This is a genomic window from Teichococcus deserti (genome assembly GCF_001982615.1).
Taxonomy (GTDB): domain Bacteria; phylum Pseudomonadota; class Alphaproteobacteria; order Acetobacterales; family Acetobacteraceae; genus Pseudoroseomonas; species Pseudoroseomonas deserti.
This window is the reverse complement of record NZ_MLCO01000077.1, coordinates 1-56264: the sequence shown is the minus strand read 5'-3', so window position 1 is coordinate 56264 and position 56264 is coordinate 1. Positions and strand designations below refer to the sequence as shown.

General features: G+C 71.1%; 47 protein-coding genes, 1 tRNA gene and 1 pseudogene (1 of these 49 running past the window's edge). 27 read left to right on the top strand and 22 right to left on the bottom strand.

Features of this window, described 5'->3' with window-relative positions:
- On the bottom strand, positions 1 to 740 hold the beginning of the coding sequence (locus tag BKE38_RS09830) for a GGDEF domain-containing protein (RefSeq protein ID WP_083747428.1). The gene continues 868 nt to the left of window position 1, outside the view; the window shows 740 of its 1608 coding nt (coding positions 1-740); it begins with the start codon at positions 738 to 740; the stop codon falls past the left edge of the window.
- Positions 741 to 951: 211 nt separating this feature from the next.
- Between BKE38_RS09830 and BKE38_RS09825 the strand changes: the two genes are divergently transcribed.
- From BKE38_RS09825 to BKE38_RS09815, 3 genes are all read left to right on the top strand, one after another.
- Positions 952 to 2541, top strand: coding sequence for an alkaline phosphatase D family protein (locus tag BKE38_RS09825; RefSeq protein ID WP_076957137.1), 1590 nt, complete (start codon positions 952 to 954; stop codon positions 2539 to 2541).
- Positions 2542 to 2645: 104 nt separating this feature from the next.
- The gene (locus tag BKE38_RS09820; protein WP_076957136.1) at positions 2646 to 4025 is read left to right on the top strand and encodes a class II 3-deoxy-7-phosphoheptulonate synthase; all 1380 of its coding nucleotides are present in this window, start codon (positions 2646 to 2648) and stop codon (positions 4023 to 4025) included.
- A 13-nt stretch (positions 4026 to 4038) separates the two neighbouring features.
- The gene (locus tag BKE38_RS09815) at positions 4039 to 5223 is read left to right on the top strand and encodes a beta/alpha barrel domain-containing protein (protein ID WP_076957162.1); all 1185 of its coding nucleotides are present in this window, start codon (positions 4039 to 4041) and stop codon (positions 5221 to 5223) included.
- 259 nt (positions 5224 to 5482) lie between these two features.
- Here the strand turns inward: BKE38_RS09815 and BKE38_RS09810 are convergent, their stop codons facing one another.
- A complete protein-coding gene (locus tag BKE38_RS09810) occupies positions 5483 to 6916 on the bottom strand; it encodes a chlorohydrolase family protein (RefSeq protein ID WP_076957135.1) in 1434 nt (477 codons plus the stop codon).
- 180 nt (positions 6917 to 7096) lie between these two features.
- Here BKE38_RS09810 and BKE38_RS09805 point away from each other — a divergent pair, with 180 nt between their 5' ends.
- Positions 7097 to 7660: a dihydrofolate reductase family protein gene (locus tag BKE38_RS09805; RefSeq protein WP_076957134.1), complete on the top strand. Its 564-nt coding sequence runs from the start codon at positions 7097 to 7099 to the stop codon at positions 7658 to 7660.
- Positions 7661 to 7669: 9 nt separating this feature from the next.
- Here BKE38_RS09805 and BKE38_RS09800 read toward each other — a convergent pair whose 3' ends face one another.
- Positions 7670 to 8743 (bottom strand): alpha/beta fold hydrolase, encoded by a 1074-nt coding sequence (locus BKE38_RS09800; protein ID WP_165694154.1) that lies wholly within the window; start codon positions 8741 to 8743, stop codon positions 7670 to 7672.
- A 181-nt stretch (positions 8744 to 8924) separates the two neighbouring features.
- Between BKE38_RS09800 and BKE38_RS09795 the strand changes: the two genes are divergently transcribed.
- Positions 8925 to 9149 (top strand): zinc-finger domain-containing protein, encoded by a 225-nt coding sequence (locus BKE38_RS09795; protein ID WP_106409178.1) that lies wholly within the window; start codon positions 8925 to 8927, stop codon positions 9147 to 9149.
- Positions 9150 to 9171: 22 nt separating this feature from the next.
- Entirely contained in the window at positions 9172 to 12036 is a 2865-nt protein-coding gene (gene polA, locus BKE38_RS09790) for a DNA polymerase I (RefSeq protein ID WP_076957161.1), read from the top strand.
- Positions 12037 to 12109: 73 nt separating this feature from the next.
- Here the strand turns inward: polA and BKE38_RS32800 are convergent, their stop codons facing one another.
- On the bottom strand, positions 12110 to 12955 hold the full coding sequence (locus BKE38_RS32800) for a DUF6683 family protein (protein WP_076957132.1): 846 nt from the start codon (positions 12953 to 12955) through the stop codon (positions 12110 to 12112).
- 273 nt (positions 12956 to 13228) lie between these two features.
- On the opposite strand from BKE38_RS32800, the gene BKE38_RS09780 reads away from it, so the two are divergent.
- From BKE38_RS09780 to BKE38_RS09770, 3 genes are all read left to right on the top strand, one after another.
- Positions 13229 to 14383 (top strand): ABC transporter substrate-binding protein, encoded by a 1155-nt coding sequence (locus tag BKE38_RS09780; RefSeq protein ID WP_076957131.1) that lies wholly within the window; start codon positions 13229 to 13231, stop codon positions 14381 to 14383.
- A 115-nt stretch (positions 14384 to 14498) separates the two neighbouring features.
- Positions 14499 to 16076, top strand: coding sequence for a bifunctional phosphoribosylaminoimidazolecarboxamide formyltransferase/IMP cyclohydrolase (gene purH / locus BKE38_RS09775; protein WP_076957130.1), 1578 nt, complete (start codon positions 14499 to 14501; stop codon positions 16074 to 16076).
- A 78-nt stretch (positions 16077 to 16154) separates the two neighbouring features.
- Positions 16155 to 16391 (top strand): hypothetical protein, encoded by a 237-nt coding sequence (locus BKE38_RS09770; RefSeq protein ID WP_076957129.1) that lies wholly within the window; start codon positions 16155 to 16157, stop codon positions 16389 to 16391.
- On the opposite strand, the gene BKE38_RS09765 is transcribed toward BKE38_RS09770, so the two are convergent.
- Positions 16370 to 16888, bottom strand: a complete 519-nt coding sequence (locus BKE38_RS09765; protein WP_076957128.1) for a GNAT family N-acetyltransferase — start codon at positions 16886 to 16888, stop codon at positions 16370 to 16372. The genes BKE38_RS09770 and BKE38_RS09765 overlap by 22 nt on opposite strands.
- A gap of 13 nt (positions 16889 to 16901) precedes the next feature.
- On the bottom strand, positions 16902 to 17480 hold the full coding sequence (locus BKE38_RS09760) for a helix-turn-helix domain-containing protein (protein WP_076957127.1): 579 nt from the start codon (positions 17478 to 17480) through the stop codon (positions 16902 to 16904).
- Between the two features lie 90 nt (positions 17481 to 17570).
- Between BKE38_RS09760 and BKE38_RS09755 the strand changes: the two genes are divergently transcribed.
- Positions 17571 to 18683 (top strand): DNA recombination protein RmuC, encoded by a 1113-nt coding sequence (locus tag BKE38_RS09755; protein WP_076957126.1) that lies wholly within the window; start codon positions 17571 to 17573, stop codon positions 18681 to 18683.
- A gap of 85 nt (positions 18684 to 18768) precedes the next feature.
- Complete coding sequence (locus tag BKE38_RS09750) at positions 18769 to 20028, top strand: NupC/NupG family nucleoside CNT transporter (RefSeq protein WP_076957125.1); 1260 nt, start codon at positions 18769 to 18771, stop codon at positions 20026 to 20028.
- 36 nt (positions 20029 to 20064) lie between these two features.
- Here BKE38_RS09750 and BKE38_RS09745 read toward each other — a convergent pair whose 3' ends face one another.
- From BKE38_RS09745 to BKE38_RS09725, 5 genes are all read right to left on the bottom strand, one after another.
- The gene (locus tag BKE38_RS09745; protein ID WP_076957124.1) at positions 20065 to 20514 is read right to left on the bottom strand and encodes a DoxX family protein; all 450 of its coding nucleotides are present in this window, start codon (positions 20512 to 20514) and stop codon (positions 20065 to 20067) included.
- A 124-nt stretch (positions 20515 to 20638) separates the two neighbouring features.
- On the bottom strand, positions 20639 to 22039 hold the full coding sequence (locus BKE38_RS09740; RefSeq protein WP_076957123.1) for an NAD(P)H-dependent flavin oxidoreductase: 1401 nt from the start codon (positions 22037 to 22039) through the stop codon (positions 20639 to 20641).
- Positions 22040 to 22249: 210 nt separating this feature from the next.
- Entirely contained in the window at positions 22250 to 24457 is a 2208-nt protein-coding gene (pnp, locus tag BKE38_RS09735) for a polyribonucleotide nucleotidyltransferase (RefSeq protein ID WP_076957122.1), read from the bottom strand.
- A gap of 461 nt (positions 24458 to 24918) precedes the next feature.
- Entirely contained in the window at positions 24919 to 26523 is a 1605-nt protein-coding gene (locus BKE38_RS09730; protein WP_076957121.1) for a phosphoenolpyruvate carboxykinase, read from the bottom strand.
- A gap of 220 nt (positions 26524 to 26743) precedes the next feature.
- A complete protein-coding gene (locus BKE38_RS09725; RefSeq protein ID WP_076957120.1) occupies positions 26744 to 27484 on the bottom strand; it encodes a HugZ family pyridoxamine 5'-phosphate oxidase in 741 nt (246 codons plus the stop codon).
- Positions 27485 to 27578: 94 nt separating this feature from the next.
- Here BKE38_RS09725 and BKE38_RS09720 point away from each other — a divergent pair, with 94 nt between their 5' ends.
- Entirely contained in the window at positions 27579 to 28280 is a 702-nt protein-coding gene (locus BKE38_RS09720; protein ID WP_076957119.1) for a response regulator transcription factor, read from the top strand.
- Positions 28280 to 29968 (top strand): sensor histidine kinase, encoded by a 1689-nt coding sequence (locus tag BKE38_RS09715; protein ID WP_076957118.1) that lies wholly within the window; start codon positions 28280 to 28282, stop codon positions 29966 to 29968. The genes BKE38_RS09720 and BKE38_RS09715 overlap by 1 nt, the downstream gene beginning before the upstream one ends.
- 46 nt (positions 29969 to 30014) lie before the next feature.
- On the opposite strand, the gene BKE38_RS09710 is transcribed toward BKE38_RS09715, so the two are convergent.
- A complete protein-coding gene (locus BKE38_RS09710; protein ID WP_076957117.1) occupies positions 30015 to 30995 on the bottom strand; it encodes a threonine/serine dehydratase in 981 nt (326 codons plus the stop codon).
- 209 nt (positions 30996 to 31204) lie between these two features.
- Here BKE38_RS09710 and BKE38_RS09705 point away from each other — a divergent pair, with 209 nt between their 5' ends.
- From BKE38_RS09705 to BKE38_RS09680, 6 genes and pseudogenes are all read left to right on the top strand, one after another.
- Positions 31205 to 31636 carry an HPr kinase/phosphorylase gene (locus tag BKE38_RS09705; RefSeq protein ID WP_076957160.1) on the top strand — a complete coding sequence of 144 codons (432 nt, stop codon included), beginning with the start codon at positions 31205 to 31207 and terminating at the stop codon, positions 31634 to 31636.
- Positions 31637 to 31784: 148 nt separating this feature from the next.
- Positions 31785 to 32693, top strand: a pseudogene (rapZ, locus tag BKE38_RS09700) (RNase adapter RapZ); the annotation flags it as partial.
- 187 nt (positions 32694 to 32880) lie between these two features.
- Complete coding sequence (locus tag BKE38_RS09695; protein WP_076957116.1) at positions 32881 to 33336, top strand: PTS sugar transporter subunit IIA; 456 nt, start codon at positions 32881 to 32883, stop codon at positions 33334 to 33336.
- A 217-nt stretch (positions 33337 to 33553) separates the two neighbouring features.
- Complete coding sequence (locus tag BKE38_RS09690) at positions 33554 to 33931, top strand: HPr family phosphocarrier protein (protein WP_083747425.1); 378 nt, start codon at positions 33554 to 33556, stop codon at positions 33929 to 33931.
- Positions 33921 to 35840: a phosphoenolpyruvate--protein phosphotransferase gene (gene ptsP, locus BKE38_RS09685; RefSeq protein WP_083747424.1), complete on the top strand. Its 1920-nt coding sequence runs from the start codon at positions 33921 to 33923 to the stop codon at positions 35838 to 35840. Before BKE38_RS09690 ends, ptsP begins: the two co-directional genes overlap by 11 nt.
- A 66-nt stretch (positions 35841 to 35906) precedes the next feature.
- Positions 35907 to 36608 carry a class I SAM-dependent methyltransferase gene (locus BKE38_RS09680; RefSeq protein ID WP_076957115.1) on the top strand — a complete coding sequence of 234 codons (702 nt, stop codon included), beginning with the start codon at positions 35907 to 35909 and terminating at the stop codon, positions 36606 to 36608.
- A gap of 22 nt (positions 36609 to 36630) precedes the next feature.
- Here the strand turns inward: BKE38_RS09680 and BKE38_RS09675 are convergent, their stop codons facing one another.
- The 6 genes from BKE38_RS09675 to BKE38_RS09650 all read right to left on the bottom strand — a co-directional run bounded on the left by BKE38_RS09675 (position 36631) and on the right by BKE38_RS09650 (position 42376).
- Positions 36631 to 37149 carry a hypothetical protein gene (locus tag BKE38_RS09675; RefSeq protein ID WP_076957114.1) on the bottom strand — a complete coding sequence of 173 codons (519 nt, stop codon included), beginning with the start codon at positions 37147 to 37149 and terminating at the stop codon, positions 36631 to 36633.
- Between the two features lie 124 nt (positions 37150 to 37273).
- Complete coding sequence (locus tag BKE38_RS09670; protein WP_076957157.1) at positions 37274 to 38080, bottom strand: undecaprenyl-diphosphate phosphatase; 807 nt, start codon at positions 38078 to 38080, stop codon at positions 37274 to 37276.
- A gap of 147 nt (positions 38081 to 38227) precedes the next feature.
- The gene (locus BKE38_RS09665; protein ID WP_076957113.1) at positions 38228 to 39313 is read right to left on the bottom strand and encodes a TRAP transporter substrate-binding protein; all 1086 of its coding nucleotides are present in this window, start codon (positions 39311 to 39313) and stop codon (positions 38228 to 38230) included.
- 261 nt (positions 39314 to 39574) lie between these two features.
- Positions 39575 to 40882: an adenosylhomocysteinase gene (gene ahcY, locus BKE38_RS09660; RefSeq protein ID WP_076957112.1), complete on the bottom strand. Its 1308-nt coding sequence runs from the start codon at positions 40880 to 40882 to the stop codon at positions 39575 to 39577.
- A 138-nt stretch (positions 40883 to 41020) separates the two neighbouring features.
- Complete coding sequence (locus BKE38_RS09655) at positions 41021 to 41653, bottom strand: CoA transferase subunit B (RefSeq protein WP_076957111.1); 633 nt, start codon at positions 41651 to 41653, stop codon at positions 41021 to 41023.
- A 15-nt stretch (positions 41654 to 41668) separates the two neighbouring features.
- A complete protein-coding gene (locus BKE38_RS09650) occupies positions 41669 to 42376 on the bottom strand; it encodes a CoA transferase subunit A (protein ID WP_076957110.1) in 708 nt (235 codons plus the stop codon).
- 237 nt (positions 42377 to 42613) lie between these two features.
- On the opposite strand from BKE38_RS09650, the gene BKE38_RS09645 reads away from it, so the two are divergent.
- From BKE38_RS09645 to BKE38_RS09630, 4 genes are all read left to right on the top strand, one after another.
- A tRNA-Ala gene (locus tag BKE38_RS09645) sits at positions 42614 to 42689 on the top strand.
- Positions 42690 to 42768: 79 nt separating this feature from the next.
- Entirely contained in the window at positions 42769 to 44538 is a 1770-nt protein-coding gene (locus BKE38_RS09640) for an adenine deaminase (RefSeq protein ID WP_076957109.1), read from the top strand.
- 89 nt (positions 44539 to 44627) lie between these two features.
- Complete coding sequence (locus BKE38_RS09635; RefSeq protein ID WP_076957108.1) at positions 44628 to 45575, top strand: Bug family tripartite tricarboxylate transporter substrate binding protein; 948 nt, start codon at positions 44628 to 44630, stop codon at positions 45573 to 45575.
- The gene (locus BKE38_RS09630; protein WP_076957107.1) at positions 45575 to 46126 is read left to right on the top strand and encodes a DUF4269 domain-containing protein; all 552 of its coding nucleotides are present in this window, start codon (positions 45575 to 45577) and stop codon (positions 46124 to 46126) included. The genes BKE38_RS09635 and BKE38_RS09630 overlap by 1 nt, the downstream gene beginning before the upstream one ends.
- On the opposite strand, the gene BKE38_RS09625 is transcribed toward BKE38_RS09630, so the two are convergent.
- The 3 genes from BKE38_RS09625 to BKE38_RS09615 are packed head-to-tail and all read right to left on the bottom strand — an operon-like array spanning position 46123 to position 47765.
- Positions 46123 to 46464: a hypothetical protein gene (locus BKE38_RS09625; RefSeq protein WP_076957106.1), complete on the bottom strand. Its 342-nt coding sequence runs from the start codon at positions 46462 to 46464 to the stop codon at positions 46123 to 46125. The two genes, BKE38_RS09630 and BKE38_RS09625, sit on opposite strands and share 4 nt — an antisense overlap.
- Before the next feature lie 49 nt (positions 46465 to 46513).
- Positions 46514 to 47008: a DUF1579 domain-containing protein gene (locus tag BKE38_RS09620; RefSeq protein WP_106409177.1), complete on the bottom strand. Its 495-nt coding sequence runs from the start codon at positions 47006 to 47008 to the stop codon at positions 46514 to 46516.
- A 16-nt stretch (positions 47009 to 47024) separates the two neighbouring features.
- Complete coding sequence (locus BKE38_RS09615; RefSeq protein WP_076957105.1) at positions 47025 to 47765, bottom strand: DUF899 domain-containing protein; 741 nt, start codon at positions 47763 to 47765, stop codon at positions 47025 to 47027.
- Positions 47766 to 47825: 60 nt separating this feature from the next.
- Here BKE38_RS09615 and BKE38_RS09610 point away from each other — a divergent pair, with 60 nt between their 5' ends.
- Positions 47826 to 48275 (top strand): MarR family winged helix-turn-helix transcriptional regulator, encoded by a 450-nt coding sequence (locus BKE38_RS09610; protein WP_076957104.1) that lies wholly within the window; start codon positions 47826 to 47828, stop codon positions 48273 to 48275.
- A gap of 301 nt (positions 48276 to 48576) precedes the next feature.
- Here the strand turns inward: BKE38_RS09610 and BKE38_RS09605 are convergent, their stop codons facing one another.
- Positions 48577 to 49326, bottom strand: coding sequence for an SDR family NAD(P)-dependent oxidoreductase (locus BKE38_RS09605; protein WP_076957103.1), 750 nt, complete (start codon positions 49324 to 49326; stop codon positions 48577 to 48579).
- A 110-nt stretch (positions 49327 to 49436) separates the two neighbouring features.
- On the opposite strand from BKE38_RS09605, the gene BKE38_RS09600 reads away from it, so the two are divergent.
- The 3 genes from BKE38_RS09600 to BKE38_RS09590 form a co-directional block, all read left to right on the top strand.
- Complete coding sequence (locus BKE38_RS09600) at positions 49437 to 50447, top strand: C-terminal binding protein (protein ID WP_076957102.1); 1011 nt, start codon at positions 49437 to 49439, stop codon at positions 50445 to 50447.
- A 278-nt stretch (positions 50448 to 50725) separates the two neighbouring features.
- On the top strand, positions 50726 to 52126 hold the full coding sequence (locus BKE38_RS09595; RefSeq protein ID WP_076957101.1) for a glycosyltransferase family 4 protein: 1401 nt from the start codon (positions 50726 to 50728) through the stop codon (positions 52124 to 52126).
- Positions 52127 to 52223: 97 nt separating this feature from the next.
- Positions 52224 to 56264: type I polyketide synthase (locus tag BKE38_RS09590; RefSeq protein WP_131829549.1), on the top strand; the 4041-nt coding region annotated here is incomplete at its 3' end.

Here is a 56264-nt window from a genome sequence, read left to right as displayed (position 1 = left end):
TCGGCCGCGAAGAGGTTGATGGTGCTGGCCCGCCCGATCTCCATGCCGTCCAGCAGCTCGCGCAGATAGGCCAGGCGCAGCGTGCCGACCACGACGCCGGCGAAGCGGCCATCGGCGGTCGGGATGCGGCGGCTCAGCGCGATCAGGTGGTCCTGCTGGTAGCGGTCGGGGAAGGGGTGGCTGATCTGCAGCCCGGCCGAGGGATCGCCGGCATGGCGCAGGAAGAAGCGGTGGCCGGAGAAGTCGCGCCGGCTGCCCACGGCAGGGTCGGAGCTGGCGACGATCTCGCCCGAGGCGTCCATCACCACCATGCTGCCCAGATGGGTGGTGGCCGCCGCCGGCGCGAAGAGCAGCTGCCGCGGCAGCGGGCGCGGGAGCGCGCCGTCGCCGCGATCGGCCCCCTGGTCGGCCTTTTGGTCGGCCCTCTGGTCGGACAGATTGGCGGCGACGGCCTGCAGCGCGCGGTCGTAGAGCTCGACCTGGCGCAGGATGTCGCGGCCGGCAATGGCCAGCAGGTTCTGCGCGTTGCGCTCGGCCTTCTGCCAGGCGTCGCGCCGCAGCTCCCAGACTTGGATGGCGCAGAGGGCGGCGAAGCAGAGCGGCAGCAGCAGGCCGAGCCAGAGGGTCAGCGCCTCGCCGCGCTCGCTTCCCGGGCGCGCGCGGGCCGGCTGGCCGGGGCGCGGCGTCCCGGCAGCGGGGGCAGGCTCGGCAGACGGGCGACGTGGCTCGGCCTGCGGCATGGTCCCCTGGGGCATGGTCCGGCGGGAGGAAGGTGGCGCCCCGGCGGGGGCTCACGAAAGCGTATAATCGCTTCCGGGCGCTTTGCCAGCCGGAACGGGACCGCTTTCATCCGGAGCAGGGCCTTCGTATGGGGGAAATGTCACGCCGCCGCCGGGGACGCGCCGTGGGGCAGCGGCTAGCTTCCGCAAGGCGGAAGCGGGGAGGCGGGGCATGGAGAGCCGGCGGCGGGATATTCTGGCACTGTCGCGGCGCGGTGCGTTGCGCGGCGGGTTGGGGATGGCGGCGCTGGCGGCGCTGCAGCCGGCCGTCCCGCGCCGCGCCTGGGCCCAGCCGCGCTGGGCGGAAAACCCCTTCACCCTGGGCGTGGCCTCGGGTGATCCCTGGCCGGACGGGATGGTGCTCTGGACCCGGCTGGCACCGGCGCCGCTGGAAGGCGGCGGCATGCCGATGCTGGCCATCCCCGTGACCTGGGAGCTGGCCGAGGACCCGTCCTTCCAGACGATCCTCCGCCGGGGTGAGGCGCTGGCCCGGCCGGAGCTCGGCCACTCGCTGCATGTCGAGCTGGCCGGGCTGCCGGCCGGCGCTTCCTTCCACTACCGCTTCCGCGTCGGCGGCTGGGCGTCGGCGACCGGCCGCACCCGCACCGCCCCGGCGGCCGATGCCGCCCCCCGCCGGCTGCGCTTCGTCAATGCCGGCTGCCAGAACTACGAGCATGGCTTCTTCAGCGCCTGGCGGCATGTCGCCGGGGAAGACGAGCTGGATTTCGTCTTCCACTATGGCGACTACATCTACGAGGGCGGCCCCCGCGGCGGCCAGCCGCGGCGGCACAACTCGCCCGAAGTGTATTCGCTCGAGGCCTATCGGAACCGCTACGCCCTCTACAAGCTGGACCCCGACCTGGCGGCGGCGCAGGCGGCGCATCCCTTCCTGCATTCCTTCGACGACCATGAGGTCGACAATGACTGGGCCGGCCCCTTCTCGGAGGAGGACGGCAGCCGCCGCGACCGCCCTGCCGTCCCGCCCGAGATCTTCGCGCTGCGCAAGCAGGCCGCCTTCCAGGCCTGGTACGAGCACATGCCGCTGCGCCCTAGCCAGCTGCCGCGCGGCCCGGAGATCCTGGCGTATCGCGGCCTGCGCTTCGGGCGGCTGCTGGAGGTGTCGGTGCTCGACACCCGCAGCTTCCGCACCGACCAGCCCTGCGGCGGCGCGACCGCCGCCAGCTGCACAGCGCGGGAAGACCCGGCCGCGCAGATGATCGGCCCGGCCCAGGAGCAATGGCTGTCCGGGCGGCTGCGCCCCGGCCGCGCCCGCTGGAGCCTGCTGGCCCAGCAGGTTCCCATGCTGCAGCGCGACACCGGCAGCGAGGCGCCGCGCTATGCCATGGACAAGTGGGACGGCTATCCCGCCGCCCGCGACCGCCTTTTCGCCCAGGTGCAGGAAAGCGGGCTGCAGGGCCTGGCGGTGCTGTCCGGCGACGTCCATGCCGCCTGGGCCGGCACGCTGCTGCGCGAGTTCTCGCGGCCGGAGCGCGGCGCCGTCGGGGTGGAATTCACCGCCACCTCGATCAGCTCCGGCGGCGACGGCTCGGAGCAGGTTGCCGCCACGCCCCGCATCCTGGCGCGCAACCCGCATCTGGCCTTCTTCAACAACCGCCGCGGCTACACGCTGCATGAGGCGACGGACGCCACCCTGACCGCCCGTTTCCGCGCCGTGTCCGAGGTCACCCGCCCCGGCGCCGCATGCGAGGACCGCGGTTCTTTCACCGTCGAGCATGGCAGGGCTGCGCTTAATCCAGGCTGAATGCCACGAGACTGGTTTGCGCAGGCCGCAGCCGGTGGTAGCCCTGTCAAGGCGGACCGGTCTATCCTGGCCGGCCAAAAATCTAGCTGAGGAAGCTGAGTGTCATGACGGTGCGCGGGTGGCAGCCCGGAAGCTGGCGCGAAATGCCCATCCGGCAGGTGCCGGATTATCCGGACCAGGCCAAGTTGAATGCCATGGAATCCCGGCTCGCGAGCTTTCCGCCGCTCGTTTTTGCAGGCGAGGCCCGGCGGTTGCAGCAGTCCCTGGCGAAAGCCGGCCAGGGTCGGGCCTTCGTGCTGCAGGGCGGCGATTGCGCCGAGAGCTTCGCCGATTTCCGCGCCAACCCGATCCGCGACACCTTCCGCGTGCTGCTGCAGATGGCGGTGGTGCTGACCTTCGGCGGCAGCCTGCCGGTGGTGAAGCTCGGCCGCATGGCCGGGCAGTTCGCCAAGCCGCGCTCCTCCGACACCGAGACGGTGGAGGGCACCACGCTGCCCTCCTACCGCGGCGACATCATCAACGGGCCGGAATTCACGGCGGAAGCCCGCATCCCCGACCCGTCGCGGATGGAATTCGCCTATATGCAGTCGGCCGGCACGCTGAACCTGCTGCGCGCCTTCGCCACCGGCGGCTATGCCGACCTGCATGAGGTGCATCGCTGGAACCTGGGCTTCGTGCAGCGCTCGCCGCTGGCCGAGCGCTACCAGGACCTGACGGCACGCATCGACGAGACGCTGCGCTTCATGGCCGCCTGCGGCATGTCGGAAGCGCCGCAGGTGCGCGAGACCGACTTCTACACCAGCCACGAGGCGCTGCTGCTGCCCTATGAGCAGGCGCTGACCCGCGTCGATAGCACCACCGACGAGTGGTATGCCTGCTCGGCCCATTTCCTGTGGATCGGCGACCGCACCCGCCAGCCGGACGGCGCCCATGTCGAGTTCCTGCGCGGCGTGAAGAACCCGCTGGGCCTGAAGGTCGGCCCCTCGACCGACCCGGACGAGCTGGTCCGCCTGACGGAAATCCTGAACCCGGAGAACATCCCGGGCCGCCTGACCCTGATCAGCCGCATGGGCGCGTCCAAGATCGCCGACAAGCTGCCGCCGCTGCTGCGCGCGGTGAAGCGGGCCGGCCGCGAAGTGGTCTGGATCTCCGACCCGATGCACGGCAACACCCACACCGCCGGCACCTACAAGACCCGCTCCTTCGATGCGATCCTGTCGGAGCTGCGCGGCTTCTTCGACGCCCACCAGGCCGAGGGCACCTGGGCCGGCGGCGTGCATGTCGAGATGACCGGCAGCGACGTCACCGAATGCATCGGCGGCGCCCACAAGCTGTCGGAGGCCGACCTCTCCGCCAACTACGCCACCTTCTGCGACCCGCGGCTGAATGCCGAGCAGGCGCTGGAGCTGGCCTTCCTCGTCGCCGAGGAGCTGAAGGCGCGCCGCCCCGATGGCGCCGCCCTTCCGCTGCTGGCCGCCCAGTGAGGCGGGCGCAGTGATGGATGGAACGCCGCCGCGGGAGAACCACGCGGCGGCAGGTCCGGTGGGGGATCAGGAGATCTCCCGCCAGACCGACGCCTATTTCAACCGCACCAAGGCCATCGTGCAGCGCTTCGGCGATGCCCGCGTCACCTATGCGGTCTTCCTGCGCCGCCCCGTCGTCTCCGCCCCGCGGCTGATGATCGACTGGCTGACCAAGGTCGCCGCCGCCCGCGGCACCTCGATCGAGATCGAGCTGATGCACAAGGAGGGCGAGTGGGTCGGCGCCGGCGACCCGCTGCTCTACCTGACCGGGTCCTTCACCGAGCTCGCCGACCTCGAGACGCTCTACCTGCAGAAGCTGGGCCCGCCCTGCGTCGCTGCCCACAACGCCTACCAGATGTGCCTGGAGCTGCCCGGCGCCGCCTTCCTCGCCATGGAGGCCCGGCACTGCGCCGGCGCCGAGATGCAGGAAATGATGGCCTATGCCGCCGCCGTCGGCAGCGCCGCCGCCCAGCGCGAAGGCGCCAAGGGCTTCGTCGGCAACGCCAATGACTCGACGGCGCATTGGTTCGGCCAGCCCCGCGGCTTCGGCACCATGCCGCATGCCCTGATCGGCTATGCCCGCAGCACCGTCCGCGCCGCCGAGATGTTCCACGAGACCTTCCCGGACGAGGCGCTGACCGTCCTGGTCGACTATTTCGGCCGCGAGGTCACCGACACCCTCGGCGTCTGCCAGCGCTTCCCCGAACTCGCCGCGGCAGGCCGCCTGTCGGTCCGCCTGGACACCCATGGCGGCCGCTTCCTCGAAGGCCTCGACCCCGCCGCCTCCTACGCGGTGCTCGAGCGCCACGTCCCCGGCGCCATCCGCCGCTACCGCTCCGAGACTGAGCTGCGCCACCTGGTCGGCACCGGCGTCTCCGCCGCGGCCATCTGGCGCATCCGCGAAGCGATGGACGAGGCCGGCTTCCCCAAGGTCAAGATCGTGGCCTCCTCGGGCTTCGGGGTGACCAAGTGCCGGGTGATGAACGAAGCCAAGGCCCCGGTCGACGTGGTCGGCACCGGCAGCTTCATCCCCAACACCTGGAGCGAAACCTACGCCACGGCGGATATCGTCTCTTACGATGGGGTCGCCCGGGTAAAGCTGGGACGCGAGTTCCTTCTGCACCGGAACGGTGAAAGAAAGCGGTCTAACAGCAATTAGAGTCCGGGCAGGCCAGGGGAATGAATTCCCCTGGACCCCTTCTTTTTTCTGTCAGACTGCCGTGTCCACGTGACGACAGTACGTGAAACGGCCCGGCAGCAGCGCGACCTTTGAGGGTGCGCTGATTTCATGAAAATACGTCCCGCCGTGAGGCCCTGATCTCGCTCGTGGTGGGGCGCAGGCCCGGCAACGGCCGGTCATCAGAAAAAAGAAGAGGGTCTGGGAGAATTCATTCTCCCAGCCTTCCTCTGCCTTCTCTTCACCTCGCAAAAGCCGGGAACGACGACGGCGACAGCGTCTCGATGTCGCGCCCGGCCCAGTCGCGTTCCTTCATCCCGGCCCACATGGCCTCGGCGCCCTTCTGGACTTCGCGGCCCAGCTCGATGGGGTCGTAGCCGGGGACGATGCCGTTCTCCATGACGACGCGGCCGTCGATGATCGAGGTTTGCAGGTCTTCCGCCGTCGCCGAGAAGACCAGGTTGCGGATGGGGTCGCGCAGCGGGGTCATGAACATGCTCTCGCCTTGCCAGATCAGCAGGTCGGCCTTGGCGCCGACGCTGACGCGGCCGATGTCTTCGCGGCCCAGCGCCTTGGCGCCGTTCAGGGTCGCGGCGTTGAACACGTCGGCGGCGGTCGCGACCTGGGTGCGGCGGTCGACGATCTTCGAGCAGACCGAGGTCCAGCGCATCGCCTCGATCATGCTCTGCGGGCAGGTGTCGGTGGCGATGGTCATGTTGACCCCGCGCGCCTGGTAGCGGGCGAAGCTCTCCATGGCGATGCCGCGGCGGGCGAAGACCCAGACGGCATGCGCCACGTTGGCGCCGCTGTCGGCCAGGATGCCGATGTCGTCGGCCTGGTAGTTGGCCCAGCTGCTCTCGCCCGGGATGATGCAGTGGCCGAGGATGCAGCGCTCCGACAGGAAGCCGATCTTCTGCAGCCACTCGATCGGCGTGCAGCCGTTGCGGCGGGTCATCTCGTGGAACTCGGGCACCGACTGCGACACATGCAGCGCCAGCGGCAGCTTCATGTCGCGCGACGCATCGGCCGAGCGCTTCAGCAGCGCCTCCGAGCAGGTGTCGACCTGCATCGGCGTCAGGAAGCCCTTGATGCGGCCATTGGCGCGGCCTTCCACCTTCTCGACGAAGGCGACGGCGTCGTTGAAGCCGGCCAGCCCGTCATCCGCCAGCCATTCGTATTCCACCGTGCGGCCATTCGCGGTCAGCCAGCGGCCGGAGCGGTAGCCCTGGCCGATATAGGCGCGCAGGCCGACGCGCTCGGCATGCTCGGCGACCACGTCGCCATGCCAGCCGATCTCCATGATGGTGGTGGTGCCGGTGCGCAGCAGCTCGGGCATCGAATAGGCGATGCAGGCGCGGCGGGCGGCGTCGGTGATGGCGCCGTCGCGGGCGGTCAGGAACTCGAACAACCCGGAGAGGTAGAATTGCCGCGGGCCGCGATCCTCGACGAAGCTCTTGTCGAGCGGGCTTTCCGACAGATGGGCATGGGTGTTGATGAAGCCCGGAGTGACCAGCTTGCCGGTGGCGTCGATGGTGTGGTCGACGGGGCCCTCGAAGTCGCGGCCGACATGGATGATGGTGTCGTTCTCATAGACCACCACGCCGTCCTTCAGGTGGCGGTGCCCGCCATCCTGGTAGGCGATGATATGCGAGGCGCGAATCAGGGTGCGGGCCACCGGCGGTCTCCTGGCGGGAGGGGGAAGCGGCGAGCGTCACAAAGCCCCATACCCGGGTCAAGCCGCCCCCGGACCGATGCACGGATTGTCCAGGGCGATCCGCGGCTTGGCCGGTCTCGCCGCCGCCGGCGCCGCGTCGCATGGTATCGATCTGCACCCAAAGGGGACGGGGGGAGAAGAATGGCCGAGATCATCCTGACCACGCTGCTGACGCTCGACGGTGTGATGGAGGCCCCGGGCGGCGAGCCCGGCCATCCGCATACCGGCTGGGCCGGCCGCTGCATGGGCGAGGCCGAGGTCGCCCACAAGCAGGCCGAGGCCGAGGCGGCCGGCGCCCTGCTGCTCGGCCGCGTGACCTACGAGTCCTTCCGGGAGGGCTGGTCGTCGCGCGACGGCGCCTTCGCCGAGCGGATGAACGCCATGCCGAAACACGTCGTCACCCGCGACCCCGCGCCGCTGGACTGGCATGGCGCGCAGCGGGTCGAGGGGCCGCTGCTGCCGGCCATCGCCGCGCTGAAGGCCTCGGCCGAGGGTTCTCTTCTCCTGTGCGGCAGCCGCCGCCTGGCCCAGGCGCTGCTGGCGGGGGGCCTTATCGACGAAGTGCGGCTGATGATCTTCCCGGTCACCGTCGGCGGCGGGCGTCGCCTCTTCGCCGAGGATGACCGGCTGGACGACTGGCAACTGGAAGAGCACCGCGCCTTCGACAGCGGCACGCTGGAGCTGCGCTACCGGCGGAAGGGCTAGCCGCCCCTCCTAACCCCCCGGCGCCCGCGCCACCTCGGCGGGGCCGGCCAGCGACGGGGCGGGCTCCACCGGCCGTCCCAGCCAGGCGGCGCCCACCTGGTCGGCGCCGGAGGGCAGCGGTGCCCGGGTCGCGGCCATCCACGCAAGGATATCGTCGGCCACCCGGTCGCGGATGCTGTCGCGCAGCAGCAGGTGCAGCCCGTCCGGGTAGCGCGCCAGCCGCGTGTCGGGCCGCATCTGCGCCAGCTGGCCCTGGGTCACCGAGGGCGGCACCACGCGGTCCTTCGCCCCCTGCAGCACCAGGGTCGGCACGCCGCAGCAGCCGGGCAGGTTCAGGCTGGCCCGGTCCATCAGGTCCAGCAGCCCCCAGGCGGCGTCGATCCGGGTGTCCTTGATGGTCAGCGGGTCGCGGCCGAAGCGGCGCAGCGCCTCCATGTTGTCGCTGGCGACGATGTCGCCGGCGCCCGGCGGGAAGGCCAGCGCCGGCAGGGTATGCGCCAGCAGCCAGAAGGCGCCGACGGCGACCGGCCCGATCTCGGCGCGCGACCAGAAGGCGGGGGCCATCAGCATCATGCCGTCGACCGGCAGCGGCTGGGCGGTCGCCGCCAGCACGGCGACCGAGGCGCCCATGCTCTCGCCGATCAGGAACAGCGGCGTCTCCGGATAGCGGGCGCGCAGCAGCCGGAGCGCGGTCGCCGCATCCGCCGCCATGCTCTCCGCCCCGGCCCAGAGCGTCCGCCCGGGCGAGGCGCCGAAGCCGCGCTGGTCATAGGCGTAGGTCAGCACCCCGCCCTCGGCCAGGCGGCCGAAGCCGTCCTGCAGGAAATTGCCGGAATGGTCGTTGAAGCCATGCAGCGCCAGCAGCACCGCCCGCACCGGCACCCCTGTCGGCGGGTCGCGCCGGCGCAGCTTCAGCAAGGCGCCGTCGGCGGCCAGGATGGCTTCCTCCTGCAGCAGGGGGGTGCCGATGGCGGGGCCGGCGGGCTGGACCCGCGGCGCGCAGGCAACCGCTCCCAGCAAGGCAGCGCCCAGCAAGGCGGCGGGGGCCAGGGTGCGGGCGGCGCGGCGGGTGCGGTGCAGCATCTTCAATGCCATAGCCTTGCCGAAGCCTGCGCCGCAATGGCTCGCTGCAAAATCGCAACAAGCGCCAAGCCTCTGCTTGCGCGGGCCCGCCCCCGCCAAGAATGGTGTCAACCCTGGCGGCCGGGCGGCGCTGCCTTTATGGTCCGGGGCCCTACTGGCCAGATGACGGGACCTCCCCCCGATGCGCGATCCGAACCTCACGGGCTACACCCCGAAAGCCACCCCCGGCGTGACGCCGGTCGACACGCTGGAAGTGACCAGCCGGGTCATCGCCTGCGACGGCGGCGGCGGCGCGCTCGGCCATCCCAGCGTCTCGCTGCGCATCGAGGACAAGCAGGTCACCTGCCCCTATTGCTCGCGCACCTTCATCCTGCAGGACGGTGCCGGTGGCGGCGACCATCACTGAGGTCCCGGCGGCCGCCGACCTGCTGGACGGGGCGGCGCCCAACGCCGCCGCCGGCAGCGGCGCCACGGCCGAGACGCAGCCGCACCTGATCCTGATCGACGGCTCGGGCTATATCTTCCGCGCCTTCCACGCCCTGCCGCCGATGACCCGGCCGGACGGCGTGCCGGTCAATGCGGTCTTCGGCTTCTCCAACATGCTGGGCCAGTTCCTGACCAAGCATGTCGGCAGCCACATCGCGGTCGTCTTCGACAGCTCGCGGAAGACCTTCCGCAGCGATTTCTACCCCGACTACAAGGCGCACCGCCCCGAGCCGCCGCCGGAGCTGGTGCCGCAATTCGCGCTGATCCGCGAGGCCACCGCGGCCTTCGGCGTCGCCGGCGTCGAGCTGGACGGCTTCGAGGCCGACGACCTGATCGCGGGCTACGCCAAGGCCTTCGTCGAGACCGGCGGGCAGGTCACCGTGGTCTCCTCCGACAAGGACCTGATGCAGCTGGTCCGCCCCGGCGTGCAGCTGCTGGACCCGATCAAGCAGAAGCCGATCCGCGAGCCCGAGGTGCTGGAGAAGTTCGGCGTCACCCCGGACAAGGTGGTCGACGTCCAGGCCCTGGCCGGCGACAGCACCGACAACGTCCCCGGCGTGCCCGGCATCGGCATCAAGACCGCCGCCCAGCTGATCCTGGAATACGGCGACCTGGAAGGCCTGCTGGCCGCCGCCGACAAGATCAAGCAGCCGAAGCGGCGCGAGGCGCTGCTGGCCAATGCCGAGCTGGCCCGCATCAGCCGCCGCCTGGTGCTGCTGGACGAGAACTGCCCGCTGCCCTCGCCGATCGACGCGCTGCTGGCCCGCGCGCCGGAGCCCACGCGCCTGTCCGGCTTCCTGCGCGAGCAGGGCTTCCGCTCGATGCTGCACCGCATGGGCCTGGACGGCGACACCGCCCCTGAATCGGCACCTGTCAGCCGCCCGCGCCAGGCTTTCCAGCTTCCCGGCCTGCAGCCTGAGGCCGCCGCGCCCGAGCCGGTCTCGACCGAGGCCGCGCCTTTCGGCCCCTATGAGACGATCGCCGACCCCGCCCAGCTGGCCGGCTGGGTCGCCAAGGCGCAGGCTTCCGGCCTGCTCGCCATCGACACCGAGACCGACGGGCTGGACGCGCTGAACGCCAACCTGGTCGGCATCTCGCTGGCCGTGGCGCCGGGCCGCGCCTGCTACATCCCGCTGCGCCACGGCCCGCCGCCCGGCACCGGCGACATGCTGCAGGAGGCCCCCGTCGCGCCGCCGCAGATGACCCAGGACCAGGCGGTGGAGGCCCTGCGGCCGCTGCTGGCCGATCCGTCGGTCCTCAAGATCCTGCACAACGCCAAGTTCGACCTCGAGGTGCTGGGCCGTGCCGAGCATGGCGCGCTCCAGCTCTCCCCCGTCGACGACACCATGCTGATCTCCTACAGCATGGATGCCGGCCGCCACGGCCATGGCATGGACGAGCTGTCGCTGCGCCATCTCGGCCATCGCCCCGTCTCCTATGACGAGGTCACCGGCACCGGCCGCGCCCGCATCCCCTTCACCCAGGTGGCGCTGGACAAGGCGACCGCCTATGCCGCCGAGGATGCCGACGTCACGCTGCGGCTGTGGCAGGCGCTGCGCCCGAAGCTGCTGCCGCAGAAGTCGCTGGCGCTCTACGAGCAGGTGGAGCGCCGCATGGTCGCCGTGCTGCGCGAGATGGAGCTGGCCGGCATCAAGGTCGACGGCGCCGAGCTGGCCCGCATCGGCGAGGATTTCACCCAGCGCATGGCGACGCTGGAGAAGCAGATCCACGAGCTCGCCGGCAAGCCGTTCAACGTGGGTTCCCCCAAGCAGCTCGGCGAAATCCTGTTCGACGAGCAGAAGCTGCCGGGCGGCAAGCGCGGCAAGGCCGGCGCCTGGGGCACGGATGCTGCCGTGCTCGAGGACCTGGCCGCCCGCGGCCACGAGCTGCCGCGCCAGGTGATCAACTGGCGCCAGCTGGCCAAGCTGAAATCGACCTATGTGGAAGGGCTCGCCGCGCAGATCGACCCGCGCGACCGCCGCGTCCACACCGATTTCTCCATGGCCATCACCTCGACCGGGCGCCTGTCCTCGACCGAGCCGAACCTGCAGAACATCCCGATCCGCTCCGAGGAAGGCGTGCGCATCCGCCGCGCCTTCGTGGCGGAACCCGGCCATGTCCTGCTGGCGGCCGACTATTCCCAGATCGAGCTGCGCCTGCTCGCCCACCTGGCCGATGTTCCGTCCCTGCGCGACGCCTTCGAGAAGGGCGAGGACATCCACAGCCGCACGGCCTCCGACATCTTCGGCCTGCCGCGCGACCAGGTGGACAAGGAAGCCCGCCGCCGCGCCAAGACCATCAACTTCGGCATCATCTACGGCATGTCGGCCTTTGGCCTGGCCGCCCGCCTGGGCATCTCCCCCGGCGAGGCGCGCGGCATCATCGATGCCTATTTCTCCCAGTACCCCGGCATCCTGGAAGAGATGGAGCGGCTGAAGTCGGAAGCCCGCGAGACCGGCTACGTCATGACGCCCTTCGGCCGCCGCCTCTGGATCGACGGCATCCAGGCCAAGGAGCAGGCCCGCCGCGGCAATGCCGAGCGCGCCGCCATCAACGCCCCCTTCCAGGGCGGCGCCGCCGAGATCATCAAGCGGGCGATGGTGCGCATGCCGGCGGCGCTGAAGGCCGCCAACCTCTCGGCCCGCATGCTGCTGCAGGTGCATGACGAACTTCTGTTCGAGGTGCCGCAGGGCGAGGTCACCGCCACCGCCGAATGCGTCCGCAGCGTCATGGAAGGCGTCGCCGAGCTGCGGGTTCCGCTGAAGGCCGAGATCGGGTTCGGGGCCAACTGGGCCGAGGCCCACTGAAGAAAGTAAGCATGGGGGCGCTGCCCCCAAGCCCCCGCCGGGGGGATAGTATCCCCCCGGACCCCGCCTTTCTTCAGCTGCGCTTGACGAAGCCGCGGTCGGTCAGCTGCAGTGCCTTCAGGTCGATGTTCATCTCGGTGCGGAAACGCTGCACCGCGGCCTCGCCCAGCTGCGCCTTCAAGGCCGGATTGTTCTGCTGGCCGGCCATCACCCAGGCGCTGCCCTGCAGGAACTGGTTGTAGATGAACATCTCGGCCATCTCCTGCCGCTGCGCATCGTTCATCCTGCCGAAAGCCTCGTTGCGCGCCAGCAGCGGCGCCACCTGCGCCCGCACCCCCATCACCTGCGCCGGCGTGGTGTTCTCCACCCCATGCGCCATCTGCCAGTTCTGCACCCAATAGGCGGTCAGCGCATCGACCACGTCGCCGGGCTTCAGCCCGTCCGCCGCCATCTGCTGCGCCCACAGCGCCAGCACGTCCTGCTGCTGCATCACCTGGCGCATCTGCCCGGCCGTCTCGGCACCCGAGCGCTGCTGCACCCAGCCCAGGAACTGCTCCCGCACCCGCTGCGTCACCTCGGGCGAGGCCTGGTAGGTGGTGACCATCCCCGCCCCGGGCGCCGCCGCCTGCGGCGCGGCCCCCTGCGGCGCCAGCGGCAGGCCGAACATCCCGCCGCCCCCCGTGGAGGGCGCCGGTGCAGGAGCCGGTGCAGGAACCGGCGCGGGCGTCGGCGCCGCCTGGTTCGGAGCCTGGGTGGGAGCCGCGCCCTGGTTGCCGGTGGCCCGCTCGAACAGGTCGCGCTGCAATTGGCTCTGCAGCACGTAGTTGTTGGGCAGCACCTGCGGGCCGATTTCCATCTGGGCGCGGGCAGCGGGCGCGGCGAGGCCGGCCGCCAGCAGGGACAGGAGGACGAGGCGCATCGGGCGGGGTTCCTGGCAGCTGTGACGGGTCCGGATCATGCCGCCCCCCATGGCGGAAGCGAGGCATCCGCCGACACCTTCCCGTGACGCGCCCGACACGTTTGCGCCAGCCGGCGGGACTGGTCACACGCCGCGCCGGAGGGCACTCTGCCGGCCGCCCGACCCGCCAGGATTCCCGCCCGCATGACCGCCGGACCCGACCAGCTTTTTTCACGGATCCGTCATACCGGCGCCGTTGTTGACACTCATTCTCATTCGCGCCACATCCCCGGCATGCGGCGCCGTCGCCTCCTCCAAGCCCACGGCGCGCTGCTGGCATTGCTCTGCGCCCCGGCGCCCCCCGCCGCCGCGCAGAGCGCCGCCGGAACTGCCGCCGCTGCGTCCTGGCCGCGCCAGGTGGTCGACGCCGCCGGGCGGACCGTCACCATCGCGCGCCCGCCGGGCCGCATCCTGCTGGGCAGCGGCTTCAACCTGATCCCGCTCTCGCTGCTGCATCCCGACCCGGTCAGCCTGGTCGTCGCCTGGGCCAACGACCTGAAGCGGGTCAACCCGCCCATGGCCGAGGCTTTCGAGCGCCGCTTCCCCCGCCTCGCCACCCTGCCGCTGATCGGCGACAACAACGCCGCCGGCCTGTCGCTGGAGCATGCGCTCTCGGCCGCGCCCGACCTCGCGCTGATGAGCGGCTGGCACTACTGGAGCGACACCGGCCGGCTGGTGATCCAGCGGCTGCAGGATGCCGGCATCCCGACGCTGGTGCTGAACTTCAGCGACGACCCGCTGGCCAACACGCCGCGCAGCATGCGCGCACTCGGCCAGGCGATCGGCCGCGAGGCGCAGGCCGAGGCCTTTTCCACCTTCTACGAGCAGCGCGTCGCCGCCATCCGCGCCAAGGTCGCGGCAAGGCCGGAGCCGCGCCCCCGCGTCATCCTGCAGGCCTTCGGCGGCAGCACCGACTGCTGCTGGGTCTGGAACAATGGCGGGCTGGGCAGCCTGCTGGCCGCGCTCGGCGTGCGCAACATCGGCGCCGAGGTGCTGCCGCCCGCCGGCCTCGGCGGCACGATGTATCTGGAGAGCATGCTGGCGCAGGACCCGGAGGTCTATGTCACCACCGGCCTGCCGCGCCGCGAATTCACCATCGGCCCGGGCGTCACGCAGGAGCAGTCGCGCGCCTCGCTGGCCCAGGTGGTGCGCGGCGCCGGGCTGTCGAGCCTGTCGGCGGCGCGGCATGGCCGGCTGCACGGGCTGTGGAACCACTTCAACGCGGTGCCGCTGAACCTGCTGGCCTTCGAGGCCATGGCGCGCTGGTGCCGCCCCGACCTGTTCCCCGCGCTCGACCCGGCGGCGACGCTGGCCGAGATCAACAGCCGCTTCGCCGCCCTGCCCTTCGAGGGAACCTTCTGGGTGAGCGTGGACCCGGCACAGCCCTGAGCCGGGCGGATTGTTCCGCCACCGTTGAGGACCAGCCCTGCGCAGCCTCTGGTTGAGCCCGGCGCCGCTTGGGTCTATCCCCCGCGCGACCAGACTGCAGGAAGGTTCGACCGCCATGGCCGACATCGTGACCATCCGCCGCGCCCTGATTTCGGTGCATGACAAGACCGGGCTGCTCGACTTCGCCCGCTTCCTCGCCGGGCGCGGGGTCGAGATCCTCTCCACCGGCGGCACCGCGCGCCTGCTGCGCGACAACGGCGTGGCGGTGGTCGATGTCTCCGACCACACCGGCTTCCCCGAGATCCTGGACGGCCGGGTGAAGACCCTGGTGCCGCAGATCCATGGCGGCCTGCTCGGCCGCCGCGGCGATGACAAGCACGTCGCCCAGATGGCCGAGCACGGCATCGCGCCGATCGACCTGCTGATCTCCAACCTCTACCCCTTCGAGGCGACGGTCGCGAAGGGCGCCTCGCACGAGGAGACGGTCGAGGAGATCGACATCGGCGGCCCGGCCCTGACCCGCGCCGCCGCGAAGAACCACGAGGACGTCGCCGTCGTCACCGACCCCGGGCAGCTGGCTGCGCTGCAGGCCGAGATCGAGGCCCAGGGCGGCACCAGCCTCGCCACCCGCAAGCGCCTGGCCGCCGCCGCCTTCGCCCGCACGGCCGCCTATGACACCGCCATCTCCACCTGGTTCGCGGAGAAGCTGGAGCAGGACTTCCCGCCCCGCCTGGCCATGGCCGGCGTGCTGCGCCAGACCCTGCGCTATGGCGAGAACCCGCACCAGCAGGCCGCCTTCTACACCGACGGCAGCAACCGCCCCGGCATCGCGACGGCGCAGCAGGTGCAGGGCAAGGAGCTGTCCTTCAACAACCTGAACGACACCGACGCCGCCTTCGAATGCGTCGCCGAGTTCGACAAGCCGGCCATCGTCATCGTCAAGCACGCCAATCCCTGCGGCGTCTCCGAGGGCGAGAGCCTGGCCCAGGCCTGGGACCTGGCGCTGCGCTGCGACCCGGTCTCGGCCTTCGGCGGCATCATCGCCGCCAACCGCGTGCTGGACGCCGCCGCCGCCGAGAAGATTTCTGCGATCTTCACCGAAGTCGTGGTCGCCCCCGACGCCGACGAGGCGGCGAAGGCCATCTTCGCCCGCAAGAAGAATCTTCGCCTGCTGCTGACCGGCGGCCTGCCCGACCCGGCGACGATGGGCCGCGTCATCCGCTCGGTCTCCGGCGGCTTCCTGGCGCAGTCGCGCGATGCCGGCCGCGTCTCGGCCGACAGCCTGAAGGTGGTGACCAAGCGCGCGCCGACCGAGCAGGAGATGGCCGACCTGATCTTCGCCTTCCGCGTCGCCAAGCACGTGAAGTCGAACGCCATCGTCTATGCCAAGGGCGGCTCCACCGTCGGCGTCGGCGCCGGCCAGATGAGCCGGGTCGACAGCGCCCGCATCGCCGCCTGGAAGTCGGCCGAGGCCGCCAAGGCCGCCGGCCTGGAAGCCCCGCTGGCGCATGGCTCGGTGGTCGCTTCCGACGCCTTCTTCCCCTTCGCCGACGGGCTGCAGGCGGCGGCGGCGGCGGGGGCCACCGCGGTGATCCAGCCGGGCGGCTCGATGCGCGACAACGAGGTGATCGCCGCCGCCGACGAGGCCGGGCTGGCGATGGTCTTCACCGGCATGCGGCATTTCCGCCACTGACCTCGGCCGGATGACAGGCTAACCAGGAGGCCGGGGGAGCGATCCCCCGGCCTTCTGCCGTTCCGGAGACCCGCCCGCATGAGCCCACCCTTCCTCTATCTCCTCAGCATGATCGCCGGCTCGGTCATCGGCGCCGTGGTGGCGGGGCTGGGGGGCATCGGCTTCGTGCTGCTGCTGGGCGATTGCGGCAGCCAGCCCTGCGCCAGCGTCGCCGGGCTGACCGGCATGGCGCTGGTGCCGCCGGGGGCGCTGGCGGGGGCGCTGCTGGGGGCCTTCCTGCGCTGGCGGCGGGATCAGCGCGGCAAGGCCCGATAATAGAAGACGGTCGCGTCGGCCGGGCCCTCGCTGGCCAGGGCATAGCCGGGGATGCTGCCGGCCTCGACCCAGCCCAGGCTGCGGTAGAGCGGTTCGCCGGAATCGCCGGCGCGGGTGTCCAGGACCAGCAGGTGGCGGCCCTCTTCCCGGGCGACCCCGTCCAGCGCCCCGAGGATCCGGCGGGCGATGCCCTGGCGGCGGGCCTCGGGGTGGACCATCAGCTTGGCGACCTCGGCGCGGTGCCGGCCATTGGGCAGCCCGGCCAGGGCCAGCGAGCCGGTGCCGACGATTTCCTCCCCGTTCCGCGCCAGCAGCACCCGGCGGGAACCGTCGCGCAAGGAACCTTCCAGCCCGCGCCACCAGTCAGCCGCCTCGCCCGGCGCCATGGGGTGAAGAAAGCCGATGCTGGCGCCGGCGGCGACGCAGGCCTCCAGTAGGGCGGCCAGCTGCGGCAGGGCGGCGGGCAGCCCCTCGGCGGTCAGTTCCTCGATGATCATGCGCAGGCGCCTCTCAGGGCTGGATGATGGCGATGACGTAGCGCGCCGCGGGGCCTTCGCCCGGGCACTGGAAGCGGGAGGCGCCGTGCAGCCGGTAGCGCAGGCAATCGCCGGCGCTCATCCGGTGCGTCACCCCTTCGACGGTCAGGTCGAGCGCGCCGTCCAGCATCCACAGGTGATGCTCCAGCCCCGGCAGCGGCGCGGCGGCATAGGCGATGCTCGCCCCCGGCGGCAGGCTGCCTTCCAGCATCTCGCCGCGCAGGCCGGGGCCGGGGGGTGAGACGATGCGGCGGCGGAAGCCGGTCTGGGGATCGGTCCAGACCGCCTGGACGGCGGCGGGCAGAAATTCGGGCGCCGCCTCCTCCACCTCGCTCATCAGCCGCGACAGCGTGCGGCCATAGAGGCTGCAGAGGCGGCCCAGCATCGCCGCCGTCGGGCTGGCCTCGCCGCGCTCCAGGCGGGAGAGGGTGGCGCGGCTGATGCCGCTGCGCTCGGCCAGCGTCTCCAGCGACAGGCTCTGCTCGGCGCGCAGCTGCGCCAGCCGGGTGGCAATGCGGGCTTCCAGGGCATCGGGCGCCGAATCTTCTCTCATGGGAGAATTTTTCTCATATTCGAGAGAAAACCGTCAAGCGGCCCTTTCCCCGTTGCGCTAGGATGGGCAGCGACGCGGAGTCCCGACTGAATGCCCGACTGGCTGCTGCCCGTTTCCCTGCTCGCCGTGCTGATCACCCTGGCGATTCTTTTTTTCACGCTGCTGCGGCGCCCCTCGGCGCCTCCTCCGGCGGCCGATGGCTTCATGATGCTGGCCGGCAAGCTGGAGATGCTGGCCGGCACGCAGGAGCGTCTGGCGGAGATGACCACCGCCCGGCTGGCGCAGCAGGACCGGCTGCTGGGCGACCGGCTCGCCGAGACCGCGCGCCGGCTGGACCTGGCGCTGGCCGCGCAGAACGAGAAGCTGGCGACGCGGCTGGCCGAGCAGGCCAAGCAGAGCCAGGAGACGGCAGGCCAGATCCATGAGCGGCTGGCAGTGATCGACGCCGCCCGGCAGAACATGGAGGCGCTGGGCAGCCAGGTGACCAGCCTGGCCGGCATCCTGGGCAACAAGCAGCAGCGCGGCGCCTTCGGCGAGATGCAGCTGCGCCAGCTGATCGAGGACCGGCTGCCGCCGGACGGCTTCGCCTGGCAGCACACGCTGTCGACCGGGGTGCGCTGCGACTGCCTGATCCAGCTGCCCTATCCGCCCGGGCCGGTGGTGGTGGACAGCAAGTTCCCGCTGGAGGCCTGGCAGGCGCTGCGCGATGCCGCGGATGCGGCCAGCCGCACGGTCGCCGCCCGCCAGTTCACCACCGACATGCGCCGCCACATCGACGACATCGCCAAGAAATACCTGATCCCCGGCGAGACCGCCGAGGGCGCCATCCTGTTCGTCCCGTCGGAAGCGATCTTCGCCGAGCTGCACACCGGCTTCGCTGCGGTCGTGGATGAGGCGCAGCGGCGGCGGGTCTATATCGTCTCGCCGACGACGCTGTGGGCGATGCTGTCGGCGATGCGGGCGCTGATGCAGGATGTGCGGATGCGGGCCCAGGCGGGCCGCATCCAGGAGGAGGTGGGCAAGCTGGTCGCCGATGTCGGCCGCCTGTCCGAGCGCGTGACGCGGCTGAAGGGCCATTTCGCCCAGGCGCAGGACGACATCCGCCAGATCGACATCAGCAGCGAGAAGATCTTCCGCACGGGCGCCCGCATCGAGCAGGTGGAGCTGGACGAGGGCGACGATTTGCCTCGCCTGCCCAGCTAGCGCTGTTATCTTCATGGAATAGAAAAAAGATGGGGGTCCGGGGGAATTCCTTCCCCCGGCCTTTCTTTTGTTTGGGGTCGCGTGGATGAGTTGGCTTCAGTTGCAAAGCGGCTTCGGCCTGCTGGCCCTCGCCTTGATCGCCTGGGTGGTCGGCGGCTGCCGCCGTCCCGTCCCCTGGCGGATGGTGATCGCCGGCCTCCTGCTGCAGGTGGCCCTCGGCGCCGCTCTGCTCCACATCCCCGTGCTCCGCGCCGGCTTCGCCTGGCTGGGCGATGCGGTGGGCGCGCTGAGCACCGCGACCCAGGCCGGCACGTCGCTGGTCTTCGGCTATCTCGGCGGCGCCCCCCTGCCCTTCGCCGAGACGCGCCCCGACGCCAGCTTCGTGCTGTTCTTCCAGGGGCTGCCGCTGGTGCTGGTGGTCGGCGCGCTGTCGGCCGTGCTCTACCACTGGCGCATCCTGCCGCTGGTGGTGCGCGGGCTGTCCCGCTTGCTGCGCGGCGCCTTCGGCCTGTCGGGCGCCTGCGGCTTCTCGGTCGCCGCCAATGTCTTCGTCGGCATGGTCGAGGCGCCGCTGCTGATCCGCGCCTGGCTGGCCCGCCTCAGCCTGTCCGAGCTGTTCATCGTCATGACCGCGGGACTGGCCACCATCGCCGGCAACATGATGGTGGTCTATGCCAGCATCCTGTCGCCGGTGGTGCCCGACGTCGCCGGCCAGCTGCTGGTGGCCAGCCTGGTCAGCGCGCCCGCCTCGGTGCTGGTCGGCGCGCTGATGCGGCCGCCGCAGCCTGGCGCCGACCAGCAGGTGCTGGTGGCCGAGGATGCGCTGGCGCCGCGCCTTTACGACAGCACCATGGAAGCCGTGGTGCGCGGCACCGCCGACGGGCTGCAGCTGCTGCTGGGCGTCATGGCCAGCCTGATCGTCTTTGTGGCGCTGGTCGCCCTGGTGAACATGGCGCTGGAGCCGATCACCGGCTGGACCCTGCAGGGGCTGGTGGGCATGGTCTTCCGCCCGATCGCCTGGCTGATGGGCGTGCCGGACGAGCATATCCCGGCGATCGGCGCCTCGCTCGGCATCAAGACCGTGCTGAACGAGTTCATCGCCTATCTGGAGCTCGCCGGCTCCGGCGGGCTGGGGCTGGATGCCCGCAGCCGGCTGATCCTGACCTATGCGCTGTGCGGCTTCAGCAACTTCGGCTCGGTGGGGATTATGCTGGCGGGGATGACGGGCATGTGCCCGGAACGGCGCAGCGACATCGTCAGGCTGGGGATGCCGGCGCTACTCGCGGCCAATATCGCGTGCTGCATGACGGGGGCGGTCGTCGGGTTGCTGACCTACCCACAGTAAGACTCCGGGGGGATAGTATCCCCCCGGACCCCGCCGTCAGTTGGCGCCCTGAGGACCGAGGCGGGACTCCAAGCCCACGGCATGGCGGCGGCGGCGCTCGGCCAGGATCGACACCACCACCAGCGCGCCGATCATGCCGACATGCTCCGTCGCGGTGTGGAAGGCGACGATCGCGCGCTCGCCGTCCAGGGCCCAGAAACGGTGCACCAGCGGAATCGTCAGCGCGGTGAAGACGGCCAGCGCCCCGGCACCCAGCCAGGTCCAGCGGTTCAGCACGATCAGCACGGAACCCCCAAGCTGCGTCAGGATCACCGCCACGTTGAACAGCGCCGGCGGGTTGAAGCCGAAATGCGCCATCTCGGCCACGCCGCCCTGGAAGTCGATCAGCTTGGCCAGGCCACTGCCCCAGAACGGGAAGGTCAGCAGGACCCGCGCCAGGAACTCCACCGCTGGCTGCGCCAGCAACCCTTCGACCGCCCGCACCATCGCGCCACCCCCCCGGACTCGTTTCGATGGCGCATCCCTAGCGACATCCGGGCAAAAAGAAACGCGCCTCCGCTTGGGCGGAGGCGCGTTCACGCAATCTTGAGTGATCAGGCCCGTGGGTGACTCAGCGCCCGGACATGATCCGCTCGACCAGCTGCTTCACCGTCGGGATGAAGCCGTTGGAGTAGAAGGGGTCGCTGCCGAAGCGATAGGCATTGTGGCCGGCAAACATCAGGTTGTGCTCGACCTCGCCGTCATGGGCGATGTCCTGCAGCGTCTTCTGGATGCAGAAGGACCGCGGATCGGCCTTCTTGCCGTTGGTGTAGTCCGGCCCGTGCTGCGTCCAGTTGGAGAAGCGGCAATGGCTGAGGCAGCCCATGCAGTCGGTCTGGTCCTTCAGGATCTCGCGCGAATTCTCGGGCGTGACGAAGACCAGGGTGTTGTCGGGGGTGCGCAGCGCCTCGGTAAAGCCGGCGGCCTCCCAGCCATGCACCCGCTCCAGGTCGCCCGGGGCCAGCCAGACCAGCCGCTTGCGCGGGCCCACGCCGTATTCGGCGGTGTGCTCGCCGACCGGCTCGGGGCTGATCGCCACCTGCCGCTCGTTGCGGGCCTCGAGGTCGCGCAGGAAGTCGTTGCGCACGGCCGAGGAATAGAAGCCGGTCGGCGAGAAGGGCTGCAGCAGCACGTCGCCGGGCTTCAGCGTCAGCAGCCGCTGCTTCCAGCTGTCGCTGATCGGGCTTTCCTTGGTCAGCAGCGGGCGGGTGCCGAACTGGAAGGCAATCGGGCCGAGCTCCGGATTGTCGATCCAGTGCTCCCATTCCTCCAGCCACCAGACGCCGCCGGCCATGATGATCGGCACGTCGTCCAGGCCGAACTGCCGCATCTGCTGGCGCAGCTTCAGCACCCGGTCATAGGGCGCCTCCGGCCGGTTCGGGTCCTCGGAGTTCGACAGCCCGTTATGGCCGCCGGCCAGCCAGGGGTCCTCGTAGACCACGCCGCCCAGCAGCTCGGAGACTTTCGAATAGCTGCGCTTCCACAACGCCGTGAAGGCGCGGCCCGAGGAGACGATCGGATAGTAGAAGACGCCGAACTCGCGGGCGATCTCGGCCAGCTTGTAGGGCATGCCGGCGCCGCAGGTGACACCGTTGATCAGCCCCTTGGCGCCCTCGAGCACGCCGCGCAGGATCCGCTCGGCGCCGCCCATCTCCCACAGCACGTTGATGTGGATGCGGCCCTGGCCGTTGGCCCGCTCATAGGCCTCGCGCGCCTGGGTGATGCCGCCGGAGATGCCGTATTCGACCAGCTCCTCATGGCGGTCGCGGCGGGTGCGGCCGTGATAGATCTGCCGGATCACCTGGCCTTCGGCGTCGTAGCTGTCGGCATTGACGCCCGAGAAGGTGCCGACGCCGCCGGCGCCCGCCCATTCGCCACAGGAAGCCCCCGTGGAGACGGCCACGCCCTTGCCGCCTTCGACGACGGGCAGGACATCCACCCCGCCCATCCGGATCGCGTTGATCGCCTTCACCGCAGCCTACCGTCCCCACAAATCGGTCATCACGAGACCGTCATATACTTGCTGGCATATAAACCAGCCGGAGCATCTTTCGATACCCCGGCTTTCATTTCGGCGTCAGCCGCTGACGGGGGCTCACCCCCTCCTTTGGAAGACGTCAGGCCGCCGATCGCGCCCGGCCGGGGAGCCAGGGGCGCCAATCGGCCACCCTTGGCGTCCCGCTCAGTCGCGGTCGCGACGCGGGCGGCGCTCGGACCGCTCGCGGCGGAACTCGCCTTCGCCCTCGCCACCCTCGCCGCCCTCGCGGGGCGGACGGCGGGCGCCGACCTGATCGCTGATATCGGCACCCGTGGCCTGATCCACAACCCGCATGGACAGCTTCACCTTGCCGCGGTCGTCGAAGCCCAGCACCTTCACCTTCACCTTGTCGCCCTGCTTGACGATGTCGGTGGTCTTGGCGACGCGCTCATTGGCCAGCTCGGAGATGTGGACGAGGCCGTCCTTGGCGCCGAGGAAGTTCACGAAGGCGCCGAAATCGGCGGTCTTCACCACGGTGCCGTTGTAGATCGAGCCGACCTCGGCCTCGGCGGTGATGCCCTTGATGCGGTCGATCGCGGCCTGGGTCGCCTCGGGGCTGGTCGAGGCGATCTTGATCGTCCCGTCATCCTCGATGTCGATCTTGGTGCCGGTGGTCTCGACGATGTCGCGGATCACCTTGCCGCCGGTGCCGATCACTTCGCGGATCTTGTCCTTGGGGACGTTGATCACGGTGATCTTCGGCGCGTTGCCGGCGACGTCCGAACGGGCGCCCGACAGGCCCTTGGCCATCTCGCCCAGGATGTGCAGGCGGCCGCCCTTGGCCTGCTCGAGGGCGATCTTCATGATCTCCGGCGTGATGGACGTGATCTTGATGTCCATCTGCAGCGCGGTGATGCCCTGCTCGGTGCCGGCCACCTTGAAGTCCATGTCGCCGAGGTGATCCTCGTCGCCCAGGATGTCGGACAGGACGGCGAAGCCCTTGTCTTCCTTGATCAGGCCCATGGCGATGCCGGCGCAGGGGCGCTTCAGCGGCGCGCCCGCATCCATCAGCGACAGCGAGGTGCCGCAGACGGTGGCCATCGAGGAGGAGCCGTTCGACTCGGTGATCTCGGAGACCACGCGCATCGTGTACGGGAAGGCGGTCTTCTCCGGCAGCAGCGGCTTGATCGCGCGCCAGGCCAGCTTGCCATGGCCGATCTCGCGGCGGCCGGGCGAGCCCATCCGGCCCGTCTCGTTCACCGAGTAGGGCGGGAAGTTGTAGTGCAGCATGAAGTTCTCGCGGTACTCGCCCGCGAGCTGGTCGATGATCTGCTCATCCTGGCCGGTGCCCAGCGTCGCGACGCAGAGCGCCTGGGTCTCGCCGCGGGTGAACAGCGCCGAGCCATGGGCGCGCGGCAGCACGCCGGCCTCGGCCACGATCGGGCGGACCGTCTTGGTGTCGCGGCCGTCGATGCGGATGCCGGTGTCCAGGATGGCGTTGCGGACGACGTCGGCCTCGAGCTCCTTCAGCAGGCCCTTGGCCATCGCGGCCTCGTCCTCGGAGAGCTGCGCCAGGATCGCCTTCTTGGCCTCGCCCACCTTGCCCTGGCGGACCAGCTTCTGGGTCTCCTTGTAGGCCGCGGCGATCGGCGCGCTGCCGATCTCGGCCAGCTTCGCCTTCAGCGCGGCGACGGCCGGGTCGGCCTCCGGCAGGGCCCAGGGCTCCTTCGCGGCCTTCTCGGCAAGGTCGATGATGCCCTCGATCACCGCCTGGAAGGACTGGTGGCCGAAGGTCACGGCGCCCAGCATCACTTCCTCGGACAGCTCATGCGCTTCCGATTCGACCATCAGCACGCCCTCGGCGGTGCCGGCGACGACCAGGTCGAGCTGGGTGGTCTTGATCTGCTCCAGCGTCGGGTTCAGCACGTACTGGCCGTCGATATAGGCGACGCGCGCCGCGGCGACCGGGCCGAAGAAGGGGATGCCCGAGAGGGTCAGCGCGGCCGAGCAGCCGACGAGCGCCACGATGTCCGGGCTGTTCTCCATGTCATGCGACAGCACCGTCGCGATGACCTGGACCTCGTTGCGGAAGCCTTCCGGGAAGAGCGGGCGGATCGGGCGGTCGATCAGGCGGGAGATCAGCGTCTCCGCCTCCGACGGGCGCCCCTCGCGCTTGAAGAAGCCGCCCGGGATCTTGCCGGCGGCGAAGGCCTTCTCCTGGTAGTTCACGGTCAGCGGGAAGAAGTCCTGGCCGGGCTTCACGCTGCGGGCGCCGACCACGGTGCAGAGCACGATGGTGTCGCCGAGACGGGCCATCACCGCGCCATCGGCCTGGCGGGCGATCTTGCCCGTCTCCAGGGTCAGGGTCTTGCCGCCCCAGGCGATGTCCTTGCGGTAATAATGGTCGAACATGCGAAATCCTTGGCATGGCGGCCCGCGGCGTCGCGCCTGCGGGCCCTGCGTCGCCCCCCGGCCCATTGGCCGGCGGGGGTCCATCTTTCAGCGCGACGGGGGCCGCGACGCCAGACCGGGGTCCGTCCCCCTGAAGTGGAGAGGGGGTTCATCGGCGTCTCGGGCGGCATGGAGTGGCCGCGGCGTCAGGGGCCGCGGAACGCACCATGTGGCCGGAAACGCCGCCACGCGGCCCTGAAGAAAAGGGTCGCGCCCGGTGCAGCCTTCGTGCTCCCCGCCCGCCGGCGGGTCCGGGCCGGCCTGAGCGGGCCAACCCGGACGGCGTTATGAACGCAGTCGCCCCCCGATGCCACGGAATTTTTTCAGGGCGCGGGGGCGTGGCCGGGCGCGCAAACGCATGAAAAAAGGGGCGGGACCCTGCGGCCCCGCCCCTCTGCTTCCTCCCCCGCAGGGGGAAAGCCTCAGGCCGCGCTCTTCAGCGCCGCCGCCTTGACTTCCTCGCCGACGGCGCCGGCGAAGGTCTCGAAGTTCTTCTCGAACAGGCCGACCAGGTGGCTGGCGGTCTTGTCGTAGGCGGCCTTGTCGGCCCAGGCCTCGCGCGGGTTCAGCACCTCGGAGGGCACGCCCGGGACGTTCTGCGGCACGGCCAGGCCGAAGAACGGATCGGTCGCGAAGGTGGCATTGGCCAGGCTGCCGTCCAGCGCCGCGCGCAGCAGGGCGCGGGTGTGCTTAATCGACATGCGGTGGCCGGTGCCGTAGCTGCCGCCGGTCCAGCCGGTGTTCACCAGCCAGACCTGCGCGCCGTGCTGGGCGATCAGCTCGGCCAGCATCTTGCCGTAGACTTCCGGATGGCGCGGCAGGAAGGGGGCGCCGAAGCAGGTCGAGAAGGTGGCCTGCGGCTCGCGGCCCAGGCCCTTCTCGGTGCCGGCGACCTTGGCGGTGTAGCCCGACATGAAGTGGTACATCGCCTGGGCCGGCGTCAGCTTCGCGATCGGCGGCAGCACGCCGAAGGCGTCGGCCGTCAGCATGACGACATTCTTCGGCAGGCCGGCGACGCCGCCCGGGGCGGTGCCGGGGATGAACTCGATCGGATAGCAGGACCGGGTGTTCTCGGTCAGGCTGCCATTGTCGAGGTCCAGATTGCCGCGCTCATCGGCGATGACGTTCTCCAGCACCGCGCCGAAGCGGTGGGAGGCGTTCCAGATCTGCGGCTCGGCCTCCTGGCTGAGCTTGATGACCTTGGCGTAGCAGCCGCCCTCGAAGTTGAAGACGCCGTTGGCCGACCAGCCATGCTCGTCGTCGCCGATCAGCGCGCGCTCCGGGTCGGAGGACAGCGTGGTCTTGCCGGTGCCCGACAGGCCGAAGAACAGCGCGGTGTCGCCGTCCTTGCCCACGTTGGCCGAGCAGTGCATCGGCAGCACGCCCTTGGCCGGCAGCAGCCAGTTCATGACGGTGAAGATCGACTTCTTGATCTCGCCGGCATAGCTGGTGCCGGCGATGGCGATGATCTTCTTGGCAAAGGACAGCGCGATCAGCGTGGTCGAGCCGGCGCGGCCGCCATGCTCCGGCTTCGCATCCATCTCCGGCGCATGCAGGATGGTGAAGTCGGGCGTGAAGGAGGCCAGCTCCTCGACGGCCGGGCGGATGAACATGTTGCGCGCGAACAGGGCGTGCCACGCGTTGGTGGTCACCAGCCGCACCTTGATGCGGTGGGCCGGGTCGGCGCCGGCATAGAGGTCCTGGGTGAACAGCACCTCGCGCTGGCCGAGCCAGGCGCGCACATCGGCGGTGAAGGCCTCGAACTTCGCCGGCTCGAGCTTCTGGTTGACCTTGCCCCACCAGATCTCCTTCGAGACCTCCGGGTCATCGGCCACGAACTTGTCCTGCACGGAGCGCCCGGTGTGCTGCCCGGTCACCGCGATGAAGGCGCCATCGGCCGAAAGGCGGCCTTCGCCCCGGGCCAGCGCCTGGGCGTAGAGACCGGCGGCGGTCAGGTTGGCGTGCAGCGTGGCGGCGGCGGTGACGCCGGTCCCGGCGAGGGCGGAAACGGCATTCGGCGATGTCATCAGACGATATGCTCCGAGCAGGGCGCTTATCCTCCGGCAGGAATCCGCCGGGGCAGTAGCCTTGGGGAAAGCCCGGTCACTCGGCGCATCGCGTACCGGGTACCTCATGCGCCGAAAGCCGGGTTCAGCCTGAACCTACGCCGCCGCCGATCCGCCGGTCAATGTAAGTGTTGTCGTCATATTATACGACGACCACCCCATGCTAGGCCACTCTTTTGCCTCAATCTTCCCCGGCCGCCCGCGTCGCCCGGGCGGCCTCGACCAACGCCTGGCGCACGCCGCTTGCATCCGCCGCAGGCGCCCCGAAATCCAGCCGGCAGCGCTCTGGCCCGCGCGAGAAAAGGCAGCCGTCGACATCGACCGCCAGCATCCGCCAGCCCTCTGCCCCCGCGCCGGGCATCTGGCCGGGCAGGCGGGCCGCAATGTTTTCAACCGCGTCCGGGTGATCCGCGTTCATATGCTCAACGATCTGCGGCGCGGCAGCCGCCACCGCGGCGACGGCATCGGGGTCGGGGCGCAGCTCCGATCCCTTCAGCCGGGCGGCCGCGGCGAAGCCGCCGACCAGCTGCGCAGCCTGCAGGACGATGCGCCACAGGGAAAAATCGCCGAAGCCGGCATAGGCCTCGGCATAGGGGTGATGTGCCAGCCAATGGGCCTTCAGCGCCACGATTTCGCCGTCTGGCACCGGCTCGGCCAGGCCGGTCACGGTTACGCGAGGAGCCGTCTGCGGATTCTCGCCCTCCGCCGCCCCCTGCACCATCAGGGCGCAGCGCGGCTCGATGGCCAGCTGCCGGGCATGCTCCGACAGCCGCGACAGCCACAGCAGCGGCGAAAGGTCCGGCGCCATGGCCGGCGTCACCAGCGCGGCATAGGGCTGCCCATCGCGCTGCGTTGCCAGCACCCCCTGGCGCGCGTTGCGTAGCAGCCGCCGCGCCTGCCGTGCCGCTTCCACCTTGTCCATCGGCGATCCTGTCCTCTATGCCCTGTGGCGGCCCGGCTCGTGCCACAATCCCTTGGCAGGACGGGTCCAGGACGCCCCAGGAGCCAGCCCCCATATGCCCGCCACGATTGCCCTGGTCGATGACGACCGCAACATCCTGACCTCCGTCTCCATGACGCTGGAGCAGGAGGGCTTCCAGGTGCGCACCTACACCGACGGCGAGAGCGCGCTGCAGGGGCTGCTGTCGCGCCCGGCCGACCTCGCCGTGCTGGACATCAAGATGCCGCGGATGGACGGGATGGAGCTGCTGCAGCGGCTGCGCCAGCGCTCGACCATGCCGGTGATCTTCCTGACCTCGAAGGACGAAGAGCTGGACCAGCTGATGGGCCTGCGCCTCGGCGCCGACGACTACATCACCAAGCCGTTCAGCCAGCGGCTGCTGCTGGAGCGGATCCGCGCCCTGCTGCGCCGCAACGAGGCCAGTCGCGCCGAAGGCTCCGGCGCGCCGCCCTCCGGCATCATCACCCGCGGCGACCTGACGCTCGACGAGACCAAGCACACCTGCCTGTGGAAGGGCCAGCAGGTGCAGCTGACGGTGACCGAGTTCCTGCTGGTCAAGACGCTGGCGCAGCGCCCCGGCATGGTGAAGAACCGCGACCAGCTGATCGACGCGGCCTATGGCGAGGCGATCTATGTCGACGACCGCACCATCGACAGCCACGTCAAGCGGGTGCGCAAGAAGTTCCGCGCGGTCGACGACGACTTCTCGATGATCGAGACGCTCTACGGCATCGGCTACCGCTACAAGGAGGCCTGATGCCCGACGCCAGCGGAAGGGCCGCCACCGCCGTCCTGCCGCAGCCGGCCGCGCCGAAGCGGCGGGTCTCGCCGCTGCTGCGCCGCATCCTGCTGCTGAACATGCTGGCCCCCGCCCTGCTGGCGGCGGCGCTGCTCTATCTCGACCAGTACCAGAACGGGCTGCTCTCGGCCGAGGTCGAAGGCCTTCGCACCCAGGCCCGCATCTATGCCGGCGGCATCGCCGAGGCCGCCGTCCGCCTGCAGGACGACCGCGCCGTCCTGGTGCCCGACACCGCCCGCCCGCTGCTGCGCCGCCTGGTCGAGCCCTCGCCCAATACCCAGGCCAAGCTGTTCGACAGCACCGGCCTGCTGGTCGCCGACAGCCGGGTGCGCGAGGGCCAGGGGGGCGCCATCGTCACCGAGCCTCTCGCCCCGCCCGAGCCGCGCGGCGCCTTTGCCGGCACCATCGGCGGCCTCTACGACCGGATTCTCGCGCTGCTGCCGCGCTCGGTCTACGGGCCGCGCTCCGCCGATGACGAGGTCTTCGTCGATGTCGGCCCCGACGCCCCCTCCTTCGACTGGCAGCCGGCCCTCGGCCCCGATCGCCGGGAAGAGCTGCGACTCGCCCTCGAAGGCGGCGTCCGCCCCTATATCCGCCGCACCCGCGAAGGCCGGCTGCTGGTCTCGGTGGCCGAGCCCGCCCGCCGCGGCAGCCAGTCCGTCGGCATCGTTCTTCTCACCCGCGAAGCCCGCCAGGTGGACGAGCGGCTTCTCGAGATCCGCTCCTCGGTGCTGGGCCTCTTCCTGCTGGCGCTGCTGCTGACGGTCGCGGCCTCGCTGTTCCTCTCCCGCACCATCGCCTCGCCGATCCTGGGCCTGGCCGGAGCCGCCGTCGCCATGCGCCAGGGCAAGGGCCGCGCCGGCTCCGTCCCCCCGGCCCTGCTGTCGCGGGAAGACGAGATCGGCGTCCTGGCCCGTGACCTGCAATCCTCCGCCACCGCCCTCTGGGCCCGCATCGACCAGAACGAGCGCTTCGCCGCCGACGTCGCCCACGAGCTGCGCAACCCCCTGACCAGCGTCCGCTCGGCCATCGAGACGCTGCGCCGCATCGAGAACCCGGTGCACCAGAAGCGCCTGCTCGACATCATCGCCGACGACGCCGTCCGCATGGACCGCCTGATCGGCGACATCGCCGACAGCTCCCGCGTCGATGCCGAGCTGTCCCGCACCGCCTCCGAGCCGGTCGACATCGCGCCCATCCTCTCGGCGCTGACCGAGCTGCACAACACCACCCGCGACGAGGAGGACCCGCTGGTCGAGCTCGACCTCGCCCCCGGGTCGCTGGTGGTGCGCGGCGTCGAAGGCCGCCTGGTGCAGGTCTTCCGCAACCTGCTCGGCAATGCCATCTCCTTCTCGCCCGAGCGCGGCCGCGTCTGGATGCGCGCCCGCCCGACCGGGGCGATGATGGAATTCACCGTGGAGGATGAAGGTCCCGGCATCCCCGAGGCCAAGCTCGAAGGCATTTTTGCGCGATTCTACAGCGAGCGGCCCAGCGGCGAAGAGTTCGGCCAGCATTCCGGCCTCGGCCTCTCCATCAGCCGGCAGATCGTCGAAGGTCTCGGCGGGCGGATCGCGGCGGAGAACCGGCGGGACGAAAGCGGCAAGGTCACCGGGGCGCGCTTCGTGGTGCGGCTGCCGATGAATTAAGGCTGAGAGGGGCTCCGCCCCTCCCAGACCCTCCCCGCCAGGAACCTTAGGTTCCTGGACCTCCCTCCAGAATCGAGCCGGGGTCGGTGTTCGCGCCGCACACGACCACGCCGACCTTGGCGCCCTCGGGCGGCACGAAGGCGCCGCTGAGCAGCGCGGCCAGCGCGGTCGCGCCGCCCGGCTCGGTGACCAGCCGGCAGACATCCCAGAGCTTCTTCTGCGCCGCGCGGATCGCCTGGTCGGGCACCAGCAGCGCATGGCCGATGCTGCGCCGTGCCACCTCGAAGCTCAGCCGGCCGATCTGCCGCGCCCCCAGGCTGTCCGCCGCCGCGCCGCCGACTTCCACCGGCACCGGCCGCCCCTCGCGCAGCGCGGTGAACAGCGTGGGGCACCCCTCGGGCTCGACCGAAACCACCTCGACGGCCTCGCCATAGAAGCCGGCGACGCCGCCGATCAGCCCGCCGCCACCGGTCGCCACCAGCACATGGGTCAGTTCCGGCGCCTGCTCGGACAGCTCCAGCGCCAGCGTGCCCTGGCCGGCCAGCACCTCGGCCTGGTCATAGGCATGCACCATCAGCGCGCCGGTTTCCGCCGCCCGCGCCTCGCAGGCCTGCCGCGCCTCGTCGTAGCTGGCCCCGCCCTGCACCAGCGCGGCGCCATAGCCGCGGATCCGCGCGACCTTGGCGGCGCCGGTGATCTCGGGGACGAAGATCTCGGCCTTCACCCCCAGCGCCTGGGCGGCATAGGCCACCGCCGCGCCGTGGTTGCCGCCCGAGGCCGCGATCACCCCCGCCTCCGGCAGGCTGCCGGCCGAGAGCATCCGGTTGAAGGCGCCGCGCGGCTTGAAGGAGCCGGTGGCCTGCAGCAGCTCCAGCTTCAGCACCACCGGGCCGGTGGCGGGCGGCAGGCCCAGGTCGCCCGGCGCCAGCGTCATCACCGGGGTGCGTCGGATCCAGGGGGCGATTCGGGCGGCGGCGGCCCGGATGGCGGCGGCGTCGGGCGGGGTGCTTGGCAGGTCAGCGCTCATGCGCCCAACCCTGGCACCACCCCCGGCGCCGGGCAACCGGAGCCCTGGCCGCGCGGCGCCCGCAGCGCCGAACCCATGGCAGGAAGGCTGGCCCGCGGCCGCAACCGGGGGTCGCCGGGGCGGGTGGCTTTCACAGCCGCCCCGATCCTGCCATATTTCAGCAGATTTCAGAGTCTCCACCCCCCGACGGGAGCCCTGACCGAGTGATCATGCTGCACGGCAGCTGCGCCGCGCTGGAAGGCGAGGGCGTCCTCTTCCTGGGCCCACCGGGCTCCGGCAAGTCCGACCTGCTGCAGCGCGGCTGGCGGCTCGTGGCCGACGACCAGGTGGTGGCGACCCTGCGCGACGGCGGCGTCGAGGCCGGCGCACCCGCGGCGCTCGCCGGCCTGCTGGAGGTGCGCGGCCTCGGCATCTTCGAGGGGCTGGCCCATGCCCCTGCCCCGCTGCGCCTGGTGGTCGAGCTGGCGCCGCGCGCCGCCATCCCCCGCCTGCCGCTGCCGCGCAGCCTGGCCGTCGCCGGCATTCCCCTGCCCTGCGTCGCGCTGCATGGCTTCGACGCTTCCACTCCCGACAAGCTGGCCTGGGCGCTGGCCGCCAGCCGGTCCCGCCTGCGCCAGCGGGCCGGGGCCTTCGCGGCATGAGGGCCTTCGCGGCGTGACCCTCCTTCCCGAGTCGCCGCCGGCCCGCGAGGGCACGCGCCCCTTCGTCGCGCCAGACGGCGCGCGGCCGTTCGTCGCGCCAGGCGGCGCGCGGCCTTTCGTCGCGCCGGACGGCGCGCGGCCGTTCGTCGTGGTCACCGGCCTGTCCGGCGCCGGCAAGGCCTCGATCCTGCGCATGCTCGAGGACCTCGGCTTCGAGAGCATCGACAACCCGCCGCTGGCGGTGCTGGAGGAGCTGGTGCGCGACGGCGGCCATGTGCCGCTGGCGGTCGGCCTCGACGCCCGCACCCGCGGCTTCGACGCGCTGGCGCTGCTGCAGCGAATCGCGCGGCTGCGCACCTTGCCGGGGCTGGCCCCCGAGCTCATCTATGTCACCGCCGAACCCGCCGTGCTGATGCGCCGCTTCTCGGAGACCCGGCGGCGTCATCCGCTGGCCCCGGGCGGCTCGCTGGGCGGCTCGGTCGCCGACGGCATCGCCCGCGAGGAGGCGCTGCTGGCGCCGCTGCGCGATGCCGCCGATGCCCTGGTCGACACCACCGAGCTGCCCCTGCCGGAGCTGCGCCGCCAGATCGAGCGCCGCTTCCGGGTGGCGGAGGGGCCCGAGGGGATGGCGGTCGCGGTGCTGTCCTTCGCCTTCCCGCGCGGCCTGCCGCGCGAGGCCGATCTCGTCTTCGATCTGCGCTTCCTGCGCAATCCGCATTATGATCCGGCGCTGCGGCCGCAGACCGGACGGGATCCGGCGGTCGCCGGCTTCATCAAGGCGGATGCGGAGTTCGGTCCATTCTGGCAGCGCATGACGGCGCTGCTGGACCCGCTGTTGCCCCGCTATGCGGCAGAGGGCAAGAAATACCTGACCGTCGCCCTGGGCTGCACGGGCGGGAAGCACCGCTCCGTGCTGCTGGCCGAGATGCTGGCCGAGCACCTGGCCGGGCAGGGATGGCGGGTCGACCTCCGCCACCGCGAGCTGGCCGCCGCCGAGCGGGTCCTCACCGGACCGCCGGCTGCGGACCCCGTTCCGGCGGCGGCGGACAGCGGTGCCACCAGGCCTCCTGGCGGCGCCGCCGGGACGACGGACGTGACGATCGGGCAGGACGCCCAGGCTGAGCAGCGCGGGCAGGACGCCCATGCTGGATACCGCGGGCCGGAAGCCCGTGCCGGCGCCGCGGCGCCGCTCCCTCATCCGGGTCGGGAGGACCCTTCTTGCACACTGTGATGGCGTATTCCTGATGATCGGTCTTGTGCTGGTCAGCCACGGCCGCCTGGCCGAGGAGTTCCGCCTGGCGATGGAACATGTCGTGGGGCCGCAGGCCCAGGTCGCGACGGTCTGCATCGGCCCCGAGGACGACATGGACGGCCGCAAGCGCGACATCCTGGCCCAGGTGGCCGCGGTGGACAGCGGCGACGGCGTGGTGCTGCTGACCGACATGTTCGGCGGCACGCCGTCCAACCTGGCCACGGCGGTGGCGCAGGACAGCGCGGCGGCCGGCGGCGCCATCGAGGTGATCGCCGGCGTCAACCTGCCGATGCTGGTCAAGCTGGCCCGCATCCGCAACGCCGAGCCGCTGTCGCCCGCGGTCGAGCACGCCATGCGCGCCGGCCGCCACTACATCGCCTGCGCGACCCCCACCCGTTGCGCGCCGCCCTCCGAGGTGGTGCTGCAATGCGTGCAGAAAACCGGCTGAGCCCGGCCTTCGACCTTGCGGGACTGGAAAACCGGTCCCGCCGGCCAGATATGGAAAAAATACGGCGCAGGCGCAGTCCCTGGGGCGCATCCCCGCGGCGCGCCTGCCATAATCCCGGCGCTTTGCCCGTCGATTCTCGCAGCGGTACCGGGATCCGGGGACCAGACCAGGCCGTCGCGCGCTCGCGCCGTGGCGGCCGCAGCAGAGGGGCGAGACGATGCGCCTTGACCAGACCGGCCTGCTTTTCTGGCGCGGCCCCGCGCCCGCCGCGCCGTCCGACACCTATGGCGCGGCCGCGGAGCCTGCACCGGAAGCCGCCAACCCGCTGGTGCTGCGCAGCAGCATCCGCATCATCAACAGCCGCGGCCTGCATGCCCGGGCGGCGGCCAAGCTGGTCTCGCTGGCCGAGCGGTTTTCCGCCTGCGTCACCGTGTCCCGCGATGGCCAGAAGGTGCCCGCCTGCTCCATCATGGGGCTGATGATGCTGGGCGCCGGCAAGGGCAGCGAGGTGCTGGTGGAGGCCGAAGGGTGGGACGCCAGAGAGGCGCTGGATGCGGTGGCCGGCCTGATCGAGGCCGGTTTCCATGAAGACTGAGAAGGCCAGCGCGAAGGAGAAGGCGGAGGCCAGGGCCGAGGCGGAAGCGCTGAAGGCCGAGGTGCTGCGCGCCGCCGAGAAGGCGGCCGAGGCGGTGCGTCCGGAGAAGGAGCCGCGCCGCAAGGCCAAGACCCGCGAGGTCTCGATCCGCGGCATCCCGGTCAGCCATGGCGTCGCCATCGGCGCCGTCTACGACACCTCGGAGGAGCCGACGCTGGCGCCGCGCCGCCAGGTCGATGCCGGCCATGTCGAGGATGAGCGCGCGCGCCTCAACGCCGCGGCCGCCGCCAGCCGCAAGCAGGTCGGCAAGCTGAAGGCGCGCCTCGGCGTGCTGCCGGAGGAGGCGCAGGAAGAGCTGGCGCCGCTGCTCGACGCCTATGCCATGATGCTGGGCGACAGCCGGCTGCTGCGCGGCGCCCGCCGCCGCATCGGCGAGGAGCTGCTGGCCGCCGAGACCGCCGTGCAGGACGAGGCCGAGGCCATCGCCGCCGTCATCCTGGCCGCCAAGGACGACGACAAGCCCGGCCTGAAGCGCCGCGCCGGCGAGGTGCGCGAGATCGCCCGCCGCCTGACCCGCAACCTGACCGCCACCCCCTTCCGCAGCCTGAAGGGCGTGCCGCAGGGCGCCATCCTGGTGGCCGAGGAGCTGACGCCGGCCGATGCCGCGCTGCTCGACCCCGCCCGCATCGCCGGCGTGGCGACGGAGGAAGGCGGCGCCGATGGCCATACCGCCATCATGCTGCGCGCGCTGGGCATCCCCTCGGTGCTGGGCTGCCCTGGCCTGACCGAGGCTGCCGCCCGCGGCGACGAGGCGGTGCTGGACGGCAGCGCCGGCACCATCGTGCTGCGCCCCGGCCCTGCCGCCATGGAGGCCGGGCGCGAGGCGCTGGCCGCCTATGCCAAGGAGAAGACCCGGCTCGGCAAGCTCCGGCGCCTGCCCTCGGTCACGCTGGATGCCGAGGAGGTCGAGCTCCAGGCCAATCTGGAGATCCCGGCCGAGCTGCCGCTGATCGCCCAGGCCGGCGCGCAGGGCATCGGCCTGCTGCGCACCGAGTTCCTGTTCATGAACCGGGAGGATCTCCCGGACGAGGATGCGCAGTTCCACGCCTATGCGCAGATCGTCGGGCCTCTGGCCGGCGACCAGGTGACCATCCGCGTGCTCGACTGGGGCGGCGAGAAGGACATCGAGGCCCTGGCCGAAGGCATCGAGCCCTATCACGCCGGCCCCAACCCGGCGCTGGGCCTGCGCGGCATCCGCATGCTGCTGAAGCGCCCTGAGCTGCTGGAGGCGCAGTTCGCCGCCATCCTGCGCATCGCCGCACAGGGCCCGGTGCGCATCCTGCTGCCGATGGTCACCGTGCCCTCCGAGGTCGCCCAGGCGCGCGAGATCTATGAGCGCGTCGCCCGCCGGCTGCGCCGCAAGGGCGTGCCGCTGCCGGAGAAGCTGCCGCCGCTGGGCGCCATGATCGAGACGCCGGGCGCGGCGCTCGCCGCCGACGCCATCGCGCTGGAGGCCGATTTCTTCGCCATCGGCACCAACGACCTCGCCATGTACACCCTGGCCGTCGACCGCGCCGAGGCGGAGGTGGCCCATCTCTACGACCCGCTGCACCCCGCCGTGCTGCGGCTGGTGCAGTTCGCGACGGAGGCGGCGCTGCGGCTGCGCATGCCGGTCTCGGTCTGCGGCGAGATGGCGGGCAATCCGCGGCTGGTGCCGCTGCTGCTGGGCCTGGGCATCCGCACGCTGTCGATGAATGCCAGCGCCATCCCGCGGGTGAAGCAGGTGGTGCGCACGCTGCAGATCGACGACTGCGCCCGCTTCGCCCGCCGCGTCATGGAGCAGAGCGACCCGAAGCGCATCCAGGAGCTGGTCATGGCCTTCGGCGAGCCCGCCGCGGCCAGGGACTAGCTTCCGCCGCCTTTGCGATCGCGGATCGAGATGGCAAGCTCCCGGTGCAGACCGGGAGCTTTTTTCATGTCCGACGCCGCCGCCGCCACGGGGACCCCTGCCCAGGAAACGCCCGCGCAGGCGCTGATGCAGCGGCTCTTCGGCGAGGATCTCTATGCCGGCTTCACGCCGGAGCTGCCGCAGGACCTGCAGGGCTGGAACAGCACCCATCCGACGCTGGCCCGCCTGGTGCAGGAGGTGAAGCCGAAAACCATCATCGATGTCGGCGTCTGGAAGGGCGCCTCGGTCGCCTTCTTCTGCAAGGCGCTGCAGAAGAACGCCCTGCCCGGCGCGGTGATCGCGGTCGACACCTTCCTGGGCAGCCCCGAGCACTGGAACCGCGAGCGCCAGGACAACATTTTTGCTTCATTGCGGCTGCGGCATGGGATGCCGGGGCTGTATTGGCAGTTCCTCAGCAACATGGCGCATCTGGGGCTGCAGGACCGCGTGGTGCCGCTGGCCCAGACCAGCGAGAACGCCGCCGTCATCCTGCAGCGGCTGCGGGTGAAGGCCGAGCTGATCCATATCGACGCGGCGCATGAATACGAGCCGGTGCTGCGCGACGCCCGCCGCTTCTGGGCGCTGCTGGCGCCGGGCGGCGTGCTGGTCGGCGACGACTTCCCCTGGCCCGGCGTCGCCAAGGCGGCGCAGGAATTCGCCGCCGAAATCGGCCAGGAGCTGGTGGTCGAGAACCCGAAATGGATCCTGCGCAAGCCGCTGAAGCGGTGAGCGGCCGCCTGGCCCCGTCGCCTTACCGCGTCAGCGCCGGCGAGGCGGGCTGCGGCGCCGAGCGGATCGCCGTGTTGGCGCGCTGCGAATCATAGCGGTTGCGGTCGCTCTCCAGCCGGCTGCGCAGCCGCTCGATCTCGGCCTCGCGCGCGGTGAAGCGGCGCTGCGCGGCCTCGTCGCTGCGCAGCCGGGTGTTGCGGCTGCCCTCGCCGCTGCGGCGGGCGACCGCCGCGCGGCGCGGGGTGGCGCCGCGGCCGGCAGCCCGGCGACCGGGCCGGGCGGGCGCGGCCTCCTGCGGCAGCGGCGGCGGGGTCCAGGCGGCGGTGGGCACGCCGGCGACGGTCGGCGCCACCGGCAGCTCCTGCGTCATCGGCGCCGGGATGACGGGGCGGATGCGGTCGAACTGGCGGGCGGAGCCGGCCATCATGTCGCCGCCCGGGCTGGTCTCGTTCGGCCACATCTGCGCGGCGGCGCCGCCCGAGAGCAACACCGGGGACGCCAGCAGCGAAATCAGGAAGAAGGCCCGGGCCGGGAAGCGCATGGGGGAAACAGTGCCGCCTGAGGAATGGGCCGGCAGGATGCCGTCCCCATCCCCTGCGATCAAGTTCCAGGAATGAGACGCCGGGGCACAACCGCAGCGCGGTGCCGCCCCGGCGAGGAAGGGCTCAGCGGACGGCCAGCCAGCCGAGGATGAGCAGGCCCAGCGCGATGCGGTAATAGGCGAAGGGGGTGAAGCCGATGCGGCTGATCACCGACATCAGCCAGCGCACCACCACCAGCGCCACGACGAAGGCGGCGACGAAGCCGATGCCGATCAGGCCGGCCGCGCTGAAATCCAGCTCGGCGCGGTTCTTGAACAGGCTGAAGACGGTCGCCGCGATCATCGTCGGGATGGCGAGGAGGAAGCTGAACTCGGCCGCCGTGCGCCGGTCGACGCCCACCAGCAGCGCGCTGATGATGGTGGCCCCCGACCGGCTGGTGCCCGGGATCATCGCCAGCGCCTGGCCGAAGCCGATCAGCAGCGCCGCCAGCGGCCCGATCTCGGGCACCGAATGGATGCTGGGATCGGGGCGGGCGCGCTCGATGGCGATGATGGCGACGCCGCCGGCGATGAGCGCCAGGGCCACCACCAGCGGCGTGTAGAGCAGCTCGGTCACCGTCTTGTAGAGCGTCGCGCCCAGCACCATCGCCGGCAGGAAGGCCAGGGCCAGGTTCAGCGCGAAATAGTATTCGTGGCTGCCGCGCTTCCACATGCCCAGGGCAATGCGGATCAGCGTCGCCCGGAACAGCCAGATCACCGCCAGCACGGCGCCCAGCTGGATGCTGATCTCGAAGGTCTTGCCCGGCGGGCCGCGGAAGCCGATGGCCTCGCCCAGCAGGATCAGATGGCCGGTCGAGGAGATCGGCAGGAACTCGGTGAGGCCCTCGACCACCCCCATCAACAGGGCGGAAATAGCCAGGGAAAAATCCATGAAGGGGTCCTGCCAGGAAGGGCCTTCCGGATAGCCCGGCCGGCCCTGGCTTGTCACTCAAACCCCTCGGAAAAGTCCGAAAATTTCTTATATTTTAACGGCATGCAGGGGCCGCGAAAAATCCCGCGGCCCCGGCTTGTTGCAGGATCAGCGCACCGTCTGCTGGGCGGTGAAGGCGAAGTTGTCGAAGGAATTCTCCGCCACCCGGAACCAGGCATATTCGTCGTCGCGGAAGCGGCGATAGGAGTCCCAGATCTTCTTGAAGCGTTCGTTCTTCGCGCCAGTCTCGTCGTAGAGCTCATGCGCGGCCTTCCAGGCGGCGGCCAGAATCTCGCGCGACCAGGGGCGCAGCTGGGCGCCGCCGGCGACCAGACGGCGCAGCGCCTGCGGGTTGCCGGCGTCGTAGCGCGCGGTCATCTCCTGGTCGGCCTCGGCGCAGGCCGCTTCCAGCGCCGCCTTGTAGGGGGCCGGCAGCGCCTCGAAGGCGGCCTTGTTGACCATCAGGTGCAGCCGCGCGCCCGGCTCCCAGAAGCCCGGGAAGTAGTAGTTCGGCGCCACGCGGGCAAAGCCCAGCTTCTCGTCGTCATAGGGGCCGACAAACTCGACGGCGTCGAGCGTGCCGCGCTCCAGCGAGGGATAGATGTCGGAGGCCGCCACCTGGGTCGGCACCGCGCCCAGCTTGGCGAAGACCTGGCCGGCGAAGCCCGCGATGCGGAACTTCAGGCCGTGCAGATCGGCCACCGTCTTCACTTCCTTGCGGAACCAGCCGCCCATCTGGGCCCCGGTGTCGCCGGCGCTGAAGGGGACGATGTTGTAGGAGCCGAACAGCTCGTTCGCCAGCGCCTGGCCGCCGCCGTGCCGGTTCCAGGCGTTGAACATGCGGGTGTTCAGGCCGAAGGGCATGGCGGTGAAGAAGGCGAAGGAAGGGTCCTTGCCGGTGTAGTAATAGGCCGCCGAATGGGCGCATTCGACCGTGCCGGCCTGCACCGCATCCAGCGCCTGCAGCCCGCCGACGATCTCGCCGGCCGGGAAGCAGCGGATCTGGAACTTGTTGTCGGTCAGCGCCGCGACCCGGCGGGCGATGCCTTCCGGGGTGCCGAACAGGATGTCCAGGTTGCGCGGGAAGCTGCTGGTCAGCCGCCAGCGCAGCTCCGGCGCGGCCTGCGCCAGGGCGGGGGCAGCCAGCGCGACAGGCGCGGCGGCCGCGGCGCCGAGCAGGGCGCGACGATTCATGACGGATTCCTCCCAGGAAAGCGCAACAATCTTGCCCGTAGCCCATTGCTGCCGGCAAGGAAAGCCCGGCTGTGCGAAGGCAGCCGCTGCTGTCTGGGCAGGACATAAAAAAGGCCAGGGGAATGAATTCCCCTGGACCCCATCTTTTTTCTGGCTGTCCGCAAGCCTGACAACCAGCGCGAGTGACGCCGCTGGTCCCACGGGGCGCCGGAGGACTCCCGGCGGGGTCCGGGGGGACACTGTCCCCCCGAAGTTTTATCCTTAGTAGCGATACTCTTCGTGCTTGAACGGCCCGGCGACCGGCACGCCGATATACTCGGCCTGGGCCGGCGACAGCTTGGTCAGCTTGGCGCCGACCTTGGCCAGGTGCAGGGCGGCGACCTTCTCGTCCAGCTTCTTCGGCAGGGTGTAGACCTTGTTCTCGTAGGCCTTGGCGTTGGTCCAGAGCTCGATCTGGGCCAGCACCTGGTTGGAGAAGCTGGCCGACATCACGAAGGACGGGTGGCCGGTGGCATTGCCCAGGTTCACCAGGCGGCCTTCCGACAGCACGATCAGGCGCTTGCCGTCGGGGAAGATGACCTCGTCCACCTGCGGCTTGACGTTGTCCCAGGTGTAGTTGCGCAGCGCGCCGATCTGGATCTCGCTGTCGAAGTGACCGATGTTGCAGACGATGGCGCGGTGCTTCATCGCGCGCATGTGGTCCAGCGTGATCACGTCGATATTGCCGGTGGCGGTGACGAAGATGTCGCCCTGCGGGGCGCCCTCTTCCATGGTCACGACCTCATAGCCTTCCATCGCGGCCTGCAGGGCGCAGATCGGATCGGCCTCGGTCACCAGCACGCGGCAGCCGGCGTTGCGCAGCGACGCGGCCGAGCCCTTGCCGACATCGCCGAAGCCGGCGACGACGGCGACCTTGCCGGCCATCATGACGTCGGTGCCGCGGCGGATGGCGTCGACCAGCGACTCACGGCAGCCATAGAGGTTGTCGAACTTCGACTTGGTGACGCTGTCGTTCACGTTGATGGCGGGCACCTTCAGCGTGCCCTTCTTCACCATGTCCCACAGGCGGTGGACGCCGGTGGTGGTCTCCTCCGACAGGCCGCGGACATTGGCCAGCAGCTCGGGGAAGCGCTCATGCACGACGGTGGTCAGGTCGCCGCCGTCGTCCAGGATCATGTTGATCTCCCAGCCATCCGGGCCGCGGACGGTCTGGTCGATGCACCACCAGAACTCTTCCTCCGACAGGCCCTTCCAGGCGAAGACCGGGATGCCGGCGGCAGCGATGGCGGCCGCGGCGTGGTCCTGGGTCGAGAAGATGTTGCAGGACGACCAGCGGACCTCGGCGCCGAGCGCGGTCAGCGTCTCGATCAGCACGGCGGTCTGGATGGTCATGTGCAGGGAGCCGGCGATGCGGGCGCCCTTCAGCGGCTGGCTGGGGCCGTATTCGGCGCGCAGCGCCATCAGGCCGGGCATCTCGTCCTCGGCCATGGCGATCTCCTTGCGGCCCCAGGCCGCGAGCGAGATGTCCTTGACCTTGTAGTCGCTGAAGCCGGGGGTCGCGTCGGGCATGTCTGTTCTCCGCAATGGCGGCCGCGATAGCACGGTCATCCACGGCGGCCAAGCGAAAGCCACGAGGCATAAGGATAGGTTTATGTGATCTTTCCGCGCGGCGGAGGAGATCACCCCTCCCCCGCGCGGATCGCAACCTCAGGCGGCGAAGGCGGCCTCGGTCTTCTCGCGGACCTCGTCCAGCGTCACGCCGGGCGCCAGCTCGACCAGCGCCATGCCGCCGGCCTTGCGGTCGATCGAGAAGACGCCGAGCTCGGTGATCACCAGGTCGACCACGGCCTTGCCGGTCAGCGGCAGGGTGCATTCGCGCAGGAGCTTGGGCTTGCCGCCGGCGGTGTGCTCCATCAGCACCACCACCTTCTTGACGCCGGCGACCAGGTCCATGGCGCCGCCCATGCCCTTCACCATCTTCCCCGGGATCATCCAGTTCGCCAGGTCGCCATTCTCGGCCACCTGCAGCGCGCCCAGGATGGACAGGTCGACATGGCCGCCGCGGATCATCGCGAAGCTGTCGGCCGAGGAGAAGAAGCTGGTGGTCGGCAGGGTGGTGACGGTCTGCTTGCCGGCATTGATCAGGTCCGGGTCCTCCTCGCCCTCATAGGGGAAGGGGCCCATGCCGAGCATGCCGTTCTCCGACTGCAGCTGGACGCTGATGCCGTCGGGGATGTGGTTGGCCACCAGCGTCGGGATGCCGATGCCGAGGTTGACGTAGAAGCCGTCTTGCAGTTCGCGGGCGGCGCGGGCCGCCATCTCGTCACGGGTCCAGGGCATATCCTTACTCCTCCCTCAGGCCGCGCGCTTGCGGGTGGTGCGCTGCTCGATGCGCTTGGCATAGCCCTCGGGCAGCTTGACGATGCGCTTCACATAGATGCCGGGGGTGTGGATCTGGTCGGGGTCGATCGCGCCGGCCGGGACCAGCTCCTCGACCTGGACGATGGTCACCTTGGCGGCCGTGGCCATCATCGGGTTGAAGTTCCGCGCCGTCTTGCGGAACACCAGGTTGCCCTCGGTATCCGCCTTCCAGGCATGGATGATGGCAATGTCGGCGAAGATGCCGCGCTCCATCACATAGGTCTCGCCATCGAAGTCCCGCGTCTCCTTGCCCTCGGCCACGGCGGTGCCGACGCCGGTCTTGGTGAAGAAGGCGGGAATGCCGGCGCCGCCGGCGCGGATGCGCTCGGCCAGCGTGCCCTGCGGGTTGAACTCGATCTCCAGCTCGCCGGCCAGGAACTGCTTCGCGAAGGTCGCGTTCTCGCCGACGTAGGAAGAGATCATCTTCTTGATCTGGCGGGTCTGCAGCAGCAGGCCGAGGCCGGCATCGTCGACGCCGGCATTGTTGGAGACGACCGTCAGGTCCTTCACGCCGGAATCACGGATGGCCTCGATCAGGCTGGCGGGGATGCCGCAAAGGCCGAAGCCGCCGGAATGGATCAACAGCCCATCGCGCAGCAGGCCTTCCAGCGCGGCCCGCGCATCCGGGTAGACTTTCCGCATCACTGACGCTCCCCAGTTCAGGAAGGCCGCAGGCTAACGGCCCCTTCGCAGTCGCGGAAGGGGCAGCCGGGGGGCTTCGGGAGCGGTTTCTTCCGCACCTGCTCAGCAGCGTCAGCTTGTCCAGCCGCGTGCCCGCATGGCGGCCATGCAGCGGTCCTGCAAAAAAACGGAAATAACCCGCGCCGAGACGCTTGCGCGCCCCGCGGCCGCTAGTTATACCCCGCCTCACTTCCCCGGGGGGCCATAGCTCAGTTGGGAGAGCGCTTGAATGGCATTCAAGAGGTCGTCGGTTCGATTCCGATTGGCTCCACCAGTTCAACAGGCTGCCCTGAAAAGGGCAGCCTGTTTTACTTTGTGCGCCCCGCAGCCCTGCTTCCGCTAATCTCCCTGGCATGAGCATCGACCAGCGCTTTCCGCTGAACGACCGGGCCCTGCGCGACCGCGCCGTCCGCGCGGCCCAAGGCCTTCTTCCGTTCGACCTGCTGCTGGTGAACGGCCTCATCGCCGACATGGCCACCGGTGAAATCCGCGAGGCCGATGTCGGCTGCGTTGGGCCGCTGATCGCCTCGGTGCATCCGCGCGGTAGCCGCGACGATGCGGCGACAGTCATCGACCTCGGCGGCCGCATCCTGCTGCCCGGGCTGATCGACACGCATATGCATGTCGAGAGCTCGATGCTGACCCCGCGCCGCTATGCCGAGACGGTGCTGCCGCAGGGCACGACGACGGTCTGCTGGGACCCGCACGAGCTGGGCAACGTCGCCGGCATCGCCGGCCTGCGCTGGGCGGTCGACGCCCTGCGCGACCTGCCGCTGCGGGCGCTGGTGCTGGCGCCGTCCTGCGTGCCCTCGGCGCCGGGGCTGGAGCGGGCCGGGGCCGCCTTCGGCTCCGAGGAACTGGAAGAAATCCTGTCCTGGCCGGAGGTCGCCGGCGTCGCCGAGGTGATGGACATGCGCGGCGTGCTGGCGCGCAGCCCGCTGATGGCCGGCATCGTCCAGGCCGGGCTGGACAGCGGCAAGCTGGTCTGCGGCCATGCGCGGTCGCTGACTGGCGGCGCGCTGCAGGGCTTCGCCGCGGCGGGGATCTCGTCCGACCACGAGATCACCTCGGGCGACGACCTGCTGGAGAAGCTGCGGGCCGGCTTCGCCATCGAACTGCGCGGCAGCCATGACTACCTGCTGCCGGAGGCGGTGGCGGCGCTGGCCTCCCTGCCCCGCTGGCCGCAGACGCTGACGCTCTGCACCGACGACGTCTTTCCCGACGACCTGGTGGCGCGCGGCGGGATGATCGACCTGATCCGCCGGCTGGTTCGCTACGGCATGCCGGCGCTGGAAGCTTTTCGCGCGGCGACGCTGAATGCGGCGCAACGCATCGGCCGCGCCGATCTCGGGCTGATCGCGCCGGGCCGCCGCGCGGATTTTCTGGCCGTCGGCTCGCTCGACGCGCTCGAGGTGGCGGAGGTCTTCGTCTCCGGTGCGCTGGTGGCGCAGGACGGGGCGCTGGTGGCGCCGCTGCCGGAAGCCGATCCGCCGGGGCTGCGCGACACGATGCGGCTGGGGCTTTTATCGCCCACTGACTTCGTGCTGCGCGCGCCCGGGCCGACCGCCCGGCTGCGCACGGTGTCGCAGCCGCGCTTCACCCGCTGGGGCGAGATCGAGGCCGCCGTCGTCGATGGCGCCGTGGTCCTGCCGGAAGAGGCCTGCTGGATGGCGGTGGTGCATCGGCACGGCCTGGCCGAGCCCGTGCCGGTGATGGGCGTGCTGGAGGGCTGGGGCCGCTGGCGCGGCGCGCTGGCGACGACGGTCGCGCATGACAGCCACAATCTCTGCGTCTTCGGCCGCGGCGAGAAAGACATGGCGCTGGCCGCCAATGCGCTGATCGCGGCCGGCGGAGGGATGGCGGTGGCGTCGGGCGGGGTGGTGCGGGCGCTGCTGCCCCTGCCGGTCGCCGGCCTGATTTCCGACGCCCCGGCGGCCGAGGTCGCCGCGCAGTTCTCGGCCTTGCGCGCCGCGACCGACGGCATCGCCGAATGGCTGCCGCCGTACCGGGTGTTCAAAGCGGTGGTGGGTGCCAGCCTGGCCTGCAATGCCGGCCCGCATGTGACCGATCTTGGCGTGGCCGATGGCTCGACTGGCGAGGTGCGTGCCACCCTGGTGGACTGACGGACAGGAAAAAGAAGGGGGCCTGGGGGAATTCATTCCCCCAGCCTTTTTGCTTAAGCTTCTCTTTAAGAAATGGAGGAGCTTTTCCGATGTTCACTCGTCGCGCTGTCCTGGCCGCCTCGTTGCTGTCTGCGCCGGCCCTGGCGCAGGGCCGGGTGATCCGGCTGATCGTGCCTTTCGCCGCGGGCGGTGCCGCCGACAGCGCCGCACGGACCATCGCGCCGCGGATGGGCGAGCGGCTGGGCCAGACCATCGTCGTCGAGAACCGCACGGGTGCCAGCGGCAGCGTCGGCGGCGGCGCGGTGGCGCAGGCGGCGCCGGACGGGCAGACGCTGCTGTGGGACGCTTCTTCCCATCTGGTCAATCCGGCACTGCTGAAGGGGCTGCCCTTCGACTATGCCACCGCCTTCACGCCGATCTCGCTGGTGACGACCTTCCCGCAGGTTCTGGCGGTGAAGGCGGAATCGCCGGTGCGCGACCTGGCCGGCTTCATCGCCCTGGCCAAGGCGCAGCCGGGGACGCTGAACATCGGCACCCAGGGCAATGCCACCGCGGGGCATCTGGCGGTGGTGCAGCTGCAGCGCCTGGCCGGCATCACCCTGCAGCATGTGCCCTATCGCGGCGGCGCCGATGCGGCGCGCGACCTGGCCGGCGGCAACCTGGACGCCGCCTTCATCACCGCGCTGTCGGCAGGCCCCGTGGTGGCGGCGGGGCGGGCGCGCTTCCTGGCGGTGGCCGCCGAGCAGCGCGTCACGGTGCAGCCGGAGGTGCCGACCTTCGCCGAGGCCGGGCTGCCGGGGCTGACGATCTCCGAATGGGCGGCGCTGTTCGGGCCGGCGAAGCTGCCATTGGCGACGGCCGAGACGCTGCATGCCGCGCTGGCGGCGTCGCTGGCGGAGCCCGAGGTGCAGGCGCGCCTGGCCCAGCTGGCCGCCGTGCCGGTCGGAAGCCGGCCCGCGGATTTCGCCCGCTTCGTGCAGGAGGGGCGGCAGAGCATGGCGACCCTGGTGCGCGAGGCGGATATCCGGATCGACTGATGCCGACGGCCGCGCTGCGTCCGGATTATCGCGAGGCCCTGCGGCGCGGCAGCCTGCTGGCGCGGCTGGCCGAGTTCGACCCGCATGTGGCGGGGACGCCGCCGCTGGGGCTGGACCTGCCGGGCAGCGACATCGACGTGCTGTGCCACGCCCCCGACGCCATCGCCTTCGCCGCCGTGGTCTGGCAGGCCTTCGCCGAGGCGCCGGGGTTCCGGATGCGGCAATGGCGCTGGGCGGACCGGCCGGTGGTCGCCGCCTTCACGCTGGAGGGCTGGCCGGTGGAGATCTTCGGCCAGGCGCGGCCGGTGGCGGAGCAGCATGGCTGGCGGCATTTTCGCGTCGAGAGCCGGCTGCTGGCGATGGGCGGCCCGCCGTTGCGCGCCGCGGTGAAGCGCCACCGCGAGGCCGGGCGCAAGACCGAGCCCGCCTTCGCCGCCGTGCTGGGCCTGGCCGGCGATGACCCCTATCAGGCGATGCTGGAGCTGGAGGCGCGGCCGGACGAGGTGCTGCGCGCCACGCTGCGCTTCGCGGGCTTCAAGGTGCTGGCTTAACCGGGCTCGAAGGGCGGCAGGCCGAAGCCATGGCTGCTGCGCAGCTGCAGGATCTGCACGGCGCTCGGCAGGCTGACCAGGAATTCGGGGTCGCGGCGCAGGTGGTGGATGTCCGTGGGGTCGCGGCCGGTGAAGCGGGCCATCGACTCGACGTCCGGCCAGTAGGAGATGGTGGTGAACTCCACCTCGGCGCCGAGCTCCTCGCGGAAGGTCTGCACCGCCAGCGCCCTCTCGACCAGCGGCAGGATGCCGGCCTCGTAGTTGTAGAGCTCGTATTCGTCGGCGCGGTCGCGCAGGACGCGGCCGCGCCAGATGCGGGCGATGCGGGGCTGCTGCATGGCGTCGGTCCTTCGATGGGATCAGGCAACCAACGCCGCAGCCCCCGCGTCAGATGCGGCGATAGACGGCGCGCATCACCTGCTCCCAGCGGCCATCGGGCTTCTGCATGCGCGACGTCATGCTGCGGCCGCCATCGGCCTCCAGCGCGATGATGTCCTGGAACTTCGCGGTGCCGCCCTCGGGGCCGAAATTCGGGCCCTCGGTGTCCAGCGTCAGCATGCGGCGATCGGCATCGAGCTGGCCCTGATAGATCCAGAGATTGGTCATCATCGAGCCGGTGAAGGTGCCGACGAAGCAGCCCTTGGCGGTGTCGTAGCCCAGCAGCATGACGCTGCGCGCCTCGCTCTCCGGGGTCGGGCCGGGGCCGATGCCCTCGCAATGGATCCAGGCCTCGCCGAGCGCGCGCACCGTCTCGCGCCCTTCGAAATGGACGGGCTCGCCGCCCGGGGGCGCCGCGCAATCGGCGACCATGTGCCATTCGCCCTGGAACTGCAGCAGCCAGCGGTGCTGGTCGGTGATGCTGGGCGCCATGCAATCGCTCATCGTCTTTCCGATCCTGTCAGTCGTGGCAGCAGGCGGCGGCGGCAGGCTTGCCGTCGGCTTCAGCGTATTCGTCGTGGCGGCGCACCCAGTCCATGGTGCCGCGCTCGTTGCGGCCCAGCGGCGTGCGGTCCATCAGCATGAAGGTGCCCAGCAGCTCCTCCAGCCCGCGGGCGTAGCTGGAATAGGTGTGGAAGACCTGGCCGCCATCGCCGCGGGCAAAGACGCTGAGGCCGGGCATCTCGCTCTCCGCGCTGCCGGCCGGCAGGGGAGCGTAGTTGTAGTCGATGCTGCCCCGGGCCATGGCTTCCGCCGGGAAGCTGACATGGTAATCCTCGTTGAAGCGGCTGCCATGCGAGGAGACCCAGGGAAAATGCCAGCCCATGCGGCGGCGATAGGCCTCGATCTCCGCCAGCGGCGCGCGCGACACCGCGACCAGGCTGATATCATGGTGCTGCAGATGCGGCAGCGTGCCATCCAGGTGGTCGGCCACGAAGGAGCAGCCGGTGCAGCCCGCCTCCCAGCCCGGGGCCAGCATGAAGTGGTAGACGATCAGCTGGCTGCGGCCCTCGAACAGCTCGGACAGCCGCCTCGGCCCGGCGGGCGTGTCGAAGCGGTAGTCCTCCGCCACCGCCACCCAGGGCAGCGCGCGGCGGGCTTCGTTCAGCCGGTCGCGGGCCCTGGTCATTGCCTTTTCCTCGGCCAGCAGGGCCTTGCGGGCCGCCAGCCAGTCCTCGCGCGAGACGACCTGGTTCTGCATCGTCGTTCCTCCCTACCCGCCACCTTGACAGAGAAGGTTGATATCAACATTATAAACTCTGTGTCAGAACCGGCCGAGCTGCCTTTCGCGACCACGCTCATGGTGCGCGACCACTGCCTGTGCCTGCATGCCCAGCGCGCCGCCCGCGCGCTCGCCCGCCGCTTCGACGCCGCGCTGCGGCCGGTGGGGCTGACCAACGGGCAGTTCTCGCTGCTGATGTCGCTGAACCGCCCCGAGCCGCCGCCGATGGCCCCGGTCGCCCGGCTGCTGGCGATGGACCGCACGACGCTGACCGCGATGCTGAAGCCGCTGGAACGCCGCGGCCTGGTGCAGGTGCTGGTGTCGGAGGCCGACAAGCGCAGCCGCCGCCTGGCCCTGACCCCCGCAGGTCGGATGCTGCTGACCGAGGCGATGCCGATCTGGACCGAGACGCACGCGGCGGTGGAGGCGGAACTGCCACCGGGGAACGCGGCGCGGTTGCGGGCGGATCTGGTGGCGTTGGGGTCTTGAAGAGAAGACAGGCTTAGAGAAGGCAGGCTGAAGGTTGGGGGAATGAATTCCCCCAAGCCCCCATCTTCTTTCTGATCATCGGCCGTTCGGGAGCCAGCGCTCCAACCAAACCCACACCAGGGCATCTCGGCGGGACGCCGGCCCATGAAAACGGCGCGCCCTCACAGGTCGCGCTGCCGCCGGGCCGTTCCACATCCTGTCGTCACGTGGACACGGCAGTCACCCCAGAAAGAAGAAGGGGTCCAGGGGAATTCATTCCCCTGGCCTTGCCCCCTGCCTTCTCTTCAAGCCGGCCTTCTCTTCAGACGACCACGCCCCCATCGACGTGGAGCACCTGCCCCGTGATGTACCCCGCCTTCACCGAGCCCAGGAACGCGATCGCCTCGGCGACTTCGGCGGGCAGGCCCAGGCGGCGCATCGGGATGCGGGTCAGCACGGCTTCCCAGCCCTTGGCGTCCAGCGCGGCATGGGCGCCGGCGTCCTTCTGGGTGTAGCCGGGGGCCACCGCGTTCACCGTCACGACCGGCGCCCATTCCAGGGCCAGGGCCTTCACCAGCGCCTCCAGCCCGCCCTTCGCCGCGGCCGAGGCCGGGAAGACGGTGCTGTCGGTGCGGAAGTTGTGCGCGACGAAGGAGGAGACGGCGACCAGGCGGGGCGCGTTGCCCTGGGCCAGGATCGGGCCGGCGGCACGGGCCAGGCGCAGCAGCGCCCAGAGGATGGTGTCCTGGCTGCGGGCGAAGGCCTCGTCGGTCAGCTGCGCCACCGGGGTCCGGTCGGCGAAGCCGGCATTGGAGACCAGGACGTCCAGGCCGCCCAGCTTGTCGGCGGCTTCGGCCACCAGGCGGCCGGCGGCCTCGGGCTCGACCAGGTCGGCCATCAGCACCACGGCCTCGGCGCCCAGTTCGCGGACGCTGGCCGCGACTCGCTCGGCACCCTCGCGGTTGTTGCGGGCATGCAGGGCCAGCCGCGCGCCGGGGGCGGCCATGGCGCGGGCGGTGGCGGCGCCGATGCCGCTGGATGCGCCGGTGATCAGGATGCTGCGGTCCGCCATGGGCTCTGCCTTCGTCGCTGCGATGACGCAAAGCTTAGGCGGGGTGGCTTGCGCCCCCAACCCCGCGATCGCATCCTGCGCGCAACGAAAATCCGGGGGAAATTTCTTGCATGCTGACCGTGCTCGAGCCGGAGGGCCTCTACCCCGACACCGCGCTGGAGGATGCGCTGTTCGCCGGCCGCATCCGGCTGCTGCGTGGCGGCGGCGAATCGGGGCTGGCCGCGCTGCCCGATGCGCTCTGCGCCGAGGCGGAAGGGCTGTTCATCTTCCGCAACTGGCTGCGCGCCGAGGACCTGCCGCGCTTCCCGAAGCTGCGCGCCGTGGTGCGGATGGGCGTGGGCTATGACCGGCTGGACCGGGTGGCGCTGGCGGAACGCGGCGTCGCCGTCTGCAACGTCCCCGACTACGGCACCACCGAGGTCGCCGACCATGCAGTGGCCCTGGCGCTGGCCTTGCGGCGCGGCATCGCCCTGCACCACGACCTGCAGCGCGGCGACAGCCCGGCGGCCTGGACCCAGGTGGAGACGCCGCTGATCCAGCGGCTGGGCGAGCAGAATTTCGGCATTCTCGGGCTGGGGCGGATCGGCACCGCGGTGGCGCTGCGGGCCCGCGCCTTCGGCTTCGACGTTGCCTTCTACGACCCGCATCTGCCGAACGGGGTGGACCGGGCGCTGGGCATCACCCGCTGCCGCAGCCTGGAGGCACTGATGGAGCGCACCGACACGCTGTCGCTGCATGCGCCGCTGACGCGGGCGACCACCGGCCTGGTGGACGAGGCGGCGCTGCGCCGGCTGCGGCCCGGAGCGGTGGTGGTGAACACGGCGCGCGGCCCGATTCTCGACCTGGATGCGCTGGAGCGCTGCCTGCGGGACGGCCACCTGGCCGGGGCGGGACTCGACGTGCTGCCGATCGAGCCGCCGGCGACGGGTCCGATCCCACCGTTGCTTGCGGCCTATCGGGCGCGGGAATCCTGGCTTTCCGGGCGGCTGATCGTGACGCCGCACAGCGCCTTCCACACCCCCGCCGCCTATGCCGACATCCGGCTGAAGAGCGCGGAAACCATGCATGAAATTTTGACGAGTGGCGTATCCGCTAACCGGATACCGTTACAGGCGGAATGACGGTAAATTTAATATTGCACTAAAGCCTGAGCCCTAAACGCTTGATTTTTGTGCTCATAACGAAAAGTTCAAAGCAAAATTACCCGTCGAAACAAGCACATTCTCATAAATGAGATTGACCAAGGGTTAATCCCGCCACAAAATCGTGACAGTCTCCCTTCGCAGTTGCAGCATAGTCTGGCGAACGCCGACCCGAATTGCCGCCTACGACCGATCTGCTGACTTCGATTGCATCGGGGGCTGCCCGTCAGGGTGCCACCGTATCCCGAGGATCCGTGATGCCTGCTGACCCGCACCGAGACGACAGCCTGCACGTGATCCTGGATGTCTCGCGCCTGCTCGGCTGCGGCCGCAAGCGCACCCCTTCCGGCATCGATCGCGTCGAGCTCGCCTATGCCCGCCACTGGCTCGCCGCGCCCGAGGAGGTCTGCAGCTTCGTCGGCCAGGAGCTGCAGGGCGGCTTCGGCCAGCTGCCGCGCAAGCTGGTCGCCGACCTGGTCGCCGCCCTGACCGAGGCCTGGAGCAGCGGCCAGGCCAATGGCCCGGCCTTCCGCCGCGCGGCGCGGCTGGGCTCGCTCGGGCGCGGGCGGCTGCTGCTGGGGCTCGGCCGCAGCGGGCTGGCGCGGCTGCTGCAGTCGGGCCGCCGCATCGCCTTCCTGCTGGTCTCGCACCAGGCGCTGGACCGCGCCGGGCCGATCGAGGCGATGCGCCGCGCCGGCTGCGCCTTCGTCCCCCTGATCCATGACCTGATCCCGGTCACCCATCCGGAATACGCCCGCCCCGGCCAGGCGGAGAAGCATCTGCGCCGCATCGGCACCACGGCGGCGCTGGCCGACGGCATCATCGTCAACTCGGCGGCGACGGCCGAGGCGCTGGCGCCGCATCTGGGTGGCCGCGTCACGCCGCCGCCGGTCCTCGTCGCGCCGCTCGGCATCGACACCCTGCCGCGCGCCGTGCCGACGCCCCCCTCCGACCCCTATTTCGTCACCCTCGGCACCATCGAGCCGCGCAAGAACCACCTGCTGCTGCTGCACATGTGGCGCGAGCTGGCGCGCACCCATGGCGCCGCGACGCCCCGGCTGATCGTCATCGGCAAGCGCGGCTGGGAGAACGAGAACATCGTCGACATCCTGGAGCGCTGCGTCTCGCTGCGCGGCCTGGTGCAGGAAGTCGGCCAGCTGCCCGACCGCATGGTGGCCGAGGTGATGCAGGGCGCCACCGCCCTGCTGTTCCCCTCCTTTGCCGAGGGCTACGGCCTGCCGCTGGCCGAGGCGCTGGCGATCGGCGTGCCGACCATCTGCTCCGACCTCCCCGCGCTGCGCGAGGTCGGCGGCGACGTCCCCGACTATCTCGACCCGCTGGATGGCACCGCTTGGCGCCACGCGGTGCTCGACTATGCCGATCCGCACAGCCCGGCCCGCGCCGCCCAGATGGCGCGCATGGCCGGCTGGAAGGCACCCGACTGGGCCGAGCATTTCCGCCTGGTCGACGGGCTGCTCTCCGAGGTCACCGATCCGACGCCGCGCCAGGCCCCCTCGGGCCACGCCGCCCGCGCCCGCGCCGCCCGTGCGCCGGTTCCGGCCGGCATGTCCAATGGCGCCTGGGGCGGCCAGCCGGGTGTGGTCGCCGCCGGCGTTCCCGGCGGGGTTGTTGCCGCAGGCGCCGAAGCCGTGCCATGACCGACCGCGGATGGGCCCTGCCGCCCGTCGCGCGATCTGTCCGTTCTCTCGAACCCTTCGCGCAGGCTGCCCCCAGGCGGCGCGCTGAGCATGTGGAATGACCGAAGCTAGAAAGCTCTCCGCCCGCCGGCAGACCCGGGACAAGCAGGATCAAGGCCTGGCCCGGGAACCGATCGCCATCATCGGCGCCGCCTGCCGCCTGCCCGGCGCGCCCGATCTGGAGGCCTTCTGGGACCTGCTGGCGCGTGGCGGCGACGCGGTTGCCACCCTGCCGGCCGAGCGCTTCACCCAGGCTGCCTTCCACCATCCGCGCAAGGGCGAGCCCGGCCGCTCCTACAGCTTCGCCGCCGCGCATCTGGGCGACATCACCGGCTTCGACGCCCCCGCCTTCGGCCTCTCGCCGCGCGAGGCGGCCGAGATGGACCCGCAGCAGCGCCTGCTGCTCGAGGTCGCGGCCGAGGCGCTGGAGGATGCCGGCTGGCCTGCGACGCAGCTCGCCGGGCGCCAGGTCGGCGTCTGGATCGGCGGCAGCTCGACCGACCATGCCGAGCTGCGGCTGGCCGACCCCGCCGGCACCGACCGCTACTTCATGACGGGCAACACCCTGTCGATCCTGTCCAACCGCCTGACCAATGTCTTCGACCTGCGCGGTCCGGGACAGACGGTGGACACCGCCTGCTCCTCCTCCCTGGTCGCGCTGGAGGCTGCGGTCGCTGCGATCCGCGCCGGCCGGGTCGAGGCGGCGCTCGTCGGCGGCGTGCAGCTGCTGCTCTCGCCCTTCGCCTTCGCCGGCTTCTCCCGCGCCGGCATGCTCTCCGCCCGCGGCCGCTGCCAGGCCTTCGATGCCGCCGCCGACGGCTATGTCCGCGGCGAGGGCGCCGGCCTCGTGGTGCTGAAGCCGCTCTCGGCGGCGCTGGCCGCGGGCGATGCCATCCGCGGGCTGATCCTCGGCTGCGGGACCAATGCCGCCGGCCGCACCATCGGGTTGTCGCTGCCCAATCGCGAGGCCCAGGCCGCGCTGCTGGCCCGCACCGTCGCCGAGGCGGGCGTGGACACCGCCGACCTCGCCTATTTCGAGGCGCATGGCACCGGCACCCAGGCCGGCGACCCGGCCGAGACCTGGGCGATCGGCACCGCCCTGGCGCAGGGCCGCAGCACGCCGCTGCCGATCGGCTCGGTGAAGACCAATATCGGCCATCTGGAGCCGGCCTCGGGCATGGCCGGGCTGCTGAAGGCGATGCTGGTGCTGGAGCGCGGCCAGCTGCCCGCCAACCTGCATTTCAACACGCCGAACCCGAACATCGACTTCGCCGGCCTCAATCTCCGCGTCGCCACCGCGACCGAGGAATTGACGCTGACGGAAAAGTCGCTGGCCGGCGTCAACAGCTTCGGCTTCGGCGGCACCAATGCCTCGCTGCTGCTGGGCCGCGCCCCGGCCGTGAAGCCCGCCGCCGCGAAGCCGGCCAAGGCGACGCCGCCGCTGCTGCTTTCCGCCCGCTCCGCCGCCGCGCTGCGCGAGCTCGCGGCCAGCTGGCATGAGAAGCTTTCCACCCCCGTGGAGGCGCCCGCCAACGACCCGGTCCCTGCCCTGCTGCGCGGCGCCGCCCGGCATCGCGACCTGCATGGCCACCGCCTGGCGCTGCGCGGCGACACGCCCGAAGCGCTCGCGGATCGCCTGGCCGGCTGGCTGGCCGGCGAGCGCCCCGAAGGCCTGGCCCAGGGCGTCGCCAAGCGCGGCGCCGGCGGCCATGTCGCCTTCGTCTTCTCCGGCAATGGCGCGCAATTCGCCGGCATGGCGACGGAAGCCATGGCGCACAACGCCGCCTTCCGCGCCGCCGTGCGCCAGGCCGATGCGCTGCTGACCCCGCTGACCGGCTGGTCCGGTTACGCCCTGCTGAAGCGTGGCGTGACGGCCGAGGAGCTGGCCGGCACCGACCGCGCCCAGCCGCTGCTCTTCCTCGTCCAGCTCGGCATCCTCGCCGCCTTGGCCGCCGAGGGCATCCGCCCCGACCTCTGCCTCGGCCACTCGGTCGGCGAGGTCGCCGCCGCCCATGCCGCCGGCATCCTGACGCTGCAGCAGGCGGTGACGCTGGTGGTCGCCCGCTCCCGCGCCCAGCACAGCCGCCAGGGCCATGGCCGCATGGCTGCCATCGGCTGCGGCGCCGAGGCGGCAGCCCCCCTGCTCGCCGCCTGCGCCCCCGACGCCGCCGGCTGGCGGCCGGAGATCGCCGCCTACAACGCCCCCGACGCCATCACCGTCGCCGGACCGGAGGCTGCGATCGACACGCTGGTCGCGGCCGCCAAGGCGCAGCGCCTGGCCGCCGTCCGCCTCGATCTCGACTATGCCTTCCATTCGGCGGCGATGGACCCGGTGCGCGACGCGCTGGCCGCCGACCTGAAGACGCTGACCCCGGGCGCCGAGGCGCGCGCCTTCCTCTCCTCGGTCACCGGCAGCAAGCTGCCCGGCGTCGCGCTGGATGCCGAATACTGGTGGCAGAACCTGCGCGCCCCGGTCCGCTTCCAGGCGGCGGTGCAGGCGGCGGTGGATTGCGGCGCCCGCCTCTTCATCGAGATCGGCCCGCATCCGGTCCTGCAATCCTATCTGCGCGAAAGCCTGCGCGCCGCCGAGGCCGAGGCCCCGGTGCTGCCCAGCCTGTCGCGCCGCGACGGCCTGGGCGACCCCTTCGCCGGCCTCGCCGACCGCGCCTTCGCCCAGGGCGCCGACCCGCGCCAGGGGCCGGCCTGGCAGGGCCCCGCCACCCGCCGCGGCCTGCCCTTCACCCCCTTCGAGCGGCAGCGCCACTGGTTCACCCCCAGCGCCGAATCCGCGCGGCTGACCGACCCGCAGACCGACCACCCGCTGCTCGGCCAGCGGGCCGGCGCCGAGCTCGGCGAATGGCGCCGGCTGCTCGACACCACGCTGGAGCCCTGGCTGGCCGACCACAAGCTGGGCGGCGAGCCGGTCTTCCCCGCCACCGCCATGCTGGAGATGGCCTTCGCCGCCGGCGCGCTGCTGTTCCCGGAGGCGCCGGCGCTCGAGCTGCGCGACATGCAGATCCTGCGCGCCCTGCCGCTCTCGGCCGACCGCTCGCGCGAGCTCCGCAGCCAGCTGGACCCTGAATCCGGCCTGTTCCGCCTGGAAAGCCGCCCGCGCCTGTCCGGCGAGGGCTGGACGCTGCATGCCCGCGGCCAGGTGGCGCCCTCGACGCTGGCCGCCCTGCCGGGCGATGCCGTGCCGGCCCCGGTCAGCCCGCATCTGATCCCGGGCGAGCAGACCCGCGCCCAGGCGCGGCGCTACCACCTCGACTACGGCCCGGCCTTCGCCGTGGTCGACAGCGTCAGCGTCGGCCAGGCCGGCCGCCGCGCCGAGGTCAGGCTCGTCCTGCCCGGGGCCGCCCCCGCCGACGATGCCGGCTGGCTGCTGCACCCGGTGCGCTTCGACGGCGCGCTGCAGGGCATGGTCGAGCTGCTGGCCCCGGGCGAAAGCCAGGACGGCCGCGCCGTCGTCCCGGTCCGCTTCGGCCGCGTCGTGCTGAAGCGCGGCGCCCCGGTGCCGGTCACCGCCGACCTGCAGATGCTGCATCGCGGCGAGCGCTCCGGCCACTACACCCTGGTGCTGCGCGACGGCGGCGGCCAGGTGGTCGCCCGCCTCGAGGATGGCTGGATGCAGCGCATCCGCCTGGCGCCGCGCCTGACGCCGGAAGAGGCCGTGTTCCGTCTGGTCGACCAGGCGGTTGGCCCGCAGCCCGGCCGCGCGCCGACCATCGACCTCGACGCCGCCGCCACCGCCGCGCTGGCCGAGGACCAGGCCCAGGACCTGTCCGAGACCGCGCTGCTGCTGGAAGGCCATGTCGTCTCCAGCCTGCACACGGCCCTGGCCGGGATCGCCGGCGAGGGCGGCCGCCTGCCGGCCATGGGCCTGACGCCCTATGCCCAGGCCATGCTGCGCGCGCTGGCCGAGGACGGCCTGGCCGAGCCTGCGGGCGGCGGCTGGAAGCTGGATGCCGAGGCCGAGCTGCCGGAGGCCGGCGACATCTGGCGCGCCGTCCTGGCCGAAAGCCCGACCCTGGCCCATGAGCTGGCCTGGCTGGCGCTGGCCGCCGAGCGCCTGCCCGCCGCCCTGCAGGGCAGCGAGACC

Bases quoted from the DNA above. Each gene is read 5' to 3' on its own strand.
- BKE38_RS09695 (WP_076957116.1), top strand. From the start codon at position 32,881: ATGATCGGTCTTGTGCTGGTCAGCCACGGCCGCCTGGCCGAGGAGTTC.
- purH (WP_076957130.1), top strand. From the start codon at position 14,499: ATGGCCGACATCGTGACCATCCGCCGCGCCCTGATTTCGGTGCATGAC.
- BKE38_RS09635 (WP_076957108.1), top strand. From the start codon at position 44,628: ATGTTCACTCGTCGCGCTGTCCTGGCCGCCTCGTTGCTGTCTGCGCCG.
- BKE38_RS09800 (WP_165694154.1), bottom strand. From the start codon at position 8,743: ATGCTGCACCGCACCCGCCGCGCCGCCCGCACCCTGGCCCCCGCCGCC.
- BKE38_RS09765 (WP_076957128.1), bottom strand. From the start codon at position 16,888: ATGATCATCGAGGAACTGACCGCCGAGGGGCTGCCCGCCGCCCTGCCG.
- BKE38_RS09710 (WP_076957117.1), bottom strand. From the start codon at position 30,995: ATGAGCGCTGACCTGCCAAGCACCCCGCCCGACGCCGCCGCCATCCGG.
- BKE38_RS09625 (WP_076957106.1), bottom strand. From the start codon at position 46,464: ATGCAGCAGCCCCGCATCGCCCGCATCTGGCGCGGCCGCGTCCTGCGC.
- BKE38_RS09755 (WP_076957126.1), top strand. From the start codon at position 17,571: ATGCCCGACTGGCTGCTGCCCGTTTCCCTGCTCGCCGTGCTGATCACC.
- BKE38_RS09750 (WP_076957125.1), top strand. From the start codon at position 18,769: ATGAGTTGGCTTCAGTTGCAAAGCGGCTTCGGCCTGCTGGCCCTCGCC.
- BKE38_RS09690 (WP_083747425.1), top strand. From the start codon at position 33,554: ATGCGCCTTGACCAGACCGGCCTGCTTTTCTGGCGCGGCCCCGCGCCC.
- BKE38_RS09600 (WP_076957102.1), top strand. From the start codon at position 49,437: ATGCTGACCGTGCTCGAGCCGGAGGGCCTCTACCCCGACACCGCGCTG.
- BKE38_RS09745 (WP_076957124.1), bottom strand. From the start codon at position 20,514: ATGGTGCGGGCGGTCGAAGGGTTGCTGGCGCAGCCAGCGGTGGAGTTC.
- BKE38_RS09620 (WP_106409177.1), bottom strand. From the start codon at position 47,008: ATGAGCGATTGCATGGCGCCCAGCATCACCGACCAGCACCGCTGGCTG.
- BKE38_RS09825 (WP_076957137.1), top strand. From the start codon at position 952: ATGGAGAGCCGGCGGCGGGATATTCTGGCACTGTCGCGGCGCGGTGCG.
- BKE38_RS32800 (WP_076957132.1), bottom strand. From the start codon at position 12,955: ATGCGCCTCGTCCTCCTGTCCCTGCTGGCGGCCGGCCTCGCCGCGCCC.
- BKE38_RS09815 (WP_076957162.1), top strand. From the start codon at position 4,039: ATGGATGGAACGCCGCCGCGGGAGAACCACGCGGCGGCAGGTCCGGTG.
- BKE38_RS09630 (WP_076957107.1), top strand. From the start codon at position 45,575: ATGCCGACGGCCGCGCTGCGTCCGGATTATCGCGAGGCCCTGCGGCGC.
- BKE38_RS09760 (WP_076957127.1), bottom strand. From the start codon at position 17,480: ATGAGAGAAGATTCGGCGCCCGATGCCCTGGAAGCCCGCATTGCCACC.
- BKE38_RS09820 (WP_076957136.1), top strand. From the start codon at position 2,646: ATGACGGTGCGCGGGTGGCAGCCCGGAAGCTGGCGCGAAATGCCCATC.
- BKE38_RS09770 (WP_076957129.1), top strand. From the start codon at position 16,155: ATGAGCCCACCCTTCCTCTATCTCCTCAGCATGATCGCCGGCTCGGTC.
- pnp (WP_076957122.1), bottom strand. From the start codon at position 24,457: ATGTTCGACCATTATTACCGCAAGGACATCGCCTGGGGCGGCAAGACC.
- BKE38_RS09650 (WP_076957110.1), bottom strand. From the start codon at position 42,376: ATGCGGAAAGTCTACCCGGATGCGCGGGCCGCGCTGGAAGGCCTGCTG.
- BKE38_RS09780 (WP_076957131.1), top strand. From the start codon at position 13,229: ATGCGGCGCCGTCGCCTCCTCCAAGCCCACGGCGCGCTGCTGGCATTG.
- BKE38_RS09730 (WP_076957121.1), bottom strand. From the start codon at position 26,523: ATGACATCGCCGAATGCCGTTTCCGCCCTCGCCGGGACCGGCGTCACC.
- BKE38_RS09705 (WP_076957160.1), top strand. From the start codon at position 31,205: ATGCTGCACGGCAGCTGCGCCGCGCTGGAAGGCGAGGGCGTCCTCTTC.
- ptsP (WP_083747424.1), top strand. From the start codon at position 33,921: ATGAAGACTGAGAAGGCCAGCGCGAAGGAGAAGGCGGAGGCCAGGGCC.
- BKE38_RS09595 (WP_076957101.1), top strand. From the start codon at position 50,726: ATGCCTGCTGACCCGCACCGAGACGACAGCCTGCACGTGATCCTGGAT.
- BKE38_RS09715 (WP_076957118.1), top strand. From the start codon at position 28,280: ATGCCCGACGCCAGCGGAAGGGCCGCCACCGCCGTCCTGCCGCAGCCG.
- BKE38_RS09795 (WP_106409178.1), top strand. From the start codon at position 8,925: ATGCGCGATCCGAACCTCACGGGCTACACCCCGAAAGCCACCCCCGGC.
- BKE38_RS09615 (WP_076957105.1), bottom strand. From the start codon at position 47,765: ATGCAGAACCAGGTCGTCTCGCGCGAGGACTGGCTGGCGGCCCGCAAG.
- BKE38_RS09675 (WP_076957114.1), bottom strand. From the start codon at position 37,149: ATGCGCTTCCCGGCCCGGGCCTTCTTCCTGATTTCGCTGCTGGCGTCC.
- BKE38_RS09655 (WP_076957111.1), bottom strand. From the start codon at position 41,653: ATGCCCTGGACCCGTGACGAGATGGCGGCCCGCGCCGCCCGCGAACTG.
- BKE38_RS09720 (WP_076957119.1), top strand. From the start codon at position 27,579: ATGCCCGCCACGATTGCCCTGGTCGATGACGACCGCAACATCCTGACC.
- BKE38_RS09665 (WP_076957113.1), bottom strand. From the start codon at position 39,313: ATGAATCGTCGCGCCCTGCTCGGCGCCGCGGCCGCCGCGCCTGTCGCG.
- BKE38_RS09725 (WP_076957120.1), bottom strand. From the start codon at position 27,484: ATGGACAAGGTGGAAGCGGCACGGCAGGCGCGGCGGCTGCTACGCAAC.
- BKE38_RS09670 (WP_076957157.1), bottom strand. From the start codon at position 38,080: ATGGATTTTTCCCTGGCTATTTCCGCCCTGTTGATGGGGGTGGTCGAG.
- BKE38_RS09805 (WP_076957134.1), top strand. From the start codon at position 7,097: ATGGCCGAGATCATCCTGACCACGCTGCTGACGCTCGACGGTGTGATG.
- BKE38_RS09605 (WP_076957103.1), bottom strand. From the start codon at position 49,326: ATGGCGGACCGCAGCATCCTGATCACCGGCGCATCCAGCGGCATCGGC.
- BKE38_RS09680 (WP_076957115.1), top strand. From the start codon at position 35,907: ATGTCCGACGCCGCCGCCGCCACGGGGACCCCTGCCCAGGAAACGCCC.
- BKE38_RS09640 (WP_076957109.1), top strand. From the start codon at position 42,769: ATGAGCATCGACCAGCGCTTTCCGCTGAACGACCGGGCCCTGCGCGAC.
- ahcY (WP_076957112.1), bottom strand. From the start codon at position 40,882: ATGCCCGACGCGACCCCCGGCTTCAGCGACTACAAGGTCAAGGACATC.